At 56.0% G+C, this 57671-nt stretch carries 58 protein-coding genes (1 of these 58 running past the window's edge); 37 read left to right on the plus strand and 21 right to left on the minus strand.

The genetic code is table 11. The features are described 5' to 3' along the window. Positions 1-952 precede the first annotated feature (952 nt). On the plus strand, positions 953-1576 hold the full coding sequence (locus tag Q8O73_RS01615) for a hypothetical protein (protein ID WP_305553924.1): 624 nt from the start codon (positions 953-955) through the stop codon (positions 1574-1576). Between the two features lie 11 nt (positions 1577-1587). On the opposite strand, the gene Q8O73_RS01620 is transcribed toward Q8O73_RS01615, so the two are convergent. After that, entirely contained in the window at positions 1588-5523 is a 3936-nt protein-coding gene (locus tag Q8O73_RS01620) for a NahK/ErcS family hybrid sensor histidine kinase/response regulator (protein WP_305553927.1), read from the minus strand. A gap of 125 nt (positions 5524-5648) precedes the next feature. Between Q8O73_RS01620 and Q8O73_RS01625 the strand changes: the two genes are divergently transcribed. Then, positions 5649-6038 carry a hypothetical protein gene (locus Q8O73_RS01625; protein WP_305553930.1) on the plus strand — a complete coding sequence of 130 codons (390 nt, stop codon included), beginning with the start codon at positions 5649-5651 and terminating at the stop codon, positions 6036-6038. A gap of 64 nt (positions 6039-6102) precedes the next feature. Here the strand turns inward: Q8O73_RS01625 and Q8O73_RS01630 are convergent, their stop codons facing one another. The 3 genes from Q8O73_RS01630 to Q8O73_RS01640 all read right to left on the minus strand — a co-directional run bounded on the left by Q8O73_RS01630 (position 6103) and on the right by Q8O73_RS01640 (position 8668). After that, complete coding sequence (locus Q8O73_RS01630) at positions 6103-7194, minus strand: TRAP transporter substrate-binding protein (protein WP_305553933.1); 1092 nt, start codon at positions 7192-7194, stop codon at positions 6103-6105. A gap of 191 nt (positions 7195-7385) precedes the next feature. Then, positions 7386-8477 (minus strand): TRAP transporter substrate-binding protein, encoded by a 1092-nt coding sequence (locus tag Q8O73_RS01635; protein ID WP_305553936.1) that lies wholly within the window; start codon positions 8475-8477, stop codon positions 7386-7388. Continuing rightward, positions 8456-8668 carry a hypothetical protein gene (locus tag Q8O73_RS01640; RefSeq protein ID WP_305553939.1) on the minus strand — a complete coding sequence of 71 codons (213 nt, stop codon included), beginning with the start codon at positions 8666-8668 and terminating at the stop codon, positions 8456-8458. Before Q8O73_RS01640 ends, Q8O73_RS01635 begins: the two co-directional genes overlap by 22 nt. 42 nt (positions 8669-8710) lie before the next feature. Between Q8O73_RS01640 and Q8O73_RS01645 the strand changes: the two genes are divergently transcribed. From Q8O73_RS01645 to Q8O73_RS01700, 12 genes are all read left to right on the plus strand, one after another. Continuing rightward, positions 8711-10363, plus strand: a complete 1653-nt coding sequence (locus Q8O73_RS01645; RefSeq protein ID WP_305553942.1) for a peptide ABC transporter substrate-binding protein — start codon at positions 8711-8713, stop codon at positions 10361-10363. A gap of 7 nt (positions 10364-10370) precedes the next feature. Next, entirely contained in the window at positions 10371-11324 is a 954-nt protein-coding gene (locus tag Q8O73_RS01650) for an ABC transporter permease (protein ID WP_305553944.1), read from the plus strand. Next, complete coding sequence (locus Q8O73_RS01655) at positions 11294-12262, plus strand: ABC transporter permease (RefSeq protein WP_305553947.1); 969 nt, start codon at positions 11294-11296, stop codon at positions 12260-12262. The genes Q8O73_RS01650 and Q8O73_RS01655 overlap by 31 nt, the downstream gene beginning before the upstream one ends. A gap of 86 nt (positions 12263-12348) precedes the next feature. Beyond that, on the plus strand, positions 12349-12897 hold the full coding sequence (locus Q8O73_RS01660; RefSeq protein WP_305553950.1) for a hypothetical protein: 549 nt from the start codon (positions 12349-12351) through the stop codon (positions 12895-12897). A gap of 135 nt (positions 12898-13032) precedes the next feature. Further along, positions 13033-13875: a universal stress protein gene (locus Q8O73_RS01665; protein WP_305553953.1), complete on the plus strand. Its 843-nt coding sequence runs from the start codon at positions 13033-13035 to the stop codon at positions 13873-13875. A gap of 160 nt (positions 13876-14035) precedes the next feature. Then, positions 14036-15409, plus strand: a complete 1374-nt coding sequence (locus Q8O73_RS01670; protein ID WP_305553956.1) for an aspartate aminotransferase family protein — start codon at positions 14036-14038, stop codon at positions 15407-15409. A gap of 421 nt (positions 15410-15830) precedes the next feature. Beyond that, positions 15831-17048 carry a 5-aminolevulinate synthase gene (gene hemA / locus Q8O73_RS01675; RefSeq protein ID WP_305554303.1) on the plus strand — a complete coding sequence of 406 codons (1218 nt, stop codon included), beginning with the start codon at positions 15831-15833 and terminating at the stop codon, positions 17046-17048. Positions 17049-17059: 11 nt separating this feature from the next. Beyond that, positions 17060-17260 carry a hypothetical protein gene (locus Q8O73_RS01680; RefSeq protein WP_305553959.1) on the plus strand — a complete coding sequence of 67 codons (201 nt, stop codon included), beginning with the start codon at positions 17060-17062 and terminating at the stop codon, positions 17258-17260. 66 nt (positions 17261-17326) lie between these two features. After that, the gene (locus tag Q8O73_RS01685; RefSeq protein WP_305553962.1) at positions 17327-17659 is read left to right on the plus strand and encodes a hypothetical protein; all 333 of its coding nucleotides are present in this window, start codon (positions 17327-17329) and stop codon (positions 17657-17659) included. Between the two features lie 104 nt (positions 17660-17763). Then, the gene (gene rnk / locus Q8O73_RS01690) at positions 17764-18177 is read left to right on the plus strand and encodes a nucleoside diphosphate kinase regulator (protein WP_305553965.1); all 414 of its coding nucleotides are present in this window, start codon (positions 17764-17766) and stop codon (positions 18175-18177) included. A 167-nt stretch (positions 18178-18344) separates the two neighbouring features. Continuing rightward, entirely contained in the window at positions 18345-18890 is a 546-nt protein-coding gene (locus Q8O73_RS01695) for a hypothetical protein (RefSeq protein WP_305553968.1), read from the plus strand. A gap of 175 nt (positions 18891-19065) precedes the next feature. Beyond that, on the plus strand, positions 19066-19548 hold the full coding sequence (locus Q8O73_RS01700; RefSeq protein ID WP_305553971.1) for a hypothetical protein: 483 nt from the start codon (positions 19066-19068) through the stop codon (positions 19546-19548). Between the two features lie 11 nt (positions 19549-19559). On the opposite strand, the gene Q8O73_RS01705 is transcribed toward Q8O73_RS01700, so the two are convergent. Continuing rightward, positions 19560-20303: an SDR family NAD(P)-dependent oxidoreductase gene (locus Q8O73_RS01705; RefSeq protein WP_305553974.1), complete on the minus strand. Its 744-nt coding sequence runs from the start codon at positions 20301-20303 to the stop codon at positions 19560-19562. 169 nt (positions 20304-20472) lie between these two features. Here Q8O73_RS01705 and Q8O73_RS01710 point away from each other — a divergent pair, with 169 nt between their 5' ends. Continuing rightward, entirely contained in the window at positions 20473-21159 is a 687-nt protein-coding gene (locus Q8O73_RS01710; protein ID WP_305553977.1) for an SOS response-associated peptidase, read from the plus strand. On the opposite strand, the gene Q8O73_RS01715 is transcribed toward Q8O73_RS01710, so the two are convergent. Further along, positions 21113-21283 carry a hypothetical protein gene (locus Q8O73_RS01715; protein ID WP_305553980.1) on the minus strand — a complete coding sequence of 57 codons (171 nt, stop codon included), beginning with the start codon at positions 21281-21283 and terminating at the stop codon, positions 21113-21115. The genes Q8O73_RS01710 and Q8O73_RS01715 overlap by 47 nt on opposite strands. Positions 21284-21457: 174 nt before the next feature. Further along, entirely contained in the window at positions 21458-22315 is an 858-nt protein-coding gene (locus tag Q8O73_RS01720; protein WP_305553983.1) for a universal stress protein, read from the minus strand. A 300-nt stretch (positions 22316-22615) separates the two neighbouring features. On the opposite strand from Q8O73_RS01720, the gene Q8O73_RS01725 reads away from it, so the two are divergent. After that, a complete protein-coding gene (locus Q8O73_RS01725; RefSeq protein WP_305553987.1) occupies positions 22616-22921 on the plus strand; it encodes a helix-turn-helix transcriptional regulator in 306 nt (101 codons plus the stop codon). Here the strand turns inward: Q8O73_RS01725 and pdxH are convergent. Further along, positions 22912-23532 (minus strand): pyridoxamine 5'-phosphate oxidase, encoded by a 621-nt coding sequence (gene pdxH / locus Q8O73_RS01730; RefSeq protein WP_305553990.1) that lies wholly within the window; start codon positions 23530-23532, stop codon positions 22912-22914. The genes Q8O73_RS01725 and pdxH overlap by 10 nt on opposite strands. A 147-nt stretch (positions 23533-23679) precedes the next feature. Here pdxH and Q8O73_RS01735 point away from each other — a divergent pair, with 147 nt between their 5' ends. The 4 genes from Q8O73_RS01735 to Q8O73_RS01750 all read left to right on the plus strand — a co-directional run bounded on the left by Q8O73_RS01735 (position 23680) and on the right by Q8O73_RS01750 (position 25956). After that, positions 23680-24153 carry an RT0821/Lpp0805 family surface protein gene (locus Q8O73_RS01735; protein ID WP_305553993.1) on the plus strand — a complete coding sequence of 158 codons (474 nt, stop codon included), beginning with the start codon at positions 23680-23682 and terminating at the stop codon, positions 24151-24153. A 142-nt stretch (positions 24154-24295) separates the two neighbouring features. Further along, entirely contained in the window at positions 24296-25204 is a 909-nt protein-coding gene (locus tag Q8O73_RS01740; RefSeq protein WP_305553996.1) for a J domain-containing protein, read from the plus strand. A 102-nt stretch (positions 25205-25306) separates the two neighbouring features. Further along, a complete protein-coding gene (locus tag Q8O73_RS01745; protein ID WP_305553999.1) occupies positions 25307-25726 on the plus strand; it encodes a DUF411 domain-containing protein in 420 nt (139 codons plus the stop codon). Beyond that, positions 25723-25956 carry a hypothetical protein gene (locus Q8O73_RS01750; RefSeq protein ID WP_305554001.1) on the plus strand — a complete coding sequence of 78 codons (234 nt, stop codon included), beginning with the start codon at positions 25723-25725 and terminating at the stop codon, positions 25954-25956. The genes Q8O73_RS01745 and Q8O73_RS01750 overlap by 4 nt, the downstream gene beginning before the upstream one ends. Before the next feature lie 6 nt (positions 25957-25962). On the opposite strand, the gene Q8O73_RS01755 is transcribed toward Q8O73_RS01750, so the two are convergent. Then, a complete protein-coding gene (locus tag Q8O73_RS01755; RefSeq protein WP_305554004.1) occupies positions 25963-27321 on the minus strand; it encodes a YihY family inner membrane protein in 1359 nt (452 codons plus the stop codon). A gap of 214 nt (positions 27322-27535) precedes the next feature. Between Q8O73_RS01755 and fabI the strand changes: the two genes are divergently transcribed. The 5 genes from fabI (at position 27536) to Q8O73_RS01780 (ending at position 31782) form a co-directional block, all read left to right on the plus strand. Then, positions 27536-28366, plus strand: coding sequence for an enoyl-ACP reductase FabI (fabI, locus tag Q8O73_RS01760; protein ID WP_305554007.1), 831 nt, complete (start codon positions 27536-27538; stop codon positions 28364-28366). Between the two features lie 78 nt (positions 28367-28444). Further along, positions 28445-29533, plus strand: a complete 1089-nt coding sequence (aroC, locus tag Q8O73_RS01765; protein ID WP_305554010.1) for a chorismate synthase — start codon at positions 28445-28447, stop codon at positions 29531-29533. Positions 29534-29680: 147 nt separating this feature from the next. Then, on the plus strand, positions 29681-30520 hold the full coding sequence (locus Q8O73_RS01770) for a hypothetical protein (RefSeq protein WP_305554013.1): 840 nt from the start codon (positions 29681-29683) through the stop codon (positions 30518-30520). 180 nt (positions 30521-30700) lie between these two features. Then, positions 30701-31303 (plus strand): TetR/AcrR family transcriptional regulator, encoded by a 603-nt coding sequence (locus tag Q8O73_RS01775; protein ID WP_305554016.1) that lies wholly within the window; start codon positions 30701-30703, stop codon positions 31301-31303. Positions 31304-31314: 11 nt separating this feature from the next. Beyond that, positions 31315-31782 carry a DUF2269 family protein gene (locus tag Q8O73_RS01780; protein WP_305554019.1) on the plus strand — a complete coding sequence of 156 codons (468 nt, stop codon included), beginning with the start codon at positions 31315-31317 and terminating at the stop codon, positions 31780-31782. Here Q8O73_RS01780 and Q8O73_RS01785 read toward each other — a convergent pair. Then, complete coding sequence (locus Q8O73_RS01785; RefSeq protein WP_305554022.1) at positions 31775-32728, minus strand: DMT family transporter; 954 nt, start codon at positions 32726-32728, stop codon at positions 31775-31777. The genes Q8O73_RS01780 and Q8O73_RS01785 overlap by 8 nt on opposite strands. A gap of 132 nt (positions 32729-32860) precedes the next feature. On the opposite strand from Q8O73_RS01785, the gene Q8O73_RS01790 reads away from it, so the two are divergent. Continuing rightward, positions 32861-33742, plus strand: a complete 882-nt coding sequence (locus tag Q8O73_RS01790; protein WP_305554025.1) for a LysR family transcriptional regulator — start codon at positions 32861-32863, stop codon at positions 33740-33742. 99 nt (positions 33743-33841) lie between these two features. Continuing rightward, positions 33842-34273, plus strand: a complete 432-nt coding sequence (locus Q8O73_RS01795; RefSeq protein ID WP_305554028.1) for a heme-binding protein — start codon at positions 33842-33844, stop codon at positions 34271-34273. A 10-nt stretch (positions 34274-34283) separates the two neighbouring features. Here Q8O73_RS01795 and Q8O73_RS01800 read toward each other — a convergent pair whose 3' ends face one another. Both Q8O73_RS01800 and Q8O73_RS01805 read right to left on the minus strand, forming a co-directional pair. Further along, on the minus strand, positions 34284-35024 hold the full coding sequence (locus Q8O73_RS01800; RefSeq protein WP_305554031.1) for a TlyA family RNA methyltransferase: 741 nt from the start codon (positions 35022-35024) through the stop codon (positions 34284-34286). A gap of 32 nt (positions 35025-35056) precedes the next feature. Continuing rightward, positions 35057-35734, minus strand: a complete 678-nt coding sequence (locus tag Q8O73_RS01805) for a GntR family transcriptional regulator (protein WP_305554034.1) — start codon at positions 35732-35734, stop codon at positions 35057-35059. Between the two features lie 321 nt (positions 35735-36055). Here Q8O73_RS01805 and dctP point away from each other — a divergent pair, with 321 nt between their 5' ends. The 8 genes from dctP to Q8O73_RS01845 all read left to right on the plus strand — a co-directional run bounded on the left by dctP (position 36056) and on the right by Q8O73_RS01845 (position 45332). Then, positions 36056-37063 (plus strand): TRAP transporter substrate-binding protein DctP, encoded by a 1008-nt coding sequence (gene dctP / locus Q8O73_RS01810; RefSeq protein ID WP_305554037.1) that lies wholly within the window; start codon positions 36056-36058, stop codon positions 37061-37063. Between the two features lie 82 nt (positions 37064-37145). After that, a complete protein-coding gene (locus Q8O73_RS01815) occupies positions 37146-37805 on the plus strand; it encodes a TRAP transporter small permease (RefSeq protein WP_305554040.1) in 660 nt (219 codons plus the stop codon). A gap of 13 nt (positions 37806-37818) precedes the next feature. Beyond that, on the plus strand, positions 37819-39138 hold the full coding sequence (locus Q8O73_RS01820; protein WP_305554043.1) for a TRAP transporter large permease: 1320 nt from the start codon (positions 37819-37821) through the stop codon (positions 39136-39138). Further along, the gene (locus Q8O73_RS01825; protein ID WP_305554046.1) at positions 39138-40454 is read left to right on the plus strand and encodes a malonyl-CoA decarboxylase; all 1317 of its coding nucleotides are present in this window, start codon (positions 39138-39140) and stop codon (positions 40452-40454) included. The genes Q8O73_RS01820 and Q8O73_RS01825 overlap by 1 nt, the downstream gene beginning before the upstream one ends. Positions 40455-40469: 15 nt before the next feature. After that, positions 40470-41987, plus strand: coding sequence for a malonyl-CoA synthase (locus Q8O73_RS01830; RefSeq protein WP_305554049.1), 1518 nt, complete (start codon positions 40470-40472; stop codon positions 41985-41987). A gap of 94 nt (positions 41988-42081) precedes the next feature. Then, a complete protein-coding gene (locus Q8O73_RS01835; protein WP_305554052.1) occupies positions 42082-43068 on the plus strand; it encodes a quinone oxidoreductase in 987 nt (328 codons plus the stop codon). A 948-nt stretch (positions 43069-44016) separates the two neighbouring features. After that, on the plus strand, positions 44017-44169 hold the full coding sequence (locus tag Q8O73_RS01840) for a hypothetical protein (RefSeq protein WP_305554055.1): 153 nt from the start codon (positions 44017-44019) through the stop codon (positions 44167-44169). Positions 44170-44549: 380 nt separating this feature from the next. After that, the gene (locus Q8O73_RS01845) at positions 44550-45332 is read left to right on the plus strand and encodes an SDR family oxidoreductase (RefSeq protein WP_305554058.1); all 783 of its coding nucleotides are present in this window, start codon (positions 44550-44552) and stop codon (positions 45330-45332) included. A gap of 47 nt (positions 45333-45379) precedes the next feature. Here Q8O73_RS01845 and dxs read toward each other — a convergent pair whose 3' ends face one another. The 5 genes from dxs to Q8O73_RS01870 all read right to left on the minus strand — a co-directional run bounded on the left by dxs (position 45380) and on the right by Q8O73_RS01870 (position 50584). Then, positions 45380-47299, minus strand: a complete 1920-nt coding sequence (gene dxs / locus Q8O73_RS01850; RefSeq protein ID WP_305554060.1) for a 1-deoxy-D-xylulose-5-phosphate synthase — start codon at positions 47297-47299, stop codon at positions 45380-45382. Positions 47300-47412: 113 nt separating this feature from the next. Further along, positions 47413-48381, minus strand: coding sequence for an alpha/beta fold hydrolase (locus tag Q8O73_RS01855; protein ID WP_305554062.1), 969 nt, complete (start codon positions 48379-48381; stop codon positions 47413-47415). 11 nt (positions 48382-48392) lie between these two features. Further along, entirely contained in the window at positions 48393-49301 is a 909-nt protein-coding gene (locus Q8O73_RS01860; RefSeq protein WP_371135027.1) for a polyprenyl synthetase family protein, read from the minus strand. Positions 49302-49306: 5 nt separating this feature from the next. Beyond that, entirely contained in the window at positions 49307-49570 is a 264-nt protein-coding gene (locus tag Q8O73_RS01865) for an exodeoxyribonuclease VII small subunit (RefSeq protein WP_305554064.1), read from the minus strand. An 84-nt stretch (positions 49571-49654) separates the two neighbouring features. Beyond that, positions 49655-50584 carry a histone deacetylase family protein gene (locus tag Q8O73_RS01870; RefSeq protein ID WP_305554066.1) on the minus strand — a complete coding sequence of 310 codons (930 nt, stop codon included), beginning with the start codon at positions 50582-50584 and terminating at the stop codon, positions 49655-49657. Between the two features lie 434 nt (positions 50585-51018). Between Q8O73_RS01870 and Q8O73_RS01875 the strand changes: the two genes are divergently transcribed. Continuing rightward, positions 51019-51339, plus strand: a complete 321-nt coding sequence (locus tag Q8O73_RS01875) for a helix-turn-helix transcriptional regulator (protein WP_305554068.1) — start codon at positions 51019-51021, stop codon at positions 51337-51339. A gap of 69 nt (positions 51340-51408) precedes the next feature. On the opposite strand, the gene Q8O73_RS01880 is transcribed toward Q8O73_RS01875, so the two are convergent. The 4 genes from Q8O73_RS01880 to Q8O73_RS01895 form a co-directional block, all read right to left on the minus strand. After that, positions 51409-52194 carry an EipB family protein gene (locus tag Q8O73_RS01880; RefSeq protein WP_305554070.1) on the minus strand — a complete coding sequence of 262 codons (786 nt, stop codon included), beginning with the start codon at positions 52192-52194 and terminating at the stop codon, positions 51409-51411. Positions 52195-52253: 59 nt separating this feature from the next. Beyond that, positions 52254-53084 (minus strand): SPOR domain-containing protein, encoded by an 831-nt coding sequence (locus Q8O73_RS01885; RefSeq protein WP_305554073.1) that lies wholly within the window; start codon positions 53082-53084, stop codon positions 52254-52256. Positions 53085-53227: 143 nt separating this feature from the next. Beyond that, on the minus strand, positions 53228-55015 hold the full coding sequence (gene aspS, locus Q8O73_RS01890; RefSeq protein WP_305554076.1) for an aspartate--tRNA ligase: 1788 nt from the start codon (positions 55013-55015) through the stop codon (positions 53228-53230). A 235-nt stretch (positions 55016-55250) separates the two neighbouring features. After that, entirely contained in the window at positions 55251-55775 is a 525-nt protein-coding gene (locus Q8O73_RS01895; RefSeq protein WP_305554079.1) for a histidine phosphatase family protein, read from the minus strand. Positions 55776-55993: 218 nt separating this feature from the next. Here Q8O73_RS01895 and Q8O73_RS01900 point away from each other — a divergent pair, with 218 nt between their 5' ends. Continuing rightward, positions 55994-57671, plus strand: the 5' portion of a protein-coding gene (locus tag Q8O73_RS01900) for an RNA degradosome polyphosphate kinase (RefSeq protein WP_305554082.1). 470 nt of this gene lie beyond the right edge of the window; 1678 of the gene's 2148 nt are visible here — the first part of the coding sequence; it begins with the start codon at positions 55994-55996; its stop codon lies off the right edge, out of view.

Here is a 57671-nt window from a genome sequence, read left to right on the forward strand (position 1 = left end):
GCCCCCGAATCGCCAACCCGGCAGGACCGATGCACACAAGACGGACTACCCCCGTGGGACTTTGGCGAGGCTCCATCAGGGGTACTTGATATGGCGCCCATACCCCCGTCTGCCTCACAAGCCGCATCCGAAAATGCAGGCTTGGGTCTTCCTTCCACCGCCGGGCCTTCGCCCCGCGTTAACCGAACCCGCCGCAAGATGGCCCGGCCAAAACCCGCCTTTCCCGCAATCACGGGAACCGGACAGGCCCGGACAAACCTCGTGCCTCCGCCCGCCGCGCAACTCGCCCGGCAACGGACCCACCACCCGCTCCTGCCACCCCCGGCAAGGCCGGATGGTTCCCGCCCCGATCAGGGCAGGACGTGCCACCAACAAGACGCAATTCGGGCGTCTTGACAAATGGCCGGGTTAGCGGACCCGCGCAGGGCCTCCGTAATGGCTTTTCCACCCGCCGGTCATAATCTTGCTGGCTTGTCCGCCATCCTGTCTGTGTTTGTAACGCATCATCATCGCCTCTTTCCTCTGGCCCAAACGCAAAAACCCGCAAGGCACAAGGCCTTGCGGGTTTCGGTTCGGGCGGATTTATCCCCTTGACTTTTCTGTTATGCCACAGCGAAAAGAACAAATCAAGAACTTTTTTCAGAAAATCTGAAAAAATCCATCTAATCTTAAAACTATCAACTTTTTCAAGGAGTTAATTTATATTATGCGGCTGGATGCTAGAACATGCACCGAACTACCCAACAACCCACGTAAAGTGATTTTTTTCGCTATTGCCTGTTGGGATCTAAGAATGAAAGTGTAGTAAATTTGTGCAGACAAGCGTTAAATATTGCGCAAATCAGCATCTTCTGACATCTTTGCTTAACTCATAAAATTAAGCTTAAATCAAAAATTGATTTGCTAACAACATCAAAATTTTTCATTGCCTATATATCCGGAGAACATACGAATGTTTTCACCTGGTCATTTAGATAAAATTTATATTTCTGGAAAATTAACATCAGAAGATTGGAAGAAATTAAAATTCAAGATTGAAAAATATAATGATTTAGACACATGGGCTGAAGCGTACAATTCTTTCTTATGGAATCGACTCAACACAAGATATCTATCACCAATTGGCATTTTACAAAAACATGGAAATTTTGAAGGTGAAGGATATTCAATAGTATCAATTCAGTGCGCATTAATAGAATTTATCGCCGCATTAAGAGTAGGAAAATCTTATGTATTTTCTAGAAATCCTCAAAATAATGAGTATTCTCGCAGCAAAGATCTATACATTAATTTCTTGAGCAAAGCACCTATTTTTAAAGATTTTTTTGATGAAGAATCTGCATTGGAATTTTATGTATCAATCCGCTGCGCCTTATTACACGAAGCATGCACTAAAAATGGATGGAGAATCTGGGCTTTCGGAGATATCCCTATAAACTCGAGATCAAAAATTGTATTTCGAGAAAAACTTCATGACACAATATTGACTTATCTTGAAAATTATAAAGCAGAACTCTTGAAAAATCCGGAAATTCAGTCAGCATTTATCCGAAAATTTGACAGTCTCTGTGAATAAACATGTAACTCTTACTCCGCCGCATCCGACCCCAACCGGTTCAGGGATCGCGTCATCAAGGCCCGCAATTTCGCCGGTCGCAAGGGCTTGTTCAGCAACGAAAAATTCTCTGCCCGTATCAGTTCGGCGGTTTCGGTGCTGCGGTCGGCTGTGATCACCACCGCAGGCACGTCAAAGCCATGCCCATCGCGCAAACGGCGCAGCACATCCAGCCCGGTTTCACCGGCGCTAAGATGATAATCGGCAAGGATGATATCGGGGGCAAACGCGGTGGTGCCGTCATCTGGCATCAGCAATGTGGCGCATTCCGCCCCGGATCGCGCCGTTGCCACCACGCAATTCCAGTTTTCCAGCATCGCCGTCATGCCATCGAGAATATCGGGTTCATTATCAATGCACAAAACCCGCACCCCGCCCAGTTCGCCCGCCATCCGGCGACGCGGCACCCCGCCTGCGATTTCGGGCGCGGCAATGCCCAGCGGCACATCCACCGAAAACACCGTGCCCCGACCGGGGCGCGAGCGCACCGACACATGATGATCCAGCGACCGGCCCAGCCGCTCCACAATGGCAAGGCCAAGGCCAAGCCCCTTGATATCGCTGTTTTCCGGGCTTTCAAGACGGTGGAATTCGCGAAAAATGATTTTCAGTTTGTCTTCGGGGATGCCCGGCCCGCTGTCCCAAACCTCGATTCGCACATGATCGCCGCGCATCCGGCACCCCACCACCGTGCCGCCCTTGCGGGTATAGCGCAGAGCGTTGGAAATGAAATTTTGCAGGATGCGGCGCAAAAGGCGGCTGTCGGATCGGACCCAGACATCGCGGCTTTTGACACCGAATCGCAAACCGGCCTTTTCGGCAATCGGGGTAAATTCGGTTTTCAGGGCATCCAGAATCCGCGACAACGGAAAATCGCGAATCGTCGGCGGCATCGCCCCGGCATCGAGTTTACAGATATCGAGCAACTCATTGAGCAGTTCCTCCACCCCCTTAAGCGACAAATCAACCTTGCCCGCCAGATCGGCGGCCTCGGCCGACAATTCCTTGCCGCCCAGTGCCACGGTAAATAACCGCGCCGCATTCAGGGGTTGCAGCAAATCATGGCTGGCGGCGGCAAAAAACCGGGTTTTGGTGTCATTGGCGGTTTCGGCCTGTTCCTTGGCCACCGACAATTCGCTATTGAGGTCTTCCAGCGCGCTGGTGCGTTCCACCACGCGCTGCTCCAGGCTTTCATTGGCTTCTTTCAAGGCCTGTTCGGCCATGCGGCGCGCCGTGATATCGTGATAGATACAGAAATAGCCAATCACCGCCCCGGTATCGTCAAAATGCGGGATATAGGTGCCTTCGGCATAACGGTCGCCGCTTTCGCCTTCCATCGGCGGAAAATCGATTTCAAAGCTTTGCCGGTATCCTTTCAGCACCGCCGCAATCATGGTGCGCACCCGTTCATACCGCGCCTCGCCCAAGGCTTCGCGCACCGTCAACCCATGGGCGGAGGCCCGGCGCAGCCCGAACATCCGTTCATAGGGCCGGTTGGTAAAGCGCAACCGTTCGGCCTTGTCGGCATAGGCAATCATCACCGGGATATTGTCGGTATAGATGCGGATATTGCGTTCGCTTTCGCGCAGGGCTTCTTCGGTCCGCACCCGCGCGGTAATATCGGCAATCGTGGCAACAAAGCCGCCATCGGGCATCGGATTGGTGCGGATTTCCAGAACCATGCCATCCGACCGCCGCCTTTCATAGGTATGGGGCAACCGGCGCATTTGCGGGGCGGCGTTGCGGCCCAGCAACACCTCGATATCCACCCCGCGCGGGCCATTGTCGCGGCAGGTAGCGACCAGTTCGTTTAACGGCAATGTCACTTCGATCTTGCTGGCCGGAATCCCCAAAAGATCGATAAAACGATGGTTCCATGTCGCCAGCCGTAAATCACTGTCAAACACCCCCACCCCTTGCGAGATATTTTCAAGGGTATTAAGCAACAGATCGCGGTTGAATTTGATGGCCTCCGATGCCTCGTCCAGCAATTCCATCGCATCGCGCCGCGATACCGCCTTGTCAGGCAACAACAACGCCATCACCACCCGCGATGATGCCGCCCCCACCGCGCCGCTTAACAAATGTTCGGTAAAACCGGCGGCGTCGATATCGGCCATGTCGGTGCGTTTGGCGTCGCCCCCACGATTTTGCAAATAGGTGCGAAAGGCGCGCTGCGCCCATTGCGTGCCCAGAAACCGGGCGGCAAGGTCTTCCAGATCGCCAATCGTCACCCGGCCAGGCCAGGTATCGTTGCGTGTCCGGTCCGGCTTGCGGTCGATATCGACAAAAATCTGGGCCTGACGGCGCTGTGTCACCCCCTGAACGCCGGTGGCCGATCCGACAAACATCAGGAAAATATTGACGCCAAGGCTCCAGATCACGCCATGCGTCAACGGATCGTCAATCATGGCCCCCAATAACGCATGGGGCCGCAACAACCCCATGCCCAGCGGCCCGTCCGTCAGGATCGACATCGGCAACAACCCGCTTTGCACAAAGGATGGCAACAACAGGGTATAGCACCACAAGGCAAACCCGCCGAGCAGCCCCAGACGCACCCCGGTCCGATTGACCGATTTCAGATACAGGGCCGCCAGAATCGCCGGGCCAAATTGCGCCACGGCGGCAAAGGACAACATGCCGATATCGGCAAGGGCGTATTTTTCGCTCAGAAACCGGTAAAAACCATAGGCCAGAAACAGAATGACAATGATCGCCGCCCGCCGGATTTTCAGCAAAATCTGGCTGACATCGCCCGATGCCGCATCGCGCATTTTGCGCCCGCGCAGCAAAATCGGCATGATCAGGTCATTGCAAACCATCGTCGATACCGCAACGCACGATACAATCACCATGCCGGTACTGGCCGAAAGCCCGCCGACAAAGGCAAAAATCGCCAGCGCATCCTGCCCGCCCATCAAGGGCAGGGTCAGAACAAAGGTATCGGGGTTGACCGCACTGTCACCGTCAAACAACAACAAACCGGCCACCGCAATCGGCACCACAAAAATATTGATCGCCACCAGATAGGCCGGAAACAGCCAACGCGCCGATTTCAAATTCCGCTTGTCGTCATTTTCAACAAAGGTCACATGAAACTGGCGCGGCAAACAGAAAATCGCAAACAGCGCAATCACCGTGGCGACATAGAAATTGGGCGTCAACCATGTCTGCCGGTCAAAGATTCGCTGAATTTCAACATGCTCCTGCGACCGGGCATACAAATCGCCAAATCCGTCAAACAGGCCATAAACCACAAAAAAACCGACCATCAGCAAGGCCAGCAATTTGACCAGGCTTTCAAACGCCACCGCCAGAATCAGACCGTCATGATGTTCGGACGCATGGATATAACGCACCCCGAACAATATGGCGAACACCGCCATCAGGATGGTGACGTAAAAGGCGGTATCCTTGGTGAAATTCGTGGCACCGTGCCGCACCACATCCTCGCCCACCGGCCCGATCAGCACATCAAACGAAATCGACACCGCCTTGAGCTGCAAGGCGATATAGGCCAGAACCCCCACCACCGCGATCAGGGCAACAAGGGCCGCAAGGCTTTGGCTTTTGCCATAACGCGACCCCAGAAAATCGGCAATCGAGGTGATGTTCTGTTCACGGCAGATCGTGGCGATCTTGACCATCACCGGATAAAACACCAGAACCATGATGATCGGGCCAAGATAGATCGGCAAAAAGGCAAGGCCCCGCACCGATGCGGTGCCGACCGACCCGAAAAAGGTCCAACTGGTGCAATAAACCGCCATCGACAGGGCATAGATCGTCGGTTTCAGCCCAGATGACCGCCATTTATCGGCATGTTTGTCACCATAATGGGCAATGGCAAACAACAGGCCGATATAGGCCATGGCAACGATAAAGATCAAACCACCCTGAAGCATGCGGTCTTGCGCCTTTTTGTTCCGGCCTGCCGGGCCGTTATTGGGGTCGGATTTTATCTATACCACGGCGAAGGCTTGCTCTAAAACGACGGACATTCCGTGTCAGACCAATTATTGATAGAACCATGTCCACCCATTATGCCTTTTACACCGGTATTTTGCGCTTTGTTGCCCAAAAAACCGCAACCGATGATCCTGAAATCCGCGTCATGATGGCCCATCTGACCGGCATTGCCACCGCGATTGAACAATCCGGGCGGTTTGGCATTGCCCGTGACGCCTGCGAAAATGCCGCCCGCGCCTTTGCCGGGGTCGCCAAATTCTTGCAGGAACGCATCCTGCCCGAGGCCCTGGCCGATGGCAATCGTGGGGCCGTCAAACAATTGACCTGGGCGATTGAAACATCGCTTCTGATGGCTGCCGAACTGGTCAAACGCATCAATCATGATGATTTCGCGGGGCAAGACAGCTTTGTCCTTGATCTGCCCCGCCCGCCGCAAACGGCGATGAATTAGGCCACGTCATAAAAAAAGCGGCATCCGAAGACGCCGCTTTTACAGATTATCGGGGAGGTCCTGATCAGGCGCCCCAGACCTTGGCCCGCTGCATCATGCCGGTGGCCTCAAATTCCTTGCCATAGATCGCCGATTTTTTGACGAAATCCATATAGGATGTGTAAATCCGCTGGTTCAGGTCATTTTTGGCGGCGATTTCTTCGACGGCCGCCTGCGATGCTTCGGCCAGCGCCAGAATCACATCATCCGGGAAATGGCGCACATCAATGCCCTTTTCCAGAATCGCCGGATAGGCCTGGATGTTGTTGAACGCGAAATCGGCAAGGGTTTCCTCGGCATTGGCCTGGGCGGCAACCCGGACGATTTCCTGAATATCTTCCGGCAGGGCGTCAAATTTATCCTTGGCGATAAACACTTCAATGCCCGTGCCCGGCTCGTGGAAGGCCGGGGTATAGTAATATTTCGCCACCTGCGTCAGACCAAAGGCGAAATCGTTCCACGGTCCGACCCATTCGGCGGCATCAATCGCCCCGCTTTGCAGGGCCGGCAGAATTTCCGCCGCCGGAAGCAGGGTCACATTCGCGCCCAAACGGCGCATCGCCTCGCCGCCAATCCCGGCATAACGCATTTTAACGCCCTGAAGATCGGCAACAGAATTGATTTCCTTGTTGAACCAGCCCCCGGCCTGCATCCCGGTATTCCCGGCATAAAGCGGCAGGACATTGAACTGGGCATATAATTCTTCCCACAAGGCCTGCCCGCCGCCAAACCGCAGCCAGCCCGACAATTCCCAGCCCATCAGGCCAAACGGAATGGTCGAAAAGAAATTCAACGCCGCATCCTTGCCCGCCCAGTAATAAGGCGTGCCATGCGCCAGATCGGCCACACCCTGTTCAACCGCATCAAGGCATTCAAAGGCCGGAACAAGTTCACCCGCGCCATAGACATTGATCGTCAGGCGGCCATTGGTCATTTTGGTGACGCGCGCAGCGAATTTTTCGCCATTCGCCCCCAGACCCGGTGTGCCTTTGGGCCACGGCATCACCATGCGCCAGGTGATATTTTCCTGCGCACGGGCAATCGCCGGGGCAGCAATCCCGCCCACAACGGCAGTGGCAGCCAGTCCGGCACCTTTAAGGAAATTGCGACGTTTCATGAAGAGCTCCAATTTTTTTGATATATTTTTGCGTGAAGATGGCAAGGCAATGCCATTAATAACATGCTGAACCAAGGAAATTACCTTTTTTAGCGTCCGGATCAATCAATCTTTGCGCGACACAGTATCGAAAAAGGGCCGCCCGCATCGGGCAGCCCTTCGTTTGGTCCGGTTCACACGAGGATAAGGGCTTAATAACCCCAGACCCGGGCACGGTGCAAAAGCCCCGTCGCCTCAAATTCCTTGCCATAACGGGCGGCTTTTTTGACCAAATCCATGTAAGAGTCATAAATCCGCTGATGGAGTTCGCCCTGGGCGGCGATTTCCGCGACCGCGGCCTGGGACTGCTCGGCCAGCGCCATGATGACCTCATCGGGAAACTGGCGAACTTCAACGCCCTTGTCGATCAGCGGCTGATAGGATTGCAGGTTGTTATAGGTAAAATCCGCCAGTGTTTCTTCGGAAATCGCCTGTGCGGCATACCGGATGATCGCCTGCATATCGGCCGGAAGGGCGTCGAATTTGTCCTTGGCAATGAAAATTTCCAACCCCGGTCCGGGTTCATGGAAGGCCGGGGTATAGTAATATTTCGCCACCTGATACAGCCCGAATGCCAGATCGTTCCACGGCCCGACCCATTCAGCGGCATCAATCGCCCCGCTTTGCATCGCCGGCAGAATCTCGCCGGGCGGCAACATGGTGATATTGGCCCCCAAACGGCGCATCGCCTCGCCACCCAGACCGGCATAGCGCATCTTGATGCCCTTGATATCCTCGACCGAATTGATTTCCTTGTTGAACCAGCCGCCCGCCTGCATGCCCGAATTCCCGGCATAAAACGGCACGACATTGAACTGGGCATAGGTTTCTTCCCACAATTCCTGCCCGCCGCCAAACCGCAGCCATGCCGACAATTCCCACGCGGTCAGACCAAACGGGATGGTCGAAAAGAAATGCAATGCCTGGCTTTTGCCCTGCCAGTAATACGGGGTGCCATGCGCCATTTCGACGACACCCTGTTCGACCGCATCCATACATTCAAACGGCGGCACCAGTTCACCGGCACCATAAACCGTGATTGACAGGCGGTCGTTGCTCATTTCCTTGACGATGGCGGCAAATTTTTCGGCATTGGTGCCCAGCCCCGGCGTCCCCTTGGGCCACGGCATCACCATGCGCCATTTCAGGCTTTCCTGTGCCGATACAATCGCCGGTGCGGCAATGCTGGCCGCAGCCGCCCCAACACCCAGTCCGGCACGTTTTAAAAACTGGCGACGTTCCATAATTTATCCCCTAACCGTTTCTGTTTTAGTGGTTTTTTGCGCGACCACTGCGAGAATGAGGGGATTTTGGCGAAAGCATCGACAAAACGCCACTGTTTTTGCGTGAAATAAAACAGCTTTTTTTCATGAACCGCCATCGCATTGCACCAAACCGGTCTGACAGCGTTGCAGCGGGCGGCAAATTCGATCACAGTAGGCTACCCGATATCACCGCCGACATGACGGAGTGTTGCATGCGCAAACTGATCGCCTTTCTGATGCTGACCCTTGTCACCAGCTTTCCCGCCCAGGCCCGGGACCTTCTGAAAATCGGCATCAGCGGCTATCCCGAAACCCTGCACCCCGCTTTCAGCAGCTCTGCGGTTCAATCCTATATTCACGGCTTTGTCCTGCGCCCCGTCACCGCCTTTGACCATGACTGGAAAATCGCCTGTTTCATGTGTGCCGATGTCCCGTCGTTTGAAAACGGCCTGGCAAAACGGGTGGCCCTTGCCGATGGCGGCGAAGGGGTTGAACTGACCTTCACCTTGCCCGCCAATGCCAAATGGGGCGATGGCGTTCCCCTTACCAGCCGCGATGTCGCCTTTTCGATCACGGTCGGGCAACATCCCGATGTGCCGGTCGCCAATCAGGAAGTTTTCAACCGGATCGTCGGCTTTGAAAGTGTCGATGATCAGACCTTCAAGGTCACGATGGACCGGATTGATTACACCTATCAATCCTTTGGCGGCGTTGAAATCCTGCCCGAACATCTGGAACGCCCGGTTTTTGAACAGGACCCGGCCACCTATCAAAAACGCAGCCTCTACGTCACTGCCCCAGCGACACCGGGCCTGTGGTTTGGCCCCTATATCGTCAGCGACGTGGTAACGGCCAGTGCGGTGATGCTCGATTCCAATCCTTACTGGTGGGGGCAAAAACCCGATATCGCCAAAATCCAGTTGCGCAATTTTGAAAACACCACCGCGCTGGAGGCCAGCCTGCGTACCGGCGAAATTGATTATGCGTCGGGCGAAACCGGCATGGCACTTGACAAGGTAATCGCCTTTGAACGGCGTTTTACCAATCTTTATGACATCTCCTATCAAAAGGGCCTGTCCTATTACCATCTGGATGCCAATCAGGCTTTTCCACCACTGGATGATCGGCGGGTGCGGCAGGCGCTTTTGCTGGCGATTGACCGTACCGAAATCAGCACAAAACTGTTTGCAGGCAAAAACACACCGACGCTCAGCTTCATTCATCCCGATGATCCGGTCTTTACCCCTGATGTTGCACGGTATGATTTCAATCCGGAACAAGCCGGGCGGTTGCTGGACGATGCCGGATGGACCCGCACCGATGATCGTCCGCGCACCAATGCCGATGGTGATGTCCTGCGTCTGACCCTGTATGGCGCCACCGAAAGCAGCACCGGACAACTGATCCAGCAGGTTTTGCAAAACCGCTGGAAACAGATCGGGGTCGAAGTCGATATCCTTAACCAGCCCGCCCGCGTGCTGTTTGGCGAAACCCTGCCGCAACGCAAATTCGACGGCCTTGCCATCTTTGGCTGGCTTTCCGCCCCGGAACATCTGCCCCTGACCATTTTACGATCCGATCAGGTGCCAACCGCCGATAATCTGTATGAAGGCCAGAATTACACCGGATATACCAATCCGCGGGTTGATGAACTGATTGACGCCATCGAACTGGAACTGGATTTCGACAAACGCCTGCCGCTTTGGCATGAATTGCAAAAAATCTATGCCCAAGACCTGCCCGCCCTGCCGCTTTATCATGGCGAAAACGGCTTTATTTTCCCGAAATGGCTTAAGGGAATTCGCCCGACCGGCCATATGTACCCCAGTTCGTTATGGGCCGAAGAATGGTACATCATCCGGTGATGCAGTGATGCGGCGTTTCATTGTCACCCGACTGATCCAGACCCTTGTGGTCATGCTGGCGGTATCGTTCGGGGCCTATGTCCTGATCGGCCTGATGCCCGGCGATCCGATTGACCTGATGATCACCGCCAACCCGGCCATCAGTTCGGCAGATGTCGCACGGCTCAAGGCGCTGTATGGCCTTGATCAACCGTTGGTCGTGCGCTGGTTTTACTGGCTGATGATGGCCCTTCAGGGGGATTTCGGCTATTCACGCCTGTTCACCCAGCCGGTAACCGACCTGATCGCACCCGCCCTTGGCAACAGTTTGAAACTGATGCTGGCAAGCTGGGCCTTGTCGCTGGTGATTGCAATACCCGCCGGGATTTATGCCGCCCTGAAACCGCGCAGTTTTCGCGATTATGCAGTCAATCTGTCGGCCTTTGCCGGGGTGTCTATCCCGCCTTTCTGGCTGGGATTGCTGGCGATTTTACTGTTTGCCGTCACCCTGCGCTGGTTGCCCGCCGGGGGCACCGGGCAACTGGACAACGCCCAGGGGTGGGATGCCTTGCGCTATCTGATCCTGCCGGTCGCCACCCTGACGATTGCCAGTGTCGGATCGCATATCCGTTTTGTGCGCGGGTCAATGATCGAAGTGATGCGGCAGGATTTCATCCGTACCGCCCGGGCCAAGGGGTTATCCGAACGCGCCGTGATTACCAACCATGCACTGCGCAATGGCATGATGCCGGTGGTGACCTTGCTGGGCCTTGAATTTGGCACGCTGTTTTCCGGCGCACTGATTACCGAAACCCTGTTTTCATGGCCGGGCATGGGGCGGCTGATTTACAATGCGGTAATCGGCAGCGACTATAACCTTGCGATGGCGGGATTAATGCTGGCCACCCTTGTCACCCTGATTGGCAATCTTCTGGCCGATCTGGGTTATAAATGGCTGGATCCACGGGTGCGTCTGTCATGAATAACCGCACATCTTCGGGCCTTTTTCACCGGTTTATCCGTCACCGTCTGGCGGCCTTCAGCCTGATGGTGCTGGTCTTGCTGGCGGTTGCGTCCTTTTGTGCACCGCTGGTCGCACATTATCTGGGCACGGATGCGCAAACCGTTGATCTGTTTGGTCGCTATGCCCCGCCTTCAACAGCCCATCCGATGGGCACGGACGAGTTGGGCCGCGATGTGTTGTTGCGACTGCTCTATGGCGGTCAGGTATCGTTGATGGTCGGGTTGACATCGGCGGTTTGTGCCACCCTGATTGGCACAATCATCGGGGTGATTGCCGGTTTGCGCGGCGGCTGGCTGGACGGGCTTTTGATGCGCGTCACCGACGGGGTGATTTCATTGCCATTATTGCCATTGTTGATCGTCATGGCGGCGATTGATCCCGGTAAACTGGGCATCCCGCGTGAAATTGTAAATGGCGAAAGTTTCAGCCTGTATCGCATCATTTTCATCATCGCCCTGTTTGGCTGGACCACAGTGGCGCGGCTGGTGCGGGCAGCAACCCTTGCGGTACGCGAACGGGAATTTGTTATGGCGGCACGCGCAATGGGGGCCGGACCGGTGCGCATTGCCGCCCGCCATATCCTGCCCAATGTCGCCACCCCGATCATCATCGCCACCACACTCGCCGCCGGGAATGTGATATTGCTCGAAAGCGTGCTGAGCTTTCTGGGCCTTGGCATTCAGCCACCCGTACCCAGTTGGGGCAATATGCTGACCCATGCACAGGAATTCATCTGGGATGCCCCGATGTTGGCAGTCTATCCCGGCATGCTGATTTTCATCACCGTAATTGCCTTTAATTTCATCGGGGATGGCTTGCAGGATGCGCTGGACCCGCGTGCCGAAAATGATCGCATTTCCATAACTGGACAGAATGCCTCCGGCCCGGCACAATAAGATTTGCTATCACAAGGTGTCGCGGGGCCCGCATATTCCGCAAGGCGCTGATAAAATTTCATAATATCGCGGGCAAAGGAGCAAACATGACCCAGCGATCTGCCGCAATCCGGTCTGCGATCCTGCCTGTCTTTCTGACTGGCGGGCTAATGGTGCTGGCGGGATGCGCCCCAACACAAAATGCTGCCCGCAGCCCGGAAACCGCCCCGTCACAGCAAATTGTCGCCCCATGGGGAAGCAGCAGCCCGGCCCAGTCGGCAACCACCCCGGCAGCACCCACGGGCACGGGCACAACCGCTGCCCCGACACCGATGGCCGCCAATCCCGGTGCTGCCCAGCAACGCCAGATCGACGAAGCCCGCATCGCGCTGGGCATTCTTGATCGCATGGCCAATCGCTGCCTGACCGAGGCCGATGCCAGCGCCTGCAACACCTTGCAGGTCAACTGGCCCACCCTGTCCCGGCAATTGCGTACCACCCTTGATACCCTGTCGGGCGGCAATATGTCGCACAGCCCGGTAATCCCCGGCGAAGCCCCTGTCAATCCGGCTTCGGTTCCGCGCCGATCCCCCGCCGCCGAAGGATCGCCATCGATGGAAATGGAAATTCCCATGACGCCATCGACCACGCCCTGACCGGGCTGTCACAGTTTGTCCCTTTTATTGAGATAGAACAAAGTTACCCTTAAAACTTTGCGCTAATGTGCCTTTATCATCATGGGCTGGCTGCCAAAAGACAGCAAAACAGCCGCGAAAAAAGGAGTCTGGCAGATGTTTCGTGACATGCTTGTTCACATTGACAACAGCAAATCCTGTGTCGAACGGCTTTCGGTTGCCCTGAAAGTTGCCAAGGACCAAAAGGCCCATCTGACCGGGCTGTATGTTCTGACGCAATTTGAAATCCCGCGCTTCATGGAAGTCCAGATTTCGGCTGACATCATGAAACAACAACGCGACGCGATGGCCGAAGGTGCCAAAACCGCCAAGGCGGCGTTTGAAGCAGCCTGCGACAAGGCCGGAGTCCCTTATACCTGGCAGGAAGCCCATTCGCTGTCGTCCGAAATTGCCGAAACCGTCGCCATGTATGCCCGCCATCATGACCTGACCGTTCTGGGTCAGTATAACCCGGAATGTTCCGAAGCAACTTCGGTGTCGGAAATGCCCGACAAGGTGATCCTGACTGCCGGTGCGCCGGTTCTGATTGTGCCCTATATCGGCAAATTTGAAACCATCGGCACCCGCGTCATGGTTGCGTGGAAACCTTACCGCGAGGCTGTCCGGGCCGTGAATGACGGCATGCCGTTCCTTGAAACCGCCAAATCGACCCTGGTTTTGTGTGCCGATCCCAACAAGGCCGCACGCGATTCGATCCCGGTGCCCAAGGTCGATATCGCCGAACGTCTGGAACGTCATGGCGTGAAGGTCCGCAAGGAAACACTGGATGCCAACGGTATCAGCATCGGGGATTTGCTGCTGTCACGGGCCGCTGATGAAAGCATCGATCTGATCCTGTGTGGGGCCTATGGCCGCCCGCGCCTGCGCGAATTGATGCTGGGCGGTGTGACGCAACATTTGCTGCGTCATATGACGGTTCCGGTTCTGATGTCTCACTAGGCCTTCCGGACTGCCTGACCTTGCCAAACCGGCCGGTTTTTTCCGGCCGGTTTTTTATTGGCAGCAATGTCACAGAAACCGTTTCCCCGCCGCCCACAACCCGATACAGTCACCGCATATTTTGCGCGATCTTCGCGCCCCGCACATCATGAGGCCCACCATGACTGATACCCTCCACCGCGGCAATTCCGCCGCCAGCCGCGATATCGCCACCGTCCTGCACCCCTATACCAATTTCAGCACCCACGAACAAACCGGCCCACACATCATCAGCAAGGGTCGCGGCATTTATGTCACCGACGATGCCGGACGCGAATATATCGAAGGTCTGGCCGGGTTGTGGTGTGCATCGCTGGGTTTTGGCGAAAAACGTCTGGTCGCCGCTGCGACAAAACAGATGGAAACCCTGCCCTATTATCACGGTTTTGCCTCGCGCAGCACAGATCCGGCGATTGAACTCGCCGCCCGCCTGATCGAAATGGCCCCGGTGCCCATGTCCAAGGTGTTTTTCGCCAATTCCGGGTCCGAGGCCACCGACACGGCGGTCAAGCTGGTATGGTATTATCACAATGCCACCGGCCAGCAGGAAAAGAAGAAAATCATTGCTCGCAAGCGTGGCTATCACGGGGTGACGGTGGCTGCCGCCTCGATGACCGGCCTGCCCTATAACCACAAGATGTTCGATCTGCCGATTGACCGGATTTTACATACCGAAACCCCGCATTATTGGCGCGAGGCACAAACCGGTGAATCCGAGGAAGATTTTGCCACCCGCATGGCCGAAGCCCTTGAAGACCTGATCATTGCCGAAGGACCGGAAACCGTCGGAGCCTTTATCGCCGAACCGGTGATGGGGGCGGGCGGCGTCATTGTGCCGCCCCGCACCTATTTTGAAAAAATTCAGGATGTTTTAAAGCGCCACGACATCCTGTTTATCGCCGACGAAGTGATTTGCGGCTTTGGCCGGACCGGCAATATGTTTGCCTGCGAAACCTTTGATCTCAAACCCGACATGATCACCGTCGCCAAACAATTATCATCGGCCTATATGCCGATTTCAGCACTGTTCCTGAACGAAAAAGTTTATGCCGGTCTCAAACACGGTGTCGATGAAATCGGCGTGTTCGGGCATGGCTATACCTATTCGGGACATCCGGTGGCCGCCGCGGTTGCACTGGAAACCCTGAAAATTTACGAAGATGACGGGATCATTGCCCATGTCCGCGATGTCATGCCGCGTTTCCAGAAACGCCTGCGCGATTTGCGGAAATTTTCCCATATCGGCGAAACACGCGGCATTGGCCTGATCGGGGCCTTTGAACTGGTCAGTGACAGCTGCGCTAAAACCCCCTTTGCCCCGGCCGGATCGGCGGGCAAGGCGGTGGCGGCGAAATGCCTTGAACAGGGCCTGATTGTCCGCGCCCTTGGCGATACCGTGGCGTTCTGCCCGCCCCTGATCATCACCCATGACGAAATCGACCTGATGTTTGATCGCGCCGAGGCCGCCCTGACCGACTGGCACGCAACCTTGTGACCCTGACGACTCTGGGCGTGGTGGCATCCATCACGCCCGGCAGGGTCTTGAAAACAGGCCAACAATCCCGACATCCCATTGATAGAACTCTTCCAAAACCGGCCATTTGGTCCGCGCATGGTTGCCATGTCCGCCAAAAACATCTGCTTGGACTTGCCAAACTGCCCGTTTCCAGCCAGATTGCCCGCAGGGGTGAGATCGACACACAACAGATGGAAAGCCTTCTCTGGCAGTTATCTTCGCGGTGAAACTGGAACAGGTTTAATTTGATACGGGTCAATGCCGGGTTAAATTAAATAGGCCATAACGACCAGACGACCCCGGAAATGCTGATCCTGATGACCGGCACCGGACCGGACAGGAACAGAGCTTCGCCTCCTGCGTCCCGCGCAGCGCGAAGAGACAGGCGAAAGATGCAATGATGAATTATAACAGCTTCTTCAAAGATCAGCTTTCCGGCCTCAAGGCCGAAGGGCGGTATCGTGTGTTCGCCAATCTCGAACGTATTGTCGGCGAGTTTCCCAAGGCGATGCTGCATACCGGTGACGGGCAGCCGCCGCGCAAAATCACCGTCTGGTGTTCCAACGACTATCTTGGCATGGGACAGCACCCCAAGGTGCTTGACGCCATGCAAAACGCCATTACCGGGCAGGGCGGCGGTGCCGGTGGCACGCGCAATATTTCCGGTTCCAACCATTTGCATGTCGCGCTTGAAGAAGAACTCGCCGATCTGCATGACAAGGAATCGGCCCTTTTGATGACATCGGGCTATGTCGCCAACTGGACCACGCTGTCAACGCTGGGATCCAAGTTGCCTGATTGTGTGATTGTGTCTGATGCCCTTAACCACAATTCCATGATCGAAGGCATGCGCCATTCCCGCGCCGAACGCCGTATCTGGAAACATAACGATGTCGCCCATCTCGAAGAAATCCTGCGCGACCTTGGCCAGAACCGCGCCAAAATTGTCGCCTTTGAATCGGTTTATTCGATGGATGGCGACATTGCACCGATTGCCGAAATTCTCGATGTTTGCGAAAAATACAATGCCCTGACTTTTCTGGACGAAGTCCATGCCGTCGGTATGTATGGCCCGCGCGGCGGCGGCGTAGCGGAACGCGAAGGCCTGATGGACCGCATCGATATCATTCAGGGCACCCTTGCAAAGGCCTTTGGCGTGATTGGCGGCTATATTGCCGGGAACCACGAAATTATTGATTTCGTCCGCAGCTTTGGCAATGGCTTTATCTTTACCAGTTCACACCCGCCCAGCATTGCCGCAGGCGCACTGGCCAGTGTCCGTCATTTGAAAACCAGCGATGTCGAACGCGCCACTCAGAAAGAACGCGCCGAGACCCTGCGCACCCGTCTGCGCGATGTCGGCCTGCCGGTGATGGATGCGCCCAGCCACATCGTCCCCCTGATGGTCGGCGATGCCGCCATGTGCAAGGAAGCCAGTGATCGCTTGTTGTTTGAACATGACATCTATGTCCAGCCGATCAATTACCCGACTGTGCCACGCGGCACAGAACGCCTGCGCTTTACCCCCGGCCCGCTCCATAATGATGAATTGATGGATCATCTGATTGATGCACTTCTGACCGTGTGGGGCCAGTTGGGCATTCAAAAGGCCGCCTGATGATTTCCTGAATGTATTTTGAACAAGGCCGGACGCTGTGCGATCCGGCCTTTGTTTTGGCGCATCGCAAAGGCGGAGCAAACCCGATCTTGGTTGACAAGCACACCCGGCTGCCCGACTATCAGAACATCATGATGAACACAGTAAAAACAGTTCGATTTTTGCTTAACGCTGGTTCTCTGCTCGCAGGATTAAATCCCCGGGCAGCGTAACCGGCTTTCGTCCGTTTTCTGCCCGGGGTCTCTCCCGTAAAATCTCGTTCCATATCAGAGAGATGAATGGCTTCATTCATCGGGCAGGGCATCATGAATAACCAACCGTTAAACGGCACCCATGTGTCGACCATTTCCCTATCCGGTCGCCGGGCGGCAAGTCAGTCACCCCGGCTGGAAATGTTGCGGCCACTGCACAGCAGCCTGATCGAACGCGATTATGCCCGGCTTGAATCCTGCTTGCAGAACGACAGCGCACCGGTTTTGCTGCGCCGTTATATCCGCACCGAACTGGCCGATTCGACGCGGCCCTGCCCTGCCCGGCCTGCAAGCAGGACAATACACCGCCTTGCTACAGGCCGGTGGCACAGTCGGCCATGCTTTCTTGCAAGGTTTTGAATTTTAATCCGAAACATGCCATCCGGCTTTATCCGGTTCGGCACATCTCAAAACACATGTTGCGGCATGCATGACATCCGCCGCACAAGGAAAAGGTCAGTAACATGCTTGTTAACAATCTCGCCCCCGTCCCCCTTGATCCCCCGATCGTGATCGACGCTGCCTATTACGCCCGCCTTGAAGGGCTGGCAATGGGGGCAATGCAACGCGCACCCGAACTGGCGACCCGCCTGCTTGATGAAATCGAACGCGCCGAAATTCTGCCTTCCGGTGCGGTACCCGAAACCATTGTCAATATCGGTTCCGAAGTGACGTTTCGCGATGATGCCGCCGGGTGTATACAAACCGTCAAACTGGTGCTGCCGGGCGATGCCGATATCAGCCGTCATCAAATTTCGGTTCTAACCCCGGTCGGGGTGGCGCTGATCGGGCTAAGCGAAGGTGCATCGATCTGGTGGATCACACCGGACAATGAAGTCCGGGAACTGACAGTCCAGAAAGTGCAAAATCATTCATGATCCGGGCAATCTGATAAAAATCTTTGCCAGCGCACCTCGCCCTTGTTTGCTTTCAGTGTCACGCAATCTATATTGAAGGTCACTGTGAGAAACAGGGGCGATTCTGCAAACTTGCAATTAATAACTGTTCGCGTTAACTTCGGATCCTCATCAAACAGGAACCGGTCATGTATACGGATAGAACCTTGCTGCCCAAAGAATGTCTGCGCCTGTGCGCACTTGGCACACTTGCCCTTTCCAAGAAACCAGTCAGCTATGCTGATCTGGCCAATTCCGTGCGCCATTTTACCGCGCATCTGATGGGGCCGTCGCTGGATATGATGGGGTCGTCGCTTCAGCTTTTGAAACTTGAAGGGCTGGTGCATGAGGATAACGGCAATGGCGTTCTTCCGGATTCCAGACTGACCCTGACCGATGCCGGTTACACCAAATTTATCGACCTGATGCAGGGCAATTTACGCGATATGTCGGGTGAATTGTCGCGACTGGTAATGGCCTTGAAAATGCGGTTTGTGCATCTGCTTGCAGATGACATCCGCCGGGAACAGATCGAAATCCTGCAAGATGTGTGCGAGGTAGAACTGGACCGCCTCCTGACCCTGCGCGAAGAGCATGCCGATGAACCCGGTGCGTTTCTGGGTTGGCTGGATGTTGAAATCAACAGCCTTGAACGCAAACATGCCTGGCTTGTCAGCCTGCTGGCGCAAGACTGACATATGGGGATTTACCGGAAATCATCCGGTAATATTGATACCCCTCTATCGCCAGTCGGGCTGCCTTTCGCAACGCTCTGACCGGTCATTTTACTGGAAATTTAACTTTCCAACACCGAATGATGACCATATTCTACCCTGAATAAAGAACACAGCAGATCAGGGTCATCCGCACATGAAAAAAATCAAAACCGGCATCGCAACCATATTGCTGACCACAGGCCTTTTTATTGGGGCACACATCCCCGATGCCCGCGCGACATCCGCCGATCTTCAGGCATTGGAAGCCGCCATTCGCGAAGCCCGTGCAATGGGACTTGACCCTGCGCAAATTGAAACGATGCAAGGGATGCTTGATGCCCTCCGCGCCGATTCCGCCAATCAGGGTGCGGATCAATATGCATCTGATCCGCTGATGGAACCCAATTATTTTGATGTCGCCAGTGCACGCAGTTACAGCGATTGCGGCCAATATGGCGATATGCAGGCCTATACCTTTTGTATGGCCGCCATTGATGGTTATCTGACCTATACAAGGGTTTTCGCCCAGCAAGGCTCATCCCCGGATGCAAACCGGGTGTATGACGCACATGCCGAAACCGTGCGCAATCTGGTCAATTATGTCGATAATTTCATGACGGCACCCCGCCGTTATTAGGATCATATCGATTAATAAAGATGCTGCCCACCCGTCACAAAAATCTCGGTGCCGGTGATATAGGTCGATTCTTCGGCCACCAGAAAATGCACCGCCGCCGCCACGTCTTCGGGTGTGCCCATCCGATTCATCGGGATGCGCGGCAACAGGGCCTCGTATTCCGGCGAAATCATCGCGGTTTTGATTTCACCTGGTGCCACGGCATTGACCCGAACCCCCAATTCGGCAAATTCCACCGCCATTTCGCGGGTCAGGCCCGAAAGAGCCGCCTTGGACGTCGAATAGGCCGACCCGGCAAAGGGATGGACATAATGCCCGGCAATTGAGGTGATGTTGCAAATCGCCCCCTTGCCCCGATGCAGCGCCGATGCAAATCCGCGCGCCAAAGTCAGCGGGGCAAAAAAATTCAACTCGAACACATCACGCCAGCCGCCAATATCGCCGTTAAGGCAACCCAGACGTTCTTTATAAGGGGTTTTCGGCGATACCCCGGCATTATTGACCAAGGCATGAAGTGGATCATCACCAAGGATTTCATTGGCTTTTCTGATAAATGCTTCCACATCGGCGGGTTTCGACAAATCGGCGGCAATATGAATGCCCATCGACTGATCGCGCGGGCAGGTCAGCGGCGGTGCTTCACGCGAACAGCAAATCACCCGCCAGCCACGCTGGGCGAAATACCCCACCGTCACATGGCCGATACCCCGGCTGGCACCTGTCAGGATAATGGTTTTCGGGGCGATTTCAGACATGACGCAAGGATTTCCTTTGAAAAGAGGCAGCAAAAGCAGCCTGATATGCGATGCTTATAGCATCCCGGCGGGATGGATAGAAGATGCCAGCACCATCATGGCACAGATCGCCAGAACGGCTTTGACATGCTAACATGCCACATTGTTTATTCTGAATTTTGGCAGGCCGATGTGCAGCAAATATGATTTTGGCGTCTCTGCCGCAAGCCTTGCCACGTTTCCGGGGCTGGAAATATCCGTTTTACGTCAGGCCGTTGACGATCATTTTCCCGACCATCCCGATAATGCACAGATTGACACCCTGTCTGGCCCACGTCGTCCAACCGATGCGGTCTGGATCATTGGCATGAACGGTGTCCCGACCATAAGACGTTGGGGGTTGAAGGTGATCGGGGTCAAGGGGCCGGTGATCAATGCGCGGGCGGAAAGTCTGGATCACAAACCGGCATTTCAAGACTTGCTGATGCAGCGGTGCCTGATCCCGGCAACCCGATGGTCCGAATGGCGTAAAGACGGTTCCACCCACCATCAAAACCATATCACCCTGCCCGGCCATACACCGTTTTTCTTTGCCGGTCTGGAAAACGGGGTGGAATGCGTAATCATCACCTGCGCCCCGGCCCCGGCAATCGCCCATATCCATGACCGCATGCCTGCGATTATCGGCCCGACACATCACACAGGTTGGCTGGACGCACAACAGAATTTCAGCAAGGTTTTCACGATGCTACGCCCGGTGCCCGATGCGGTTTTAAAATGGCAGGAAGACCTTTCAGCGAAACAACAGCCCGGCCTGTTTGAAGATGCAATCAGTCTTCAACAAGATCATTTGCCGCGCACGGCCCAACCGGACTGAGCACCGGTTTACGATGGCGGGCGACTGCCGCCCCCAGATCAGGCAAATTAACACTTTCGGCCAGATCGGCCGCGAGTTCTTCGGACATGGATGCGAAATCAATGACATCGCGCAGTGACAACATGGATATTCCCCTGCCAAACGGCTTTGTGGATTATATTTGTATTATGAATTAAACGGTGATCCTTTTCCTTCGCAAGCGCAATAAAAAAAGGCGCAGAAATCTGCGCCTTTTGGATGATATACTTTTCGAAATCCGGAATAACCGGTATTTTCAATGCAGTGCGGCATAAATGCCTTAATGCATAATCCAAAGCGGCAAGGGGCATTTTGCCAGCATGTCCTGGGTCACGCCGCCCAAAATCATTTCCTTGAACCGGGAATGGCTATAGGCCCCCAGAACAACACAATCGACACCATGCTTTTCTGCCGCTGAAATCAGGGCCTTGGCCGGTTGGGACTGATCGGGCAAAACATCCACACGGGCATCGACTCCGTGCCACAGGAATTGTTCCGCCAATGCCTGTGCCGTGGCGCGACCATGTGGTACATCACCAACACTGACAATCGTAATTGTTTTCGCCTGTCGCAACAGCGGCATCGAAGATGTGACCGCCCGTGCAGCCTCCACCCCGCCATTCCAGGCGATCATCACATGATCGCCAATGGTGGCAGGGACTGTAACAGGCGCCACCAGAACCGGACGGCCGGTTTCCATCAATGCAGCATCGAATGTCAAAGAGGCCGCCGCTTCCTTGGGATCACGCCCAATCACCAGCAAATCAAACAACCGGCCCCGGCGCGCCACGGTTTCATCCTCGCGCCCGCTATCCTGTCGCCATGCACACGTAATCTGGGCAGTCGGACGGGGGGCCGATGCTTCATCACATCCGGCACTGGCACGGACGGAGTCATAGGATTCGCGCGCCCGTTTCAGGCGATGCGCGGTTTCCTTTTCGGCGGCATTCATCATTTCTTCGATGATCAGGCCCGACATGCCTTCGCCGACAATCGGAATAACATCCTGGGGTTCGGCCGCCACAAACAGGGCTTCAAGATGCGCATCAAAACGCCGGGCAATGCGAAAGCCCAGATCAAGGACCTGTGCATCAAGGCCTGATCCGGCAACGGGTGCCAGAATGGTACGTATTGTCATAATTCACATCCCTACTTTACCATTGCGCATACGATCTTCGGGATACCGGACGGCATCCCTTTTCAAGGGCGTTATCTGCGGTCTATTCTACATGCAATTATTGTGGCGTCGTTGTTTGAAATCAAACCAGAAAAATTTCCGCTGACGTATCACCAAAAAACAATATATCCCAAACAGGTGTTTTTAATGGCATAAGCCCCACATATCCGGTGCAGATATCTTTGCCCGTCCCCGGTTATCCGTTGCCGACATGCTGTAAAATAACATGATTTCAATTTATTAACCACAGGCCCACAAAAAATGAATTATCAGGACCTGCATGACAATGCCCATGAAGCAGCCGAATTTCTGAAAACGCTGGGAAATCAGTGGCGTTTGATGATTTTGTGTTCGCTGGGGACGGTTGAAAAATCGGTTGGCACCCTGGAAGCCGAACTGGGTCTGAAACAATCGGCCCTGTCGCAGCATTTGGCGCGATTGCGGCGCGCCGGGTTGGTGACAACCCGGCGCGATGCGCAAACCATCTATTATTCGATCCGCGACGCCAATGTCATGAAGATCATTGCCGCCCTGCAAGAAGCCTTTTGCCCACCCGATCAGGGATAAAGTTTTTCGACATTCCAGCCGGTATCATCCGCGTTGCGGGTATAAAGCTGCCGGTCATGCAGGCGAAAGGTGCCCTCGCTCCAGAATTCGATGCGGTCGGGCACCAGACGAAATCCGCCCCAATGAGCCGGCCTTGCAATTTTTGACAGGCCGAATTTGGCGGTAAATTCCGCCACCCGTTTTTCCAGATCGAACCGCCCGTTCATTGCCCGTGACTGGATGGATGCCCATGCCCCAATCTGGCTGCCGCGCGGGCGCGATGCGAAATAAGCATCAGATTCAACGCCATCAACCTTTTTGGTAACGCCTTCGATTCGCACGCATTTTTCCATTTTCTTCCAATGAAAACATAATGCGGCATAAGAATTTTCTGCAAGCTGTCTGCCCTTGCGGCTTTCGTAATTGGTATAGAAAACAAAGCCGCGCGGATCAAAACCCTTGAGCAGCACAATACGCGCCGACGGACGGCCTTGCGCATCGGCAGTCGCCAACGTCATCGCATCGGGATAGGCGCCTTCCTTGTTTTTTGCCTCGGCAAACCATATATCAAACAAATCATACGGAGCGGCATGTTCTGCCTGCCCCATTTTTGGCGCAATTTTCTCGTCCATTGGCGGGAATATTCCTTTTTGATGGCAAGATTGTTATATCATAATATCTGGGCAGTCGCCGGGCCGCCACAAGGACATGATGAAAAATCAGCCAAGACGGCCCGAAAATACGGTTGGGACAGGAAAGACAAGACAGGCAGGATGATAATGAAAGCACGTTATATCGTAATTCCCGTGATGATGGCAGCCCTCGTCGCCGGGTGTGAAGGCCAGGGGACGAAACAGACCGGCGGGACGTTGCTGGGTGCTGTTGGTGGTGCTGTTGCCGGTGCACAATTCGGCAAGGGTTCCGGCCAGCTTGTGGGCGTCGCTCTTGGCACGCTTGCCGGGGCAATGATCGGCAGCGAAATCGGCAAGTCCTTGGACAATGCCGACCGCGCCATGATGCAGCAAACCACCCAGCGCACCCTTGAAACCGCCCCGACAGGTCAGACCAGTTCGTGGACGAACCCCGATTCCGGAAATGCCGGTTCGGTGACGCCGACCCGGACCTATCAGAAACCGCAAACCAACGAATATTGCCGTGAATATCAGCAAACGGTGATTGTCGGCGGCGAGGAACAGCAGGCCTATGGCACCGCCTGCCGTCAGCCAGACGGCTCGTGGAAAGTTGTCAACTGATCTGTTGATCCTTTGATTTTGACGATGCATTTACGGCGCAACCACGGCATATTGTCTTGCCCGGTTGCGCCGTTTTGCTGCCGGTTTCAAACCGATGGCAAATCGCACAGCATATCTTTCACGTATTCCGACCGGACAGGCAATGCAGGACCCATACAAAATACTTGGCGTTTCCAAAACGGCCTCACAGGACGACATCAAAAAAACCTATCGCAAACTCGCCCGCGAATTGCACCCTGATGTCAATCCGGGTGATCCGGCGATTGAGGAAAAATTCAAAAAAGTCTCGGCGGCCTATCATCTGATTGGTGATGCCGAACGGCGCAAAAAATATGATGCCGGTGAAATCGATGCCGAAGGCCGTGAAACCGGGCCGTTTGGCCGTGGCGGTGCACGCGGGGGTGCCTATCAGGGCGGCGGCGATCCGTTTGGATTTGCCGGAGCCAATGCCGATGATATTTTCGACGAAATTTTTGGCAATCGCGGCCAGCGTGAGGGCAGTGGATTTGGCAGCCGCCGGGCAACCAAGGTCAAAGGTCCGAACATTTCCTATGAACTCAGCCTGGATTTGAAAGAAGCCCTTTTGGGCGGTACGCGCCGCATCAACCTTGCCAGTGGCAAACAGCTTGAAGTCCGTATCCCGCCCGGCAGCGAAGACGGCCAAACCCTGCGCCTGAAAAATCAGGGCATGTCCGGCATGAATGGCGGAGAGCCAGGCGATGCCCTGATCAAACTGCATGTTCATCCCGATCCGCTTTTCCGGCGCGAAGGCAACGATCTGCATTGCGATCTGGCGATATCATTGCCCGAGGCCATCCTTGGTGGCTCCATCGAGGTGCCGACGATTGACGGCAAGGTATCGATGAAAATTCCGGCCAATGCCAATAGCGGTACAATCCTGCGCCTGCGTGGCAAGGGGGCGCCGCATGGCAAGGATCACCGCGGCGACCAATATGTGCATCTGACCGTCAGACTGCCGGAAAAACGCGATGACGATTTGGTGAATTTTGTCCGGGACTGGGCAAAGAACAACAGTTATTCGGCCCGATAATCCTGCATCGCAGCACATCCTTGACCGCACTCAAGACATCAAATGGCATTTTCGGGGAAACCTTGGTTCTATGGTTTCCCTGAAAATACCGGATGTCGGATCATGCGCCCCCTTGCCCTTTTACCCGTCACCATCGCCCTGGCCGGGGCTGCCTTTGCGGCTTTTGTCGCAACGGCACAGCCGAAAATCATCCTCTATGAAACCGACGACTGTACTCCGGACGAAAACTGGATCAGCGGCTTGCAAGCCGAGGGATTTGACGTTCGGCGTGAACTGGTTGCCGATACCAACGGTTTGCAAGACACCCTGCGCGTGCCCACAGGCCTTCGGGATTGCCGGGTCGCACAGGTGGCAGGATACAGCCTGATTGGCTCGATTCCGGCATCGGACACCATTCATCTGTTGCGCAAAAAACCCGGCGATGTCATTGCGCTTGCCCTTGACCCTGACGGACAGGGCATTGTTGCCCTGCATCACGATGGCTCGGTCGAACGCAACCCGGCACAGAGCCAACAGCCATGACCCAGAACACCCGAATTCGCCTTGTCCTGACGGCAACAGGATTTGGTGCTGCGACCATTTTGTGGGCGGCTGCATTATTCATGCACACCATGTTGCCAGATGGCGGCACCAAGTCAGTCATGCCTGCCTTTGATCTGTTTATGGCAGTGACATTCAGTCTTGCGATTTTCGGCGGGCTGGGATTTGCAACAGCCCTGCTGGTGGAAAAATACGACAAACGGGGGCATTGAACCGAATCATTCGGCCTGTTGCGCCATATCGGCAGGAACCGCATCGTTGTTGTTTTGCTCTGGCTCCGTCGCTTTAACCGGTTCTGGCACGCGGTCTTCTGATTTTGGCAAGTCGAGTAAATCTGCCACGGGGATTTTCAAAACCGATTGCCGTTTTTTCTTTAATTCAATCAAACGTTTGCGCACCACCGACGGCCACCCACCATCGGCCCCCGCCAGCAACAGGCGATCATGATCCATGAACATACCAATACGCGCCATGAGTTCGGCCAGCGTAATCCGCGTCAGATCACCTGACAGTAACCAGCGATGCTGTTCACTGCGATCAATCAGTTTTTCCCGCCGCAGAACCGCCAGCGCCCAGTTCAAATCCCGCGCACTCAGCTTTAAATCCCTTAGCAGATTGCGATAACTGGGCGGGGTGGCGGCATTGCGGAACCGGTTGCGCAGATATTCCAGAACCCGCAACACTGCAATCAGCCGTTCCACATGCCCCGGCACCGTGCTGCGCGGATCGGGGATCAAGCCCGCCGCCCGCGCCGCCCGCCATTCAGACCGGGCGGCAGCCACTTGCGCACCCAGCAAAATCACAAGCCAGGTCAGATATACCCACAACAGGAAAATCGGCACCACCGCTACCGCCCCATAAATCGTCTGATAGGTCGGAAAAGTGATAACGTAATAGCCAAATCCCTTTTTCAGGCCTTCAAACAGAATGGCGGCAACCACACCACCGACAATGCCGTCCTTCCAATCGATGGCGCGATTGGGCATACCGATAAACAACAGTGAAAACGCAAATGCCGACAGCACAAACGGGGCCAGCAAGGTCAGATTACCAATCTGTTGCCCCACTTCGTCACCACCCAGCCAATACCGCATGGCAAAAAGATAAGACGCCAGCGACAGGCTAAGTCCCAGCAAAAGCGGTCCAACCGTAATCAGCGTCCAGAACACCAGCACCCGTGACAGCAATTTGCGTGGCGTTGTCACCCGAAAAACATCATTCATCACGGTTTCGATGGAGCCCAGCAACATCACCGCCGTTACCCCCAAAACAATCGTGCCGATTGCCGTCATTTCCCCGGTATTGGCCAGAAACCCTGCCAGATATTCCGTCACCTGTTGCCCGGTTGCAGGCAGGAAATTGTCAAAGGCCAGCCTCATGATCTGATCTTTCCACTGATCAAACACTGGAAAGGCCGACAACACCGTCAGGGCAATCGCCAAAAAAGGCACAATCGCCAGAAGGGTCGTATAAGACAGGGCCCCGGCGCGCTGGAACAAATTGTCATGGGTAAAGCGCAGCAGGGCATACCGCCAGAAACCAGTCCGGTCATCCAGCAATTTCCGCCATTTCACCATTAAACTCTTATCCTTGGGCATTTTCCCGCTATACTGGTTTTCCACCGTTGGAGGCAAACTCCAGAGTAACGCGCCTTGCACAGATAAAACAGGCCAGATTGACCTTCGCCCGGCTTTGTGTAGGATGCGCCAATGTAAAAAACCGACTGCGCCGGATCAACCTTGACCGGGAATTGTCCATCGCAGCAGAGAGATTGCGGGAACGAGAGGGAATATGAGCCTGTCCGCCGAACATATTTCGGGCCTGATGGCCGGTAAGCGGGGCCTGATCATGGGCGTCGCAAATGATAAATCAATTGCCTGGGCGATTGCCCGTGCGTGCGGAATGGCCGGTGCCGAACTTGCCTTTACCTATCAGGGCGAAGCACTTGAAAAACGTGTCCGGCCGCTGGCCGAAAGTGTCGGCAGCAATATTTTGTTGCCGTGCGACGTCACCGACACCGACAGCATGGATGCGGTTTTCGATACCCTGAAGGAAAAATGGGGCAAGCTGGATTTCGTCGTCCATGCCATTGCCTATTCCGACAAAAACGAGCTTAAAGGCCGTTATGTCGATACGTCGGCCGAAAATTTTGCCCGCTCCATGAGCATTTCGGTTTATTCCTTCACCGCGATTTGCCAACGGGCGGAAAAACTGATGACCGAAGGCGGTTCGCTTTTGACCCTGTCCTATTACGGGGCGGAAAAAGTCATGCCGCATTACAATGTCATGGGGGTCGCCAAGGCCGCCCTTGAGGCCAGCGTCAAATATCTGGCCAATGACCTTGGTCCTGACGGGATTCGCGTCAATGCGATTTCGGCCGGTCCGGTCCGCACCCTTGCGGCGTCGGGCATTGGCGATTTCCGCTATATCCTGAAATGGAACGAATATAATTCACCGATGCGTCGCAACGTATCGATGGATGATCTGGGCGGTTCGGGCCTGTATTTCCTGTCCGAACTGTCCACCGGTGTTACCGGCGAAACCCATCATGTCGATTGCGGTTATCACACTGTCGGCATGAAACAGGTAGATGCCCCTGACATCAACGTGCAAAAAGAATAATGCGCGTCTGCTTCGATCCGGGCTGCCGGTGGGCGGCCCGATCGCCTTTTTATCTGATATCTTTTCTGGATTTTGGTCATGGCCGGTAACAGTTTCGGGACGCTCTTTCGCTTCACCACCTTTGGCGAAAGCCACGGCCCGGCAATTGGCTGTGTAGTGGATGGTGTGCCGCCGCGTCTGGATTTGTCCGAGGCCGATATCCAGCAATATCTGGAAAAACGCAAACCCGGCCAGTCGCGCTTTACCACCCAGCGCCGCGAACCCGACGAGGTTAAAATCCTGTCCGGCGTTTTTGAAGGCAAAACCACCGGCACCCCGATTGGGCTTTTGATCGAAAATGTCGATCAACGATCCAAGGATTACGGTGAAATCAAAAACCAGTTTCGCCCAGGTCATGCCGATTACACCTATTGGGAAAAATATGGCATTCGTGATTATCGCGGCGGCGGGCGGTCTTCGGCCCGCGAAACGGCGATGCGGGTCGCCGCTGGTGCGGTAGCACGCAAGGTTTTGGGCGACGACATCAAAATCCGTGGGGCCTTGGTTAAAATGGGCACCAAAGAAATCAATCGCGCCAACTGGGACTGGAACGAAATCGACAACAACCCGTTCTTTACTCCCGATGCGACGGCGGTTCCGGTATTTGAAGATTATCTGGACGGCCTGCGCAAGGAAGGGTCCAGCGTTGGCGCCGTGATCGAAGTTATTTGTTCCGGCGTGCCGGTGGGCCTTGGCGACCCAATTTATGACAAACTGGATGCGGATCTGGCCAAGGCGATGATGACGATCAATGCCGTCAAGGGTGTTGAAATCGGCAATGGTTTTGAGGCCGCCGAACTTACCGGTATTGAAAATGCCGATGAAATGCGCATGGGTTCCGATGGCAAACCGGTCTTTTCATCCAACCATGCCGGGGGCATTCTGGGCGGGATTTCATCGGGGCAGGATGTGGTGATCCGCTTTGCGGTCAAACCGACCAGTTCCATCCTCACCCCACGCAAAAGTGTCGATATTTCCGGCAAGGATGTCGATGTCGTTACCAAGGGCCGTCACGACCCCTGCGTTGGCATTCGGGCGGTTCCGGTTGGCGAGGCAATGGCTGCCATCGTTCTGGCCGACCATCTGTTGCGCCATCGCGCCCAATGCGAAGGCTGGAACAAGACATAGGTTTATCGCCGATCATTTTGCGATTTTTACGTCACATGCGCCTGCCCTGCCCGTCTTATGGGCATGAACCCGACATTGTACAGAGCCCTGCTGCTGCTCGCTTCATCCAATCCAACCGGCCCTGCCAAAATGGCAGATCCGGCGAAGATGGCGGCTGACACTGGCGAACGCACCATTCTTTATCCCGATGAACCGGCCGATATCCCTGGCTGGGGCATCACGGCCTTGCCTGCGATGATTTTGGGCGGAGCTCCGCAAAGCTGCCTGTTTGTAAGCGATCTGAGCATCTCCACGCCACAGGATGACAAACCGGCAACCGACAACAGCAGCGCCGATACCGCTACGACCGACACGCAAGCCGTCAGTGGCGAAACCGCAACCTTTACCTTGGCGGTCAATACGCCATGCGCCCCGGATGGCCCCCTGATGGCGCGCCGGGTGACGTGGACCCTGACCGCCCCTATTGTCTATTTCCGCACCCAGCAATCGACCAAGGGAACGACCCGTACGCCGGTTGTCCGCACAGAATTGATGATCAAGGGAGTCTCTTGCCCGGTTGATCTCGGCCTGATGACGCTTGCCGAGATCGAACAACCGCTTTTGCTGGGGCTGGATGCCCTTGATGGGCGGTTCCTGATTCAGCCCGACCGGCCCAAGTCCGCCCCACCAGTCGCCGTTCCCAGCGCCACCCCGCCGGTGCAGCCTGCAACCGCAACGCCAGCTCCACCACCGGCCCCCCTGCCAAACCCGACACCGCCCCCCAAAACCGTACCCGAAGAAACACCGATTCCGACGACGCCTACACCATCAACTGGAGATGATGTACCAACACCCCAGATCCCGGATACAGCAGCGACAACAACAGCAGACGATCCTGCCATACCGACACCCGTCTCAACACCAGACACGTCAACAAACTCTGCCCCGGCACCCCCACCGGCCCCTGCCACATTTCCGGCGTCAGACAACCCGTCCCCCACGGGCTGAACAACGCCTCATCTGTCGGCAAAAGGCACATCCCCCGGCCTTTTGCCGACATCTTTTCATCCCTCGACCCCTGCACCTTACCCGGACCGTGCCCCCACACGGTCCGGCTTTTTGTCTTGACCTTTGGATACAAACTTATATGTTAACATCATTAACATATAAAAAGACGGAAATGGGCAAGTGAGTAATTATCATCATGGCGATGTGCGCAACACTTTGTTGCAACAGGCCGAAACCATCCTGCATCAGGAAGGCCCCGGCGGCCTGACATTAAGGCGGCTGGCGCGGTTAACCGGCATATCCGAAGCCGCCCCCTATCGGCATTTTGACGGAAAGGATGGCATTTTGGCGGCAGTGGCGATTGCCGCCTTTGACCGCTTTGCCGACCGCCTGCAACAGGTCGCAAGCCAGCATGCCGATCATCGGGATCGTGTCATGGCGCTGGGCGCTGCCTATGTCGGCTTTGCCCTTGATCATCCGCAGCATTTTCGCCTGATTTTCGGACGCGAACGCCCGCCGCTGGATCAATATCCCGACCTGCGCGAGGCCGCGGATAATGCCTTTGACGTGCTGCAACGCGCCGTCACCGCGATTGACCGCCGGGCCGACATGACCCTAACCGAAGCCGCCACCGCCTATAATCGCGCCCTTGCCGCCTGGAGCCGGGCGCACGGCATCGCCACCCTGTTGATTGACGGTATGATCGTGCCGCCCGCCGATCAGGATATCGAGGCCTTCATTCTGGGCCTACTGTCCGAAGATTTGACCGCCCCAAGTGCATAAGGAATTTAAATATGGATTTCGCCACCCTGAAATTTGTTCATCTGCTGGGTGTTGTCTTATTCATGGGCAATATCGTGGTCACTGCCCTGTGGAAAAGCCTTGCGGATCGAACCGGCAATCCGGCGATCATCGCTCATGCCTGCCGTCTGGTTGTGGTCACCGATCTTGCCTTTACCGCCAGCGGCAGTTTATTGCTGGTGATCGGCGGGATGGGCATGTTGCATCTGGGTGGCATTGATCTTGCGACCCGCCCCGATTTGCAAGCTGGTATCATGCTTTTTGTGGTGGCCGGTGTAATTTGGCTGGTCGGCCTGATCCCGGTTCAACGGCGTATGGCACGGCAAAGCCGCGATAGCCTGGCGCAAGGCCACGCTGAATTGCCTGCAAGTTACCGTCGAGATGCGCGGCGCTGGAACAGTCTTGGCATTATTGCAACGGTTTTGCCGCTGGCGTCGCTTTGGTATATGATCGTCAGATAACCGACCGGCGGCGTTTTCCCGTCGCGATCAACAGGGCAATCACGATAAAAACAGCGCCCAGCGCGTGATAGACATTCAAAACCTCGCCCAGAATAACCGCACCGAGAATCGCCGACATAAAGGGCTGACACAACAGGATCATCGAGCCGGTGGCCTCGTCCACCCGCTTGAAACAGACCGACACCATGCCCTGCCCGCCAATATGACTGACATAGGCAAGGCCCATCAGGGCCAGCCATCCGGCTGTTGCCTGCGGCAGATCAATCTCGCCGCGCACCAGCATCAAAAGACCAATCGACAGGGCGGTAACAATCGTACTCCACAGCATGATCTCAAGGGCGGTATGATCGCGGCGCAATTTGGCGATCACCACGAAATATACCCCGTAAAATGCAGCCGCGATCAGAGCCATGATATCGCCCATCATGGATCCGCTACCCGATGCACTGGCGGAAAACAGGCAATAACCGCCAATCAAGGCTACCGCCATCCCGATCCAGAACCGTTTTCCCGGCCGGGTAGCAAACCCGGCAAGACCCAGCAAGCCGACGAATAAAGGGGCAAGGTTATTAAGCAAAATCGCATTGGCAACGGTCGTCATGCCAATCGCCAGATGCGCAAACACCAGATCGGCAGCAAACAAAACACCGGCCAGAATCAGCAATCCCGGACGACGGCGCACGCGTGCAGCATCCCGGCCCGGCTTTTGCGCATCGCGCCGTGTTATGATCAAGGCGGCGATCATAAAGGCCGGGGCCGAAAGGGCGACCCGCCAAAAGGCCGAAGCATCGGCCGAAATGCCCGACAATCGCACAAAAATTGGCCCCAGCCCCATGCAGGCTGCCGCCAGAACCAACCCCAGAATCGCCAGAACCGGAATCGTCGCAGCAGAAGGAACGGCGGGGGTGGCAGAAGATGCAACAGGGGTGCAACCGGCATTGCTCATGACAGGGGCCTCGAATAAAGATAATCTGCAAGAACGCAAGGTGGCACCTTGCGCTGGATGGTGTGTGCACATTGCCCTGAAAACAGAAAAATGTGAAATTGCTTTGACTTATGACCGGGATAACGGGCGCTTATGGCACTTTTGAATGTCGACATCGATTTGTTGCGAACTTTTTTGACTGTGCTGGAAACCCAAAGTTTCACCCGCACCGCCGAATTATTGTTGCGCACCCAACCCGCCATCAGCCAGCAAATGAAAAAACTGGAAGACACCGTAGGCGCGCCATTGATCGCGCGGGATCGTAACCGCATCACACCCACCACCACCGGCCTTGTCGTCAAATCCTATGCCCAAGGGATCATCGGCCTGAATGACCGCATGATCGCCGATCTGATCGACAGCGCCCCGCCGGTTTTGCGCATTGGCCTGCCCGATGATTACGCCGCCGTTTTCCTCCCGGAAATCCTGCGTCTTGCCGCCGAACGACTGCCCAATACCGAAATCAGTTGTCATGCAGGGTTAAGTCTCACTCTCGCCCGTCAGGTCGCCAAGGGCGAACTGGATCTGGCGATTCTTACCGCCGATCCCGACCGGCCTTGCCTGCATGTGATTAACGAACCGCTGGTTTGGGTAGCGGCATCGGGGTTTGATGCCACGCAACGCCCCTTGCCACTGGCGACTTTTCATGATGGCTGCACGATCCGGCAAAGCGGCCTTGCGACATTGCAGGATCATTACATCCCGGTGCGAATCAGCCATTCCAGCAATGCCAACACCATGATCATCACCGCAATTTCCGGGGGCCATGCGATGGGCGTGATGCCAGCCTGCACCGCCCGACATGCCGGGTTACGGACCATCACGGATGCTGCCTTGCCACCCCTGCCCGATATCAGCATCGCCCTGCAAATCCGCGATCAGGCCAGCCCGGCCATCCGCAAACTTGCCCTTGCCGCAATCGAGGCTGTTGATCCCGCCATGCAGCAAAACGGCCTGACCCGGCACCGTGCCTGACCGCCTTCATTCCACCATGCGAAAAGACTTTGCGGGACAATTGCCTGTGTCATTCCCATTCCGTTAGGATCGGCCAAACACCGAAAAGGGAACGAAACGATGCTGACAATCAAACGCCTGTCGATTGACGATGCGAAAATCCTGATTGATGGTGCACGCCATCGCGCCACGGAAATCGGGGTGCCAATGTGTATCGCGATTACCGATGAATCTGGCGTGTTGATTGCCTTTGAACGCATGGATGGCGGCAAGGTCACCAGCACGACAATCGCACAGGACAAGGCCTTTACGGCGGCGGCGGCCCGCAAGGCAACCCACGAATACGCCGCCGTGGCCCAGCCGGGCGGCGTTGCCTTTGGCATCGACAGCGAAGTCGGCGGACGGCTTTCCATCGTTGCCGGGGGATTACCTGTGATTGTTGAGGGTGATGTGGTTGGTGGCATCGGGGTCAGTTCCGGCACCCCGCCACAAGATCAGGATTGCGCACAGGCCGGAATTGAACATTTTTTGAAAACCATCAGCAAGCCGTAAGAAAACCGCCTTACCCGCCCTTGCACCCGCCAATCAGAAATTCAACATTGCCTTCGGGGCCGGTGATCGGGCTTTCGGTGATGCCCAAAACCTGCCAGTTTGGAAGATTAGCAAGCCAATCTGAAATGGTATCGCAGACTTCCTGATGCAGTTCGGGTTCGCGGACCACACCCTTTTTGCCAACCCGGTCCTTGCCAACCTCGAATTGCGGTTTGATCAGCGCAATCAGATATCCACCGGGTTTGACCAGATCAAGGCTGGCCGGAAGCACGGTGCGCAGGCCGATAAAACTGGCATCGCACACCACCATGTCGATGGTATCGGGGATTTGTTCGGCGGTCAGATGGCGGGCATTGGTTTTTTCCATGACAACAACCCGGTCGTCATTGCGCAATTTCCAATCCAGCTGCCCATGACCGACATCAACGGCAAACACCTTTGCCGCCCCGTTTTGCAGCAACACGTCAGTAAATCCGCCCGTGGATGAACCGACATCAATCGCCGTAAAACCGGTGACATCGACACCAAACTGTACCAGCCCCTTTTCCAGTTTCAACCCACCGCGCGATACCCACGGATGCGGTTGCCCGCGCAAGGTCAGGGAAACATCCTCAGCAACCGGCATGCCCGGTTTATCAAGGCGCTTTTCACCGGAAAACACATTTCCGGCCATGATATATGCCTGCGCTTTGGACCGGTTTTCCACCAATCCGCGTTCAACAAGCATCTGATCCAAACGTTTTTTTGCCATGAACGGGTTTTAGCGCAGGAAAACTGTTCCGTCTAGCTTGCCAGCGGTTCCAGATAGGCGCGCGGGACAATCGCCAGCAGATCGTTTAGCGCCTCGCCCTGCACCGCGACATGGGCGCGCATCAGATCACCCGCCTGCACGGCATCCCCGGTTGAAATCGCCTTGAGGATATCGGCGTGTTCGTCGCTGGAACGTTCGACACGTCCGGGCCGATGCAATTGCAGACGGCGATAGGGCGACAGACGGTTGCGGACATTCTTGGTCTGACGTTCCAGATAGGCATTACGGCATCCGGCATAAATTGCCTCGTGGAACCGCACATTGGCCTCGTAATAGCCATCGGCATTGGCATGATCGCGCAGGGCAGCACATTCCGCCGACAGGGCAAACAGTTTTTCAACATCAACCCTTGCCATCCGACGGGCCGCCAGACGGGCACACATGGCTTCCAGTTCGGCCATAACTTCAAACATTTCGATCAGTTCGGCAATGGTGATTGACGCCACAACGGTGCCGCGCCGAGGCATCGTGGTGACAAGGCCGGTTCCGGCCAGGGTCTGCAAGGCTTCGCGCACCGGGGTGCGGGAAACGGCAAAACGTTCGCTCAGGCTGCGTTCATCAAGACGGTCGCCGGGCTTGAGAACCCCGGTCACAATATCGCGTTCCAGTGCCTGCACCAGATCGGTTGCCAGTTTGCCAGTCGGTGCCATGCGCATTCCTCCGTCGTCACGCCCGCCATCTGGTATACCAGAACACATAAAATAAGACCGAGCAAAGAATTTCAACGGCGAAAAACAGAGAAAATCTGCTGCATTGCAAAAGTTTTTACCGCAGAATGCCAACGTTTGGCGCAAAACCTGTGATTATATCGTGTGGCACCGCACAAGTCATTTTTGGTATACAAAAACACATAGACAGCATGCCAGAAATCTGTAACGATTTTTAACAGTGGGGAAGATTTAACCCAAAACGGGCGCACCAAGACGCTTTCCACAGATCATACAAACATCTGCTTCATCAGGGAGGAAACGATGAAGAATTTTAAAAACAGCCTTAAACTGTCCGTCGCCGCCATTGGCATGTCAATTGCCGCTTTTGGCATGGGCAGCAGTGCCTCTGCCGAAACCCTTAAACTGTCACATCAGTTTTCAGGGACAGACATCCGTCACAAAGTCGCTGAAATTCTGGCCGAGGAAGTCAAGGCCGCCAATGTCGATCTGGAAATCCAGATTTTCCCGTCCAGTTCGCTGTTCAAAGCCAACGAACAATGGACCCCGATGACCCGTGGCCAGCTTGATATGATTGTCTATCCGCTGGCCTATGCCGGTGGCCGTCATCCGCAATTCAACCTGACCCTGATGCCTGCCCTGGTCAAAAACCATGACCATGCCAACCGTCTGAACCAGTCGCCCTTTATGGACAAGATCGAGGAAATCCTGAACGGGGATGAAGTCGTCACCATTGTAAAGGGTTGGCTTGCCGGTGGTTTTGCCTCGACCAAAGGCTGCATCAAACGGCCAGAAGACGTCAAAGGTCTTCAGATTCGCGCCGCAGGCAAGTCTTTTGAACAGATGTTGCAGGGTGCCGGTGCATCGATTGCCGCCATGCCCAGCTCGGAAATCTATCCGGCAATGCAGACCGGCGTTCTTGATGCCACCAATACCAGTTCATCAAGCTTTGTTTCCTATCGCCTGTATGAACAGGTCAAATGCTATACCCCCGCGGCAGGTAATGCCCTGTGGTTCATGTATCAGCCGGTCCTGATGTCCAAAAAATCCTATGACAAGCTGAACGACGCCCAGAAAGAAGCGCTGGCGGCAGCCGCCGAAAAAGCCCGCGCCTATTATGACGCCGAAGGCCGCGCCGAGGACACCGCCAGCATCACCGTTTTCAAGGATGCCGGTGTTGAAATCGCCGATCTGAGCGACGAGGATTTTGCCGCGTGGCAGGACCTTGCGAAAAAAACCTCCTACGAGGCCTTCGTCAAGGAAACGCCGAATGGTCAGGAACTGCTTGATCTTGCCCTATCTGTAGAGTGATCCGGATGCGGCCACGAGGATTTATCTGGCCTCGTGGCCGTCCCTTCCCCAAATTGATGACTGCGAATACAAGAGGTCGGGTATGAGCAACGGCTCTTCCAATCACACTGCCACCGGTACTGCGCCGCAAGACCGGCGATCCCGCAATTATGTGCCGCCACCGCCCGATATCGAACCGGTTTCAGACGAGGACCAGACGGCCCCGGTCGTCCGCACGGTAACCGGCGTTGATCATTTTATCCGTGCCGTTCATCTGGCCTCGCGCGTTTCCGGTGTGATGGCCGCGGCAATGTTTTTTGTCGCCATGCTGATCATCTGCCAGCTTGTTTTCATGCGCTATATCCTCAATGCCTCTACCGTCTGGCAGACCGAGGCCGTGGTTTATCTGATGATTGGCGCAACCCTGATCGGGTTGTCCTATGTGCAGTTGCTGCGCGGGCATGTCAATGTGGACCTGCTGCCGATGTATCTGAAACGCGGACCGCGCAAGATTCTGGCCAGTTCCACCCTGATTTGTGGTCTGGTCGTCAGCGGGATTTTCACCGTTTATGGCACCGAAATGGTGATCGAGGCCTATGACGGTGGCTGGAATTCCCCAACGATCTGGGCCGTTGCGCTGTGGAAACCCTATAGCGCCCTGCCGATTGGTTTCGGTTTGCTTTTCCTGCAATTTTTCGCCGATTTGCTGGGCCTTTTGACCGCACGGACAAAAGCCTTCCATCTCGATGACAGCCCGGTCTGAGGAGAAAACGTCTATGGACCCGTTACTTCTCGCCGCCATTGTCGGCATTCTGACGACCCTCGTTCTGTTTTCCGGCATTCCGGTTGGCATTGGTCTTTTGATGATCGGCCTTGGCTTTATCGTCGTGTTTGACGGGGTGGACGCCCTGCCGCTTGTCCCCGAAATCCTGTTTAGCAAGCTGGAAAGTTTTGAGGTTCTGGCCATCCCGATGTTCATCCTGATGGGGGCCGTTGTGGCGTCATCGCGCGCCGGGGGCGATCTTTATTCAGTACTCGACCGCTGGCTGACAAGGGTTCCGGGCGGACTTGTGATTTCCAATCTGGGGGCCTGTGCAATATTTTCGGCACTGTCGGGATCATCGCCCGCCACCTGTGCCGCCATCGGCAAGATGGGTATTCCTGCGATGCGCGAACGCGGCTTTCCCGATACGGTTGCCGCCGGGTCAATCGCCGCAGGCGGTACGCTGGGCATTCTGATCCCGCCCAGTGTCACCATGATTGTCTATGGCATTTCCACCGACACCTCGATCGGTCGCCTGTTTCTGGCCGGTTTGTTACCCGGCCTGATGCTGACTGCCCTGTTCATGGCATGGTCGCTTTATTCGACCTGGCGGCAGGATGGCACCGGTGGGGCGCTGGCATCGGTCAAATATTCGTGGAAGGAAAAATTTGAAATCCTGCCGCGTGTCCTGCCGTTCCTGGCAATCATTGCCGCCGTGTTGTTCGCCCTTTATGGCGGGGTTGCCACCCCGTCGGAAACAGCCGGGGTGGGTGCGCTGTTTTGTCTTGTGACCGCCATTGTGGTTTATCGCATGTGGCAACCGGGCAAACTGTGGAACATCATGCGCGATACCACCAGGGAATCGGTGATGATCCTGTTGATCATCGGGGCGGCCGGGTTGTTCAGCTATATGCTGTCGTCCCTGTTCATCACCCAGTCGATTGCCCAATGGATCAGCGCGATGGATGTCAATCGCTGGGTCCTGATGGGGTTCATCAACATCTTTCTGCTGATTTCCGGCTTTTTCCTGCCGCCGGTCGCCGTGATTTTGATGTCGGCGCCAATCCTGTTGCCCGTCATCATCAATGCCGGATTTGATCCTTACTGGTTTGCGGTGATCCTGACGATCAATATGGAAATCGGCCTGATCACCCCGCCGGTCGGACTGAATTTATATGTCATCAACGGCATTGCACCGGACATCCGCCTGCAAACCATCCTGCGCGGGGCGATGCCCTATGTTCTGTGCATGGTGGTGGCGATCCTGATCCTGTGTTTTGTGCCGGAAATTGCCACATGGCTGCCTGATACCGTGATGGGAGGAGCCAGATAATGTCACGTATTTCCGTTCGCAACTGGATATCAAGCATCGCCGATCGCGGGCGGGAGCTTTTGGACCTGCCGCTTTCAACCCCGCAGGACAGTTATCGTCCACTTGCCAATCTGTGCCGCGACCTTGTGTCGCAAAAGGGCGAGGCCCGTGGCACGGCACTGGCCCGCGAGGTTGTCCGCATGTGGGAAAATCTGCCGGCCACGGATCATCTGAAATTTTTCGAGATGATGCAGAATGATTTTTCCGCCAAACGCGATGCGGTGATCAAGGCCGCCGATGCCTATAAAGCCGATCCCACCGAGGCAAACCTTGCGGTTCTGACACTGGCATCCGAACCGGCACGGCAGGAATTGCTGCGCCGGATCAATATGGCACCGGGCGGGACAAGGGCGATTGTCGATATGCGCGAGGCGCTGATTGACCTGCTCAAGACCAACCGGCATCTGGAACCGCTCAATGCCGACATGCAGCATTTGCTGATGTCGTGGTTTAACCGAGGGTTTCTGGAACTGCGCCATATTGATTGGGATACATCGGCCGCCATTCTTGAAAAACTGATCCGTTACGAAGCGGTACATGAAATCAAGGGATGGGATGATCTGCGCCGTCGTCTGGCACAAGACCGCAAATGTTTCGCCTTTTTCCATCCGGCCATTCCCGATGATCCGCTGATTTTTGTCGAGGTCGCGCTAGTGCATGGTCTGGCCGATAGCGTTCAGGCCCTGCTGGAGCCGGAAATCGACATCGAGGCCAAAACCAGGGCCAACACCGCCATTTTCTATTCGATCAGCAATTGTCAGGAAGGCCTGAAAGGCATTTCGTTTGGCAATTTCCTGATCAAGCAGGTGGTGGAGGAACTCAAACGCGAATTTCCGCAATTGACGGTTTTCGCCACCCTGTCGCCGATCCCCGGCTTTATGGGATGGTTGCGCACCCGCCAGAAAAGCAAGGCCGATGATGCCGATCAGGCCGCCATCGTTCTTGATACCATGAGCAATGATGACTGGATCAATGATCCGGAACGCACCGAGGCCCTGAAACGCCCGGCCATGCAATTATGCGCCCGTTACCTGTCGCAGGGGCAGCGCGGCAAATCGCCGCTGGACCCGACCGCCCGGTTCCATCTGGGCAACGGGGCGCGGCTTGAACGGCTGAACTGGCTGGGCGATATTTCGACCAAGGGCCTGCGCCAGTCGGGCGGTATCATGGTCAATTATGCCTATCGCCTTGATGAAATTGAACGCAATCACGAAGCGCTGGTCAATGACGGCAAGATCGCAGCATCGCGGTCTGTCTTGCAGCTTGCGGGAAACTGAACAGAAAGCAACACCATGTCTGACAATCTTTACAGCCAATTTATCACCCGTTTCCCGACCGACCGTTCGCGGGTTTTTCTGATCGAACAGGATGGTACGGAGCTTAGCTTTGCCGGTCTGATCGACCGGGTGGGTCGTTATGCCACCGTTCTGGCCGATCAGGGGGTTGTCAAAGGCGACCGGGTTGCCGCCCAGATTGACAAATCATCCGATGTGATTGCGCTTTATCTGGCCTGTTTGCAACTGGGTGCCATCCATTTGCCGCTCAATACCGCCTATACCGGCGATGAAATCGCCTATTTTCTGGGCGATGCCGCCCCGCGTGTTTTTGTCTGTCAGCCCGCCCATCTTGCCACGGCAACGGAAATTGCCGGTCGGTGCAAGGTCGATGCCGTCCTGACCCTTGGCACCCGGCATGACGGCAGCCTTAATGACCTTGCCGCCAAGGCCGCCGCCCGCAAGGATATTGTCGATGTCAGCCGCGATGACATTGCCGCCATTCTTTATACATCCGGGACAACGGGCCGTTCCAAGGGGGCGATGCTGACCCATGGCAATCTGGCATCCAACGCCCTGACCCTGCATCAGGCATGGGGGTTCAAACCGGGCGATGTGTTGTTGCACGCCCTGCCGCTGTTTCATACGCACGGGCTGTTTGTTGCGGTCAATATCATGCTGGTCAATGGCGGCACGGTGGTGTTGCTGTCGAAATTTGATGCCGATGACATCATTGCCCGCATGCCGACCGCCACCGTCATGATGGGGGTGCCGACATTTTACACCCGTCTTTTGGCGCATCCCGGCTTTACCCGCGAGGTGGCGGCCAATATGCGGCTGTTTGTATCGGGGTCGGCCCCGCTTCTGGCCGAAACCCATGATCAGTTTTTCGACCGCACCGGCCATAAAATTCTGGAACGTTATGGCATGACCGAAACCTGTATGAACACTTCCAACCCGCTTGATGGCGAACGCCGCCCCGGTGCCGTTGGCCCGACCCTGCCCGGTATCGAGGCGCGGGTCTGTGACAAGGATGGCAATATCCTGCCTGCTGGCGAAATTGGTGTACTGGAAGTGCGCGGCCCCAATGTGTTCAAGGGATATTGGCAAATGCCGGAAAAAACCGCGTCGGAATTTCGCACGGACGGGTTTTTCATCACCGGCGATCTCGCCACGATTGGCGAGGATGGCTATATCACCATTGTCGGGCGCGACAAGGATCTGATCATTTCCGGCGGTTTTAACGTCTATCCCAAGGAAGTCGAGGAGATCATCGGCGATTATGACGAGGTGGAAGAAGTCGCCGTTTTTGGCCTGCCCCATCCCGATTTTGGCGAAGCAGTTGCCGCTGTCATTGTCCCGGCCAAAGGCAGCACGCCCGATGTCGAGGCCATCATCAAACGCACCCAGGACAAACTGGCGAAATTCAAGGTTCCCAAACGCATCTGGACCCTCAAGGAACTGCCGCGCAACACGATGGGCAAGGTGCAAAAGGCCGAACTTCGCAAAAATTACGCAAATACCTTTTCCTCCTGAATGTCTCCCTGCAATCTGTCTGATTGCACCTTGATGCGTCGGCCGTTCCAGTCGGTCGGCGCATCCTTTCTTTTTCTGCTGATGGAGAAAACCGATGTCCGATACCTCTGCACGCCGCGTTGTGATCGATCAGTTCGGGGATGCCCCGGTCATGCATCTTGAAACGGTGGACCTGCCCGCCCCGGCGGCAGATGAAGTGCGCCTGCGTCACACGGCCATCGGTTTCAATTTTATCGATACCTATCAGCGCAGCGGATTTTACCCGTTGCCATTGCCATCCCCGCTGGGCCATGAGGCCGCCGGAATTGTCGAGGCCGTGGGGGCGGATGTTGCCGACATTCGGGTCGGCGACCGGGTGGCCTATATGAATGGCGGGCTGGGGGCCTATGCCGACCGCCGCAATGTTGTGGCGAATCGTCTGGTCAAATTGCCCGATACGGTGTCCGATGAAGACGCCGCCGCCCTGATTTTCAAGGGCATGACGGCGCAATATCTGATCAAAAGAACATACGCCGTGCAACCGGGCGACATGGTGATCATTCATGCCGCAGCGGGCGGAGTCGGACAAATCCTGTCGCGCTGGACCAAGGCGCTGGGCGCGTTTGTGGTGGGCACCGCCGGGTCGGATGAAAAATGCGCGAGTGCCCGTGCGGCCGGATGCGATATTGCCATCAATTACCGCAAGGAAGGCTGGGCCGAGACCCTTTTGGCGGCGACCAACGGGCGCAAGGCACGGGTGGTTTACGACTCGGTCGCCAGGGATACTTTTTTGCAGTCGCTTGACCTGACCGCGCCGTTTGGCATGGTGGTTCTGTTTGGCGCGGCATCCGGCCCCGCCCCGGAAATTGCCCCGGAATTGCTCAATAAAAAGGGATGTCTGTATCTGACGCGCCCCTCGGTCTTTCCGCACAATGCCGATACCGCAACCTTCCGCGCCAATGCCGCCGATCTGTTTGAGGCCATCGGCAAGGGGTATGTCACGGCCAGCATCGGCGCACGCTTTGCCCTTGATGACGTGGTCAAGGCCCATCAGGCCGCCGAAAGCCGCACCACAACCGGGTCGATCCTGCTGATCCCGTAAGGGGGTTGACGGTGTGTTTTTTTTGCACCCTGCCCCGGCCATCAAGCCATTGATTTTACAACTGTTTTGATCTTTTGGCGGCGCATACCCAAAGTTTTTTCAGATTTTTTGAAAAAAGTTCTTGATTTGTTCTTTTCATTGCGGCATAACAGTAAAGTCAACGGGACAATTCCGCCCGGACCGAAACCCGCAAGGCTTATGCCTTGCGGGTTTTTGCGTTTGGGCCAGAGGAAAGAGGCGATGATGATGCAGCGTTACATGGACAGACAGGATGGCGGGCGGACCACCCGCAAGAGGATGACCGGCAGATGGAAAAGCCATTACGGAGGCCCTGCGCGGGTCCGCTAACCCGGCCATTTGTCAAGACGCCCGAATTGCGTCTTGTTGGTGGCACGCCCTGCCCGGATCGGGGCGGGAGCCATCCGGTCTTGCCGGGGTGGCAGGAGCGGGTGGTGGGTCCGTTGCCGGGCGTTTGGCGTGGCGGACGGAGGCACGAGGTTTGTCCGGGCTTGTCCGGTTCCTGTGATTGCGGGAAAGGCGGGTTGTGGCCGGGCCGGTTAACGCGGGGCCGGTTGATGCGGGGCGAAGGCCCGGCGGTGGAAGGGAGACCCAAGCCTGCATTTTCGGATGCGGCGGGTGGGGCAGACGGGGGTATGGGCGCCATATCAGGTACCCCTGATGGAGCCGCACCAAAATCCCACGGGGGTAGTCCGTCTTGTGTGCATCGGTCCTGCCCGGTTGGCGATTTGGGTGGGGGTTTCTGGCCGTCACCGCCGCGAAAGCGAGAGCCAGCTTGCGGTTGCCGGGTTTCCGGGGGGCATGGGAAGGGCGGTGGCGGAGGCCTTTTCAGGATACGTCATGGTATCACCAAAGTCAGGAATTGGAGGGGGCGGAGGTATTTTCATGATCCATCAGGGTGCCACGAAAGTCAGGGATTGGAGGTGCTGCATGGCGACCAAAACACGCGAGCAATTTGCACCGCAGGTAAATTCGGAAATTCTGTCGGCTATCTGCGATCTGGCACAGGATGAAGGACGGCAGATGCAGGCCCTGAGAGATGAGGCGCTGACCGATCCGCAATCCGCGCCGCTTGTGCTTTAAAACCATCGATGCATTTGGCATGCCGCCCGGTCAGATTTTTCTTCGTCGGCGTCACGGGAACCAATCCTGTCAAAGTTCAGGGATCGGCTCCCGCATTTTTCCGGGCAAGTCCAATTTGGGGGTGATCTTCAGCAGGATTCCCCGTTCCTGTTGATGTGTCAAGGGAATGTGGCGAAATGACCGGAGCATTCCTGTGTTTTCGCCGGTTTTTGTCGGTTTGCCTTGCACATTTTGCGGGTGGTGGGGATGGCGGTTTTGGGTGGGGTGGAATTGTGGTATCCCTGCCCTGCCCCAATGACCGGAAGCCCGGCAGGATATGTCCTTCTTTCGCGTGAAACCGGAAACATCTTTTAGATCAAACAGTCAAGGCGGGAACAACCATGCGCACACTTCATCAGAACCCTGTTGTCTTCATCACTGGCGGCGCACAGGGACTGGGTCTTGGCATGACGCGGCATTTTCTGGATCGTGGCTGGTGCGTTGCCCTGTTTGACCTTGATGGCGATGCCGGGGCGGAGGCCATCGCCGCCCTGCCACAGGATCGGCAAGACCGCGCCCTGTTTGTGGCGGGCGATGTTTGCCATGAAGACGATATCATGCGGGCCATTGCAAAAACCGTTGCGCAGTTTGGCCGCCTTGACGGGCTGGTGAATAATGCCGCCATCGCCCATCCCCATCATGACGCGATTGAAGATCTGGCATGGCAGGACTGGCAACGGGTGATCAATGTCAATCTGGGCGGGGTATTTCTGGCCACCAAACATGCCGCACCGCATTTGCGCAAAACCGGCGGGGCGATTGTCAATATCGCCTCGACCCGTGCCTTTCAATCCGAAACCAACAGCGAAGCTTATGCGGCGTCCAAGGGGGGCATTGTTGCCCTGACCCATGCGCTGGCGATCAGTTTTTCTGGCGCGATCCGGGTCAATGCGATTGCGCCGGGCTGGATCGAAGTTGGCGATTTTCAAAAATCGGCCAACCGGATATCCCCCACCCATTCCGACACCGACCGCAACCAGCATCCGGTGGGCCGGGTCGGCACACCGGCCGATATTGCACAGGCGGTTGAATTTCTGCTGGACCCGACCCGATCAGGATTTATGACCGGCGAAACCATCCGCATTGATGGCGGCATGACCCATAAAATGATCTATGCCGAATAAAACGCCGCCCACCGATATGGTGGCAGGCGGCACCCCGCAATCAGGCGTCAGGCCCGTGCCTTTGCCGCGTCCAGACCCAGCGCATCAAGCGCGGTTTTGACGATGGCCTTGGCATCCAGACCGGCATCGGCATATTGTTTTTCGGGTTTGTCGTGATCCATCAGGCGATCAGGCAAGGTCATGGTGCGGATTTTCACGCCATGATCGAGCAACCCGGCCCCGGCCATGTGTTGCAACACCAATGCGCCAAAGCCGCAAATCGATCCTTCTTCAATCGTGATCAGGACTTCGTGGTTGCGGGCAAGGTCGGCAATCAGGGCATGGTCCAATGGTTTGGCAAAGCGGGCATCAGCCACCGTTGCCGGAAGGCCGCGTGCCGCGAGGTCCTCGGCGGCGAGCAGGGATTCGGCCAGACGGGTGCCATAGGACAGAATGGCAATCTTGCCGCCTTCGCGCAGGATGCGGCCCTTGCCGATTTCCAGAACCTGTCCTTCGGCGGGAATTTCAACCCCGACACCCTCGCCGCGCGGATAGCGAAACGCGCTGGGTCGGTCGTCAATCGCCCAGGCCGTTGTGGTCATATGGACCAGTTCGGCCTCGTCGGCGGGGGCCATCAAAACGATATTGGGCAAACAGCCCAGAAAGGCAATGTCATAGGCCCCGGCATGGGTCGCCCCATCGGCCCCGACCAGCCCGGCCCGGTCCATCGCAAAGCGCACCGGCAGATTTTGCACCACCACATCATGGACAAGCTGGTCATAGCCGCGCTGCAAAAAGGTGGAATAGATCGTGCAAAAGGGCTTGTACCCCTCGCACGCCATGCCCGCGGCAAAGGTCACGGCATGTTGTTCGGCAATACCGACATCAAAGGAGCGGTCCGGGAAGGCATCGGCGAAAATATTGATCCCGGTGCCCGAGGGCATCGCCGCCGTGATCGCCGTTACTTTTTCGTCCTTTTGCGCCAGTTTGACCAGCGTTTCCCCATACACCTTGGTGTAGGCCGGGGCATTGGGGGTGGCCTTGGCCTGTTTGCCGGTCACCACATCGAATTTGGCCACGCCGTGATATTTGTCGGCGGCATTTTCGGCCGGGGCATAACCCTTGCCCTTTTGCGTTACCGCATGGATCAGGACCGGCCCGTCCAGCTTGGCATCGCGGACATTTTTCAGAACCGGCAACAGATGATCCAGATTATGCCCGTCAATCGGCCCGACATAGAAGAAGCCCATTTCCTCAAACAGGGTGCCGCCGGTGACCAGACCCCTTGTATATTCCTCGATCTTGCGGGCGGCTTCTTCGATCGGGCGCGGCAAATGTTTGGTAATGCCCTTGGCCGCATTGCGCAGGCCCTGATAACTTTTGCCGGAAATCAGACGCGACAGATAGCCCGACATCGACCCCACCGGCGGGGCAATCGACATGTCGTTATCGTTCAAAATCACAATCAGGCGCTGATCGGTGGCGGCGGCATTGTTCATCGCCTCATAGGCCATGCCCGCACTCATCGCGCCATCGCCGATCACGGCGATCACATTTTTGCGATCCCCCCCGGCAAGCTGATTGGCAACCGCCATGCCCAGACCGGCCGAGATCGAGGTGGAGCTGTGCCCCGCCCCGAACGGGTCATATTCAGACTCGGAGCGTTTGGTAAACCCCGACAGCCCGCCGCCCTGACGAATGGTACGGATGCGGTCGCGCCGCCCGGTCAGGATTTTATGCGGGTAACATTGATGGCCGACATCCCAGATCAGACGGTCATTGGGCGTATCAAACAGATAATGGATCGCCACCGTCAGTTCGACCACCCCAAGCCCGGCGCCAAGATGGCCGCCGGTCACGGAAACCGCATCGATGGTTTCGGTGCGCAGTTCGTCGGCAAGTTGCCGCAATTGCGATTGTTCAAGGGCACGCAGATCGGCGGGGATCGTGATCGTGTCCAAAAGCGGGGTTTTAGAAATCGTGGTCATGCCGATCCCGGTTATGTTTGTTGTATCAGCGTTGGTCTGCGCAAAGCACGGATGACAGGGTGACGGTTCCTGCGCCCGGTTTCAAGGGGCGAAAATAACCATGTTGCACACAATTAGCGACCCTGAATTTCACCCGATCTTACCCGCATCAGAAACGATGTCACAATCTGTTCGACAGATTTGTGTATCTGTTTGCGATCCTTGCCAAAATCGCGGCATAAATGGCCGTGATGCTGCGCAATAAACGGTGTGCAGGGCGGCAGGAACGAATAATGCCCCGCCCCCTTTATTTTCACAAATCGCGCCCGGCCTTGCAAAAGGTGGCGAAACCGGGCGGCATTGACGGCATCGGGCAGGATTTCGTCCGTATCGGCCTCGATAAACAGCATCGGTACCGTCACATCGGCAAAGCCCGCCACGGTCGCCGCCACCCCCAAGGCCGGGGCAAGGGCGACCACCGCCGATATCCGGTCATCATGCGCCATGATCACCGGCCCGCCTGTTGCCGCGACATGGCGGGCCACCGCATCGGCATCTGGTGCGGCATCACAGATGATAGGATCCTGATCGCCGTGGCGTTCACAATAAGCGCACCATGCCGATACATCAAACTGCCAGCCTGCCAGTTCCAGAACCGTCGCCCCGCCCGCCGAATGGCCCAGCGCATAGATATGATCATGGTCAATGGCCGGGCCGATATCATCATGGGCCAGAACAACATCCAGCGCCCGGCTGATTTCCGCCGGGCGGCGCACCATCAGGGGCAAGGTCCGGGCATCGGCCATATCGAGATAATTATCCCCGGCATGTTGCGGGGCGACAACGACAAAGCCCCGCCGTGCCAGATATTCCGCCAGCCAGAACTGGTTGAACCGGTGGCCTTCGGACCCGTGCGAAAACACCACCAGCGGAAACGGCCCGTTTGCGGCAACCGGCGCATTGCGGGCCGCCATCGAGGCAACGCCCATATGCCGGACCGGGGTTTCATTTGCCTGCGCCGGATACCACACCGCCAGCAAAAACGGATCGCGATCCAGCAAGCGGTCGCGAAAACCGGCATTGAAATGCAGCGTTTCTGTCATCTCGGACGGGCCTAGCGACCCCGTTCAACCACAAAACGAGCCACCGCGCGTAGCGGTTCTGCCTCGTCATCAAAAACATCAAGATGCGCAATCGCCTGATCGCACAACATGCGGGCCTGCTTGCGGGCCAGATCAACGCCCAGCAATTTCACAAAGGTCGATTTTTCCTGTTCGATATCCTTGCCCGCCGTTTTGCCGAGATCGGCACTGCTGGCTTCGACATCCAGAAGGTCATCCTTGATCTGAAACGCCAGCCCCATATCGTGGGCATAGGCGCGCAACGCCATGCGCAGGCTGGTCGGGGCCTTGCCCAGAATCGCCCCGGCCTCGCAGGCAAAGGCAAACATCCGCCCGGTTTTCAACAAATGCAAATGGGCGACCTGGGTTTGATCCAGTGTCTTGCCCTCGCCGACCAGATCAAACATCTGTCCGCCGACCATGCCATAGGGACCGGCCGCCCGTGCCAGTGCGCGGACCAACTGGGTACAAACGCGCGGGTCGGAATGGGTGTCGTCGTCGGCCAGGACCTCGAACGCCTGGGTCAACAGGGCATCCCCCGCCAAAATCGCCGTCGCCTCGTCAAACTGTTTGTGGCAACTGGGTTTGCCGCGCCGCAAATCATCGTCATCCATCGCCGGAAGATCATCATGGATCAGGGAATAGGTATGGACCATCTCCACCGCTGCGGCGACTCGCAATGCCGATTGCCGCGATACCCGGAACAACCCGGCCGATCCCAACACCAGAAACGGCCTCAGGCGTTTGCCATCGCCCAGCGTGGAATAGCGCATGGCCTGAAACAGGCGTTGCTCGATCTGCCCGTCGGGACGGGGCAGGATTTTATCAAGCATCTCGCCAAGATCGGCCGCCGCCGTCCCAAGTTCCGCAAGCAGATCATAACTCACCTTGGACTCCGCCATGTCGGTTATTCGATTTCTGTCGGGGTCGCCGTCGGGCGGCCTCCGGCATCCAGCGTGATTTTTTCAATGCGTTCTTCGGCCATGCGCAATTTATCCGCACAATGACGTTTCAGCGCCGCCCCGCGTTCATAGGACGCAATGGCATCATCAAGGCCAATCTGCCCCTGTTCAAGCTGCCGGACCAGTGTTTCAAGCTGCCCCAAGGCTTCTTCAAAGCTGAGATTTGCGATATCGTCGGGAAGAACGGCGGATGAGGTGGCCTTGGACATGTCTGCTCCATCTTTTTTGATGCGGCGGAGTTTACGCCGACCACCCCGTCAGGACAAGACAGCAGCACGAAAAGAAATATCAGATCAGGCCGTCATCAGGGTGCGCACATGGGTTGCGACCGAGGATGCCAGCGACGGCAGATCATATCCGCCTTCCAGAATCGAGACGACCCGGTTGTCGCAACACTGCCCGGCAAGGGCCAGCAATTGTTCCGTTACCCAGGCATAATCCTTTTCCACAAAACACAACCCGGCCAGCGGATCATTGCGATGGCCGTCAAACCCGGCGGAAATAATCAGCAATTCCGGATTGAAACCGGCAATTCCCGGCAGGACGGATTGTTCAAACGCCGCCCTTATTTCCGGTGTTGCCGCCCCCGATGTCAGGCCGATATTCAGGATATTATTGGCACATCCCCGTTCATCCGGTGCGCCGGTGCCGGGATAAAGCGGCCATTGATGGGTTGAACAATAATAAAGATCGGGATCGTGCCAGAACAAATCCTGGGTGCCATTGCCGTGATGCACATCGAAATCCATCACCGCCACCCGTTTGATGCCAAATCTGTCACGGGCATGACGGGCCGCCACGGCGGCATTGTTAAACAGGCAAAATCCCATCGCCCGGTCATATTCGGCATGATGGCCCGGCGGACGCACCCCGACAAAGGCGTTGCGTTCATGCCCGCCCATCACCGCATCCACCGCAATGCAGGCCCCGCCGACGGCCCGCAAGGCCGCCTCGCCCGAGGCCGGGGACAGAAAGGTATCGCCATCAACCGAGACTTCGCCCCGATCCGGCACCATCGCCAGCAACCGGTCAACATAGGCCGGATCATGCACCTTTTTGATCAGGTCGATATCGGCCAGCGGGGCTTCTTCGCGGTGCAGGAACATGAATTCCTCGGCCTCCAGCACGCGCTGGATCACCCGCAAACGGTCGGGTTGTTCGGGATGGCCGGGGCCGGGATTGTGGTCGATACAGGCGCGGTGAGTGACAAACAATGTCGCCATAATGTCGGTCTGCCTCCGTGATCAATTGCAAGACAGGCGGAAAACGCACAGATTTTGCAAGAAATTGTGGTGTTGTGTGTATTCTATCAAAACACAGCCCCCATGTTTTGCCATAGATCATCTGCACCGCACAAATGTCATCCAACCAAAGAATGATCCCTTGCGCCAGACATTGCCGGTTCCGGATCAAAAATTTTCAAATTTGGCGGGGCATTGCTAAAGGATTGTTTTTTCATCCTTATCATTTCATCTCGCCCAAAGACTATACATGAGGCCAGGTGAAATCCTGATCTCGGGATTGCCCTTGGGGCTGGAAAGCTATAAAACCGGCGGGTTATAAAAATAAACGGGGTGACCCCATCGGAAATGTTCGTTCCGAATGGGGAACAATTGAAGGAAAAGCAACGGTCGCTTGCCGCTGTAAAGGGAGCACTATGAAACTCGAACAACTGGAACAAAAGGCCGAACGTGCCAGCGGTTTGCTCAAGGCCATGAGCAACAGAAGCCGCCTTATGGTTTTGTGCCAATTGCAGGAAGGCGAAAAATCAGTCGGTGAACTTGAAAAAATCATCGGGCTGAGCCAGTCTGCGCTGTCACAACATCTGGCGCGTTTGCGGCGCGACCAACTGGTCAAAACCCGCCGCGAGGCGCAAACCATCTATTATTCCCTGAACGGGCACGAGGCAATCACCGTCATCAAAACATTGTATGACCTGTATTGCCTTGATAATCCCGACTCAGAAGTTGCCGCATAATTTTGGCGATCCCATGAAAAAGGCCCGCAAGTCATAACTTGCGGGCCTTTTTTCTGTCGGGTCGGGGCCTCAGTTACATTCGGGAAGCGGCAATTTGCGCACCCGGACCAGTTCCCCCTCAAGGATAAAATCGCCGTAATTCTGCACCAGATGCTGGGCAACACCATTCCCGCCATAATCAACCGACATTTCATAGGTCGGGCCGCTTTCGGCCTGGCCCACCGGATAAAAGGCCAGACTCATGCGGTAAAACGGGTCTTTCGCAACATTATCGGCATCATCGGCCGTATTGCTGGCCGAGCGCACGCCGGAAATTACCGCCGCAATACGGTAGTTTGGCGTATCGCCTGCCCCGTCAAACACCAGATCGTTGCCAAATCTTTCATCCCGTCGTGCCTGATCGAGCAATTTGATGGAATGTTGCATCGGAAACAGGGTTTCGGGCGGCAAATCCTCGTCGATTTCAACCGGGTTTTCATAATGGACCACAACCTTGTCGGTCAGGCGTTGGGCCTCGCCATTGACCTCGTCGATCAATTGGCCATCCTGAAAATCGCGCATGCGAAACCGGTAGCGGCTGGCGTCGAAATCTTCCCATTGGGTCATGCTATAGGCCGAATTGATCGCGCTGCCTTCGGTGCCCTGCAAAATCAGGGCATTGCGCATTTCGGAAACCCAGCCGTCGCACACCCGTTCAAAACGGTAATCAAACGCCCCGCGGGCGGCAACAATCGCACTGCCATTGGTGGTCGAGGACAACCGCAAACGATATTCGGCAACATGCGATACCAGTTCCGCCGCCACCGTTGGGGGCGCTGCCACGGCCCCCGATGAAAAAAGAACAGTGCCGAGCATGGCACCCCCCGCATAAATCATGTGACGGGGATGGAAAAGTCCTGACAAAGCCCGCAAAATTATTCTCCAACCGCCTCTAAACCAACAACCCAGACATCCTTTACACCCTTTTTGGCAGCAAGAAGGCGTAAATCATTTGCATGCGGTCTGGAAAGCGGGCCAACCGCCACCCGGACAAACTGCGCCCCCTGCACCGATGCCGGAATCAGCCGGGGCTGATATTCCCGATACAGATCCAGCGCCTTGTGCGCCCGGTCCTGATCGCGAAAACTTGCCAGCACCACATATAATCCCGGCACGGCATTTTCCGGCGCGGCGGCGGCCCCGGTTTCCGGGGCAAGGACAGGGGTCTCGATATATCCGGCAACGGCGACATCGGCTTCGATTTGCGGTTTCAGGGCCAGCCCGTCATCCTCATATTCCAGCGCATCGTTTTTGCGGGCGTCTGGAACCGGATCCAGTGAGGCGACCTCGACCGGTTTGTGTTTCGGTTCTGGCACCGGCGGCAAATCGGCAATTACCACCACGGAACGGCCCTGCGGTTTTACGGCAGGATCGCGGGGATCGGACCAGTCTTCTTTCGGGGCATTGACCGCATAAATCGCCGGTTGGGCCGATGCGATTTCCTGATCAATCGAGACCAGCCCGCTGGTATCCAGTGCCAATGCCACGCCCGGCAGGGCATCGGCGCGGCAGACATCCTCGTCAAACAGCGGGCGATGCAGGGCGCAATCCTCGTCCGCCATTGCGGAAACCATATGATCGGTGGTGCTTTTGCCGGTTGACACATAACTGATGAAATCACCGGCCAGCTTGGCAACCGTCAGTTCCACCGGCCCGCCACAGGCCGACAGGATCAAAGGTGCCGCAACGATCAGGATTTTTTTCACAGGCCTGCCCCCAAAGACCAAACAAAACAGGGGCCATTTTCAACCGTTGCTGGTTAACATTAGGTAAGGACCGCCCCGAAAAGAAAAAGACGGCCCGAAATCGCGGACCGTCTTTTTAAAAGGATCGATCAGGTGATCGAAAATCAGTCTTTTTTGGCCTTTGGCGGCAACTGCACACGGATATGCAGTTCCTTGAGCTGTTTTTCCTCGACCATTGACGGCGCATTCATCATCAGGTCCTGCGCCTGCTGGTTCAGCGGGAAGGCAATGACTTCGCGAATATTGGGTTCATCGGCCAGCAACATGACGATACGGTCAACCCCCGGCGCCGAACCACCATGCGGCGGTGCGCCGAATTTGAACGCATTCAACATGCCGCCAAACTGTTCCTCGACCACGTCCTTGCCATAACCGGCAATGTCGAACGCCTTGTACATGATGTCCGGGCGGTGGTTCCGGATCGCCCCCGACGACAATTCGATACCGTTACAGACGATATCATACTGCCACGCCTTGATCGTCAGCGGGTCCTGACTTTCAAGGGCTTCGAGGCCGCCCTGCGGCATCGAGAACGGATTGTGCGAAAATTCGATCTTGCCGTCGTCATCCTGTTCATACATCGGGAAATCGACGATCCAGCAGAATTTGAACATGCCCTGTTCGCGCAGTTCCAGTTCATCACAAATCCGGTCGCGTGACTTGCCGGCAAATTTGGCCGCCGGTAGTGGCTTGTCACAGGCAAAGAACACGGCATCGCCGTCCGCAACCCCCGTAACCGCCTTGATCTGGGCGATGCGGTCGGCATCCAGATTCTTGGCAATCGGGCCTTTGGCTTCGCCGTTTTCGTCATAAACGATGTAACCCAGCCCGCCTGCACCTTCTTCGCGTGCCCAGGCATTGAGTTTGTCAAAGAAGCTGCGCGGGCGGCTTGCGGCACCCGGCGCCGGAATGGCGCGGACCACCGACCCTTTTTCGATGTTGGAGGCGAAAATGCCGAAATTGGAACCGCGGAAGGCTTCGGTGACATCGGAAATGATCAGCGGATTACGCAGATCGGGCTTGTCCGAGCCATATTTCGCCATCGATTCATCAAACGGAATGCGCGGGAACGGCAAGGGCGTCACATCGCGACCGCCACCGAATTCGACGAAAATGTCATGCAGGACCGGTTCAATCGCCGCAAAAACGTCTTCCTGCGTGGCAAAGGCCATTTCAAAGTCAAGCTGGTAAAATTCGCCGGGGCTGCGATCTGCACGGGCGTCTTCATCGCGGAAACACGGGGCGATCTGGAAATACCGGTCAAAACCCGACACCATCAGCAATTGTTTAAACTGCTGCGGCGCTTGTGGCAGGGCATAAAACTTGCCCGGATGAACGCGCGACGGCACCAGAAAATCGCGGGCACCTTCGGGCGAGCTGGCGGTCAGGATCGGCGTCTGGATTTCAAGGAAATCCTGCGCGATCATTTTCTGACGCATGGCCGAAATCACCTTGGACCGCAGCACGATGTTTTTGTGCAGGGTTTCGCGACGCAGATCAAGATAGCGATGGCGCAGGCGGATTTCCTCGCCATATTCGGCTTCGCCAAACACCGGCATTGGCAGAACATCGGCCGATGACTGCACTTCGATGTGGGAGGCATAGACCTCGATCTCGCCGGTCGGCAAATTCGGATTGATGGTTTCAGCCGTGCGTTTGACAACCTTGCCATCAACGGTGATGACGCTTTCGGCACGCGATTTTTCCAGAACGGCAAACAGCGGGCTGGAAATGTCGATCACGATCTGGGTAATGCCGTAATGGTCGCGCAAATCAACAAACAACAGATTCCCGTGGTCGCGTTTACGGTGAATCCAGCCCGACAGGCGCACAGTGGCATCGGCATCGGTGACGCGCAGCGCATTACAATTGTGTGAACGATAAGGATGCATGGTCTTCCCAGGTTGCTATATTTTGTGCCGTAAATCGGGCGCAAAGGTGCATGGCTGACCGGCGCTGTCAAACAAAAAACACACCATATCCCACCCTGCCCGGCAAGACCGGGGGCGAATATGGCGGTTGTTTTGCCGATAACGAACGGCGTGCGAATTCTGCGGTATAAAACGCTTCTCGGGCTGCGGCGTCAAGTGCTGGCCGCGCATGGCGGCATTTCGGCAAAGGGCGGCCTTATGACTCCTGTAAATCCCGCACCCTGACAAACCGCGTCAACCGCCCCTGCCCCCAGCCGATATCGCGCCACTGATCAATCTCAAATTCAAAACCGGCAAGGGCCGCTGTTGGATATTTGCGGGCCATTTCCGCCTGCCGGTCCGCATTACTGCCGTCGCCCGCCAGACGGGCGGCGAAATCTTCCAGACCGGGATTGTGACCGATCATCAGCACCGTCGCCGCCTCGTCCGGGCTTTGGCGCAGGCAATCGCGCAGGGTGCGGTCATCGGCCATATAGAGGTCTTCGTTGTAAACCACGTTGGCCTTGCGGGCAAAATCCCGCCCCAAAAGCGACAGGGTCTGTACCGCCCGTTGTGCGGTTGAACACAGAATCAGATCGGGGATCAATCCGTTTTTCTGCAAAAACCGCCCCATCACGGGGGCCGCCTTTTCCCCGCGCCCGTTCAGCGACCGGTCATGATCGGACCGGCCGACCTCGGTCCAGCTTGATTTGGCATGACGCAACAGCAACAGGGTTTTCATAAAATCGTTCCCACACCAAAATCCACCCGGCCAATACGGCAGGGGTTCTTTTCTGCAAAAAGACATGCCATATCATCCGGCACGATACCACTTCAAAAAATGACACATAAATTTAAGAAATTTGCACGCCCACAAGCAGTTATCCTATACTCCGCATTCATATCGGATGGTGTCGTCTTCTTTCAACGCATCATCCCCTTTCTGGCAGGAGACATCGCGTGCCACACGCCCTTGCAATTCAATCAAGCGCCATCACAATCGGGTCGGAAAAACGCTTTATCAATCGCGAATTGTCATGGCTGGCCTTTAATGGCCGGGTTCTGGAAGAAGCGCAAAATCCGCGCCATCCCCTGCTGGAACGCCTGCGGTTCCTGTCGATTTCCGCCAGCAACCTTGATGAATTTTACATGGTCCGCGTCGCCGGTCTGGTCGGGCAGGTGCGGGCAGGCATGACCAAGCCCAGCCAGGACGGCATGAGCCCGTCCGAACAATTGCGCGCCATCACCTATGACGCCAACCAGTTGATGCAGGACCAGCAGCGCATCTGGCAGCAGCTTTGCGTCGAAATGCAAAAACACGACATTTCGGTGATCGAAACATCCGATTTGACGCAGACCGATCACAAATGGCTGGATGGTTATTTCATGCGGGAAATCTTCCCGACCCTGACCCCGTTGGCGATTGATCCGTCGCACCCGTTTCCGTTCATTCCCAATCTTGGCTTTGCCATTGTCATGCAATTGTTTGACCCGTCGGATGGTCACAATATGCGCGGCCTGATCCCGATGCCGCCGAAAATCGGCCGGTTTTTGCGCCTGCCTGGCCGCACCGAACGGTATTTGCCGCTGGAACATGCGATTATTTTGTATCTGCACAAACTGTTCCCCGGCTTTGACCTGATTGAACATGGCCTGTTTCGCATCATCCGGGACTCGGACGTTGAAATCGAGGAAGAAGCCGAAGATCTGGTGCGCGTGTTTAAAACCGCGTTGAAACGGCGACGTCGCGGCAGCATCATCCGCCTGAAAGTCAATGCCAGCATGCCCGAGGATTTGCTGGATTTCGTCACCGATGAATTGTCGGTCAATGCCGACGAGGTGGTCAAGGTTGACGGATTGCTGGGCGTGGTGGATGTCCGGCAACTGATTGATTCCGACCTGCATCATGATTTGCTGTTTCGCCCCTATGCCGCGCGGTATCCGGAACGGGTGCGCGATTTTGGCGGCGACTGTTTTGCCGCAATTGGCAAAAAGGATCTGGTGGTGCATCACCCGTTCGAGGATTTCGACGTGGTGGTGCAATTCCTGATTCAGGCCGCCCGCGACCCCGAAGTCGTTACCATCAAACAGACCCTGTATCGCACATCGGAAAACAGCCCGATCGTCAAGGCCCTGATTGCCGCCGCCGAAGCGGGCAAGTCCGTCACCGCGATGGTCGAACTGAAGGCCCGATTTGACGAGGAAGCCAATCTGCGCTGGGCGGCGGACCTTGAACGTGCCGGGTGTCAGGTGGTGTACGGGTTCCTTGAATGGAAAACCCATGCCAAGGTATCGCTTGTTGTGCGCCGTGAAACCCACGGATTGCGCACCTATGTCCATTTTGGCACCGGCAATTACCACCCGATCACCGCCAAATTCTATACCGACATTTCGTTTTTCTCGTGCGATCCGGCACTGGGCCGCGATGCGGCCAGCATCTTTAATTTCATGACCGGTTATGCAACGCCGCGGTCGCTTGAAAAAATCGCGATTGCGCCCCATACCCTGCTGCCGACCTTGCTGGCGCATATCGAAAAGGAAACCGAAAACGCCAAGGCAGGCAAGCCCGCCGGGATCTGGGCCAAGATGAACAGTCTGGTCGATCCGGTGGTAATTGATGCGCTGTATCGTGCATCAT

This window comes from Thalassospira sp. (assembly GCF_030690045.1).
GTDB lineage: Bacteria > Pseudomonadota > Alphaproteobacteria > Rhodospirillales > Thalassospiraceae > Thalassospira.

Coding starts and splice junctions, on each gene's coding strand:
- Q8O73_RS01895 (WP_305554079.1), bottom strand. CDS start 55,775: ATGAAAACCCTGTTGCTGTTGCGTCATGCCAAATCAAGCTGGACCGAG.
- Q8O73_RS01615 (WP_305553924.1), top strand. CDS start 953: ATGTTTTCACCTGGTCATTTAGATAAAATTTATATTTCTGGAAAATTA.
- hemA (WP_305554303.1), top strand. CDS start 15,831: ATGAATTATAACAGCTTCTTCAAAGATCAGCTTTCCGGCCTCAAGGCC.
- Q8O73_RS01820 (WP_305554043.1), top strand. CDS start 37,819: ATGGACCCGTTACTTCTCGCCGCCATTGTCGGCATTCTGACGACCCTC.
- Q8O73_RS01665 (WP_305553953.1), top strand. CDS start 13,033: ATGTTTCGTGACATGCTTGTTCACATTGACAACAGCAAATCCTGTGTC.
- Q8O73_RS01620 (WP_305553927.1), bottom strand. CDS start 5,523: ATGCTTCAGGGTGGTTTGATCTTTATCGTTGCCATGGCCTATATCGGC.
- Q8O73_RS01725 (WP_305553987.1), top strand. CDS start 22,616: ATGAATTATCAGGACCTGCATGACAATGCCCATGAAGCAGCCGAATTT.
- Q8O73_RS01695 (WP_305553968.1), top strand. CDS start 18,345: ATGTATACGGATAGAACCTTGCTGCCCAAAGAATGTCTGCGCCTGTGC.
- Q8O73_RS01660 (WP_305553950.1), top strand. CDS start 12,349: ATGACCCAGCGATCTGCCGCAATCCGGTCTGCGATCCTGCCTGTCTTT.
- Q8O73_RS01680 (WP_305553959.1), top strand. CDS start 17,060: ATGTATTTTGAACAAGGCCGGACGCTGTGCGATCCGGCCTTTGTTTTG.
- Q8O73_RS01800 (WP_305554031.1), bottom strand. CDS start 35,024: ATGGCAAAAAAACGTTTGGATCAGATGCTTGTTGAACGCGGATTGGTG.
- Q8O73_RS01645 (WP_305553942.1), top strand. CDS start 8,711: ATGCGCAAACTGATCGCCTTTCTGATGCTGACCCTTGTCACCAGCTTT.
- Q8O73_RS01710 (WP_305553977.1), top strand. CDS start 20,473: ATGTGCAGCAAATATGATTTTGGCGTCTCTGCCGCAAGCCTTGCCACG.
- dctP (WP_305554037.1), top strand. CDS start 36,056: ATGAAGAATTTTAAAAACAGCCTTAAACTGTCCGTCGCCGCCATTGGC.
- dxs (WP_305554060.1), bottom strand. CDS start 47,299: ATGACCACGATTTCTAAAACCCCGCTTTTGGACACGATCACGATCCCC.
- Q8O73_RS01780 (WP_305554019.1), top strand. CDS start 31,315: ATGGATTTCGCCACCCTGAAATTTGTTCATCTGCTGGGTGTTGTCTTA.
- Q8O73_RS01785 (WP_305554022.1), bottom strand. CDS start 32,728: ATGAGCAATGCCGGTTGCACCCCTGTTGCATCTTCTGCCACCCCCGCC.
- Q8O73_RS01880 (WP_305554070.1), bottom strand. CDS start 52,194: ATGCTCGGCACTGTTCTTTTTTCATCGGGGGCCGTGGCAGCGCCCCCA.
- Q8O73_RS01655 (WP_305553947.1), top strand. CDS start 11,294: ATGGCTGGATCCACGGGTGCGTCTGTCATGAATAACCGCACATCTTCG.
- Q8O73_RS01755 (WP_305554004.1), bottom strand. CDS start 27,321: ATGGTGAAATGGCGGAAATTGCTGGATGACCGGACTGGTTTCTGGCGG.
- Q8O73_RS01740 (WP_305553996.1), top strand. CDS start 24,296: ATGCAGGACCCATACAAAATACTTGGCGTTTCCAAAACGGCCTCACAG.
- Q8O73_RS01715 (WP_305553980.1), bottom strand. CDS start 21,283: ATGTTGTCACTGCGCGATGTCATTGATTTCGCATCCATGTCCGAAGAA.
- Q8O73_RS01625 (WP_305553930.1), top strand. CDS start 5,649: ATGTCCACCCATTATGCCTTTTACACCGGTATTTTGCGCTTTGTTGCC.
- Q8O73_RS01700 (WP_305553971.1), top strand. CDS start 19,066: ATGAAAAAAATCAAAACCGGCATCGCAACCATATTGCTGACCACAGGC.
- pdxH (WP_305553990.1), bottom strand. CDS start 23,532: ATGGACGAGAAAATTGCGCCAAAAATGGGGCAGGCAGAACATGCCGCT.
- Q8O73_RS01705 (WP_305553974.1), bottom strand. CDS start 20,303: ATGTCTGAAATCGCCCCGAAAACCATTATCCTGACAGGTGCCAGCCGG.
- Q8O73_RS01835 (WP_305554052.1), top strand. CDS start 42,082: ATGTCCGATACCTCTGCACGCCGCGTTGTGATCGATCAGTTCGGGGAT.
- Q8O73_RS01635 (WP_305553936.1), bottom strand. CDS start 8,477: ATGGAACGTCGCCAGTTTTTAAAACGTGCCGGACTGGGTGTTGGGGCG.
- Q8O73_RS01735 (WP_305553993.1), top strand. CDS start 23,680: ATGAAAGCACGTTATATCGTAATTCCCGTGATGATGGCAGCCCTCGTC.
- Q8O73_RS01650 (WP_305553944.1), top strand. CDS start 10,371: ATGCGGCGTTTCATTGTCACCCGACTGATCCAGACCCTTGTGGTCATG.
- Q8O73_RS01870 (WP_305554066.1), bottom strand. CDS start 50,584: ATGGCGACATTGTTTGTCACTCACCGCGCCTGTATCGACCACAATCCC.
- Q8O73_RS01770 (WP_305554013.1), top strand. CDS start 29,681: ATGGCGGCTGACACTGGCGAACGCACCATTCTTTATCCCGATGAACCG.
- Q8O73_RS01750 (WP_305554001.1), top strand. CDS start 25,723: ATGACCCAGAACACCCGAATTCGCCTTGTCCTGACGGCAACAGGATTT.
- Q8O73_RS01685 (WP_305553962.1), top strand. CDS start 17,327: ATGGCTTCATTCATCGGGCAGGGCATCATGAATAACCAACCGTTAAAC.
- Q8O73_RS01790 (WP_305554025.1), top strand. CDS start 32,861: ATGGCACTTTTGAATGTCGACATCGATTTGTTGCGAACTTTTTTGACT.
- Q8O73_RS01805 (WP_305554034.1), bottom strand. CDS start 35,734: ATGGCACCGACTGGCAAACTGGCAACCGATCTGGTGCAGGCACTGGAA.
- rnk (WP_305553965.1), top strand. CDS start 17,764: ATGCTTGTTAACAATCTCGCCCCCGTCCCCCTTGATCCCCCGATCGTG.
- Q8O73_RS01720 (WP_305553983.1), bottom strand. CDS start 22,315: ATGACAATACGTACCATTCTGGCACCCGTTGCCGGATCAGGCCTTGAT.
- Q8O73_RS01860 (WP_371135027.1), bottom strand. CDS start 49,301: ATGGCGGAGTCCAAGGTGAGTTATGATCTGCTTGCGGAACTTGGGACG.
- Q8O73_RS01670 (WP_305553956.1), top strand. CDS start 14,036: ATGACTGATACCCTCCACCGCGGCAATTCCGCCGCCAGCCGCGATATC.
- fabI (WP_305554007.1), top strand. CDS start 27,536: ATGAGCCTGTCCGCCGAACATATTTCGGGCCTGATGGCCGGTAAGCGG.
- Q8O73_RS01745 (WP_305553999.1), top strand. CDS start 25,307: ATGCGCCCCCTTGCCCTTTTACCCGTCACCATCGCCCTGGCCGGGGCT.
- Q8O73_RS01845 (WP_305554058.1), top strand. CDS start 44,550: ATGCGCACACTTCATCAGAACCCTGTTGTCTTCATCACTGGCGGCGCA.
- Q8O73_RS01855 (WP_305554062.1), bottom strand. CDS start 48,381: ATGACAGAAACGCTGCATTTCAATGCCGGTTTTCGCGACCGCTTGCTG.
- Q8O73_RS01865 (WP_305554064.1), bottom strand. CDS start 49,570: ATGTCCAAGGCCACCTCATCCGCCGTTCTTCCCGACGATATCGCAAAT.
- Q8O73_RS01825 (WP_305554046.1), top strand. CDS start 39,138: ATGTCACGTATTTCCGTTCGCAACTGGATATCAAGCATCGCCGATCGC.
- Q8O73_RS01840 (WP_305554055.1), top strand. CDS start 44,017: ATGGCGACCAAAACACGCGAGCAATTTGCACCGCAGGTAAATTCGGAA.
- Q8O73_RS01630 (WP_305553933.1), bottom strand. CDS start 7,194: ATGAAACGTCGCAATTTCCTTAAAGGTGCCGGACTGGCTGCCACTGCC.
- aspS (WP_305554076.1), bottom strand. CDS start 55,015: ATGCATCCTTATCGTTCACACAATTGTAATGCGCTGCGCGTCACCGAT.
- Q8O73_RS01795 (WP_305554028.1), top strand. CDS start 33,842: ATGCTGACAATCAAACGCCTGTCGATTGACGATGCGAAAATCCTGATT.
- Q8O73_RS01830 (WP_305554049.1), top strand. CDS start 40,470: ATGTCTGACAATCTTTACAGCCAATTTATCACCCGTTTCCCGACCGAC.
- aroC (WP_305554010.1), top strand. CDS start 28,445: ATGGCCGGTAACAGTTTCGGGACGCTCTTTCGCTTCACCACCTTTGGC.
- Q8O73_RS01815 (WP_305554040.1), top strand. CDS start 37,146: ATGAGCAACGGCTCTTCCAATCACACTGCCACCGGTACTGCGCCGCAA.
- Q8O73_RS01875 (WP_305554068.1), top strand. CDS start 51,019: ATGAAACTCGAACAACTGGAACAAAAGGCCGAACGTGCCAGCGGTTTG.